Origin of the sequence: Roseateles sp., assembly GCF_044373315.1 — a bacterium.
Taxonomy (GTDB): domain Bacteria; phylum Pseudomonadota; class Gammaproteobacteria; order Burkholderiales; family Burkholderiaceae_C; genus JACDQM01.
This window is the reverse complement of sequence record NZ_JBILQK010000029.1, coordinates 1-43,056: the sequence shown is the minus strand read 5'-3', so window position 1 is coordinate 43,056 and position 43,056 is coordinate 1. Positions and strand designations below refer to the sequence as shown.

42 protein-coding genes and 1 pseudogene are annotated in these 43,056 nt (G+C 66.1%); 33 read left to right on the top strand and 10 right to left on the bottom strand.

What is annotated here, in order from left to right:
• Positions 1-143: 143 nt before the first annotated feature.
• Positions 144-1,091, bottom strand: a complete 948-nt coding sequence (locus tag ACIQ67_RS09135) for a TraB/GumN family protein (protein WP_397534055.1) — start codon at positions 1,089-1,091, stop codon at positions 144-146.
• A gap of 152 nt (positions 1,092-1,243) precedes the next feature.
• On the opposite strand from ACIQ67_RS09135, the gene gshA reads away from it, so the two are divergent.
• Positions 1,244-2,539: a glutamate--cysteine ligase gene (gshA, locus tag ACIQ67_RS09130; protein WP_397534054.1), complete on the top strand. Its 1,296-nt coding sequence runs from the start codon at positions 1,244-1,246 to the stop codon at positions 2,537-2,539.
• Here gshA and ACIQ67_RS09125 read toward each other — a convergent pair.
• The gene (locus ACIQ67_RS09125) at positions 2,530-3,492 is read right to left on the bottom strand and encodes a LysR family transcriptional regulator (RefSeq protein ID WP_397534053.1); all 963 of its coding nucleotides are present in this window, start codon (positions 3,490-3,492) and stop codon (positions 2,530-2,532) included. The genes gshA and ACIQ67_RS09125 overlap by 10 nt on opposite strands.
• Here ACIQ67_RS09125 and ACIQ67_RS09120 point away from each other — a divergent pair.
• The 3 genes from ACIQ67_RS09120 (at position 3,415) to ACIQ67_RS09110 (ending at position 10,464) form a co-directional block, all read left to right on the top strand.
• Positions 3,415-6,339: a TonB-dependent receptor domain-containing protein gene (locus ACIQ67_RS09120; RefSeq protein ID WP_397534052.1), complete on the top strand. Its 2,925-nt coding sequence runs from the start codon at positions 3,415-3,417 to the stop codon at positions 6,337-6,339. The genes ACIQ67_RS09125 and ACIQ67_RS09120 overlap by 78 nt on opposite strands.
• An 85-nt stretch (positions 6,340-6,424) precedes the next feature.
• On the top strand, positions 6,425-8,428 hold the full coding sequence (locus ACIQ67_RS09115) for a prolyl oligopeptidase family serine peptidase (protein ID WP_397534051.1): 2,004 nt from the start codon (positions 6,425-6,427) through the stop codon (positions 8,426-8,428).
• Positions 8,429-8,625: 197 nt separating this feature from the next.
• The gene (locus tag ACIQ67_RS09110) at positions 8,626-10,464 is read left to right on the top strand and encodes a potassium transporter Kup (protein WP_397534056.1); all 1,839 of its coding nucleotides are present in this window, start codon (positions 8,626-8,628) and stop codon (positions 10,462-10,464) included.
• 33 nt (positions 10,465-10,497) lie between these two features.
• On the opposite strand, the gene ACIQ67_RS09105 is transcribed toward ACIQ67_RS09110, so the two are convergent.
• Together ACIQ67_RS09105 and ACIQ67_RS09100 are read right to left on the bottom strand one after the other, a co-directional pair.
• Positions 10,498-11,262 (bottom strand): class II glutamine amidotransferase, encoded by a 765-nt coding sequence (locus ACIQ67_RS09105; RefSeq protein WP_397534050.1) that lies wholly within the window; start codon positions 11,260-11,262, stop codon positions 10,498-10,500.
• 158 nt (positions 11,263-11,420) lie between these two features.
• Positions 11,421-12,203, bottom strand: a complete 783-nt coding sequence (locus ACIQ67_RS09100; protein WP_397534049.1) for a DUF1194 domain-containing protein — start codon at positions 12,201-12,203, stop codon at positions 11,421-11,423.
• A gap of 243 nt (positions 12,204-12,446) precedes the next feature.
• Here ACIQ67_RS09100 and ACIQ67_RS09095 point away from each other — a divergent pair, with 243 nt between their 5' ends.
• The 3 genes from ACIQ67_RS09095 (at position 12,447) to gshB (ending at position 15,077) form a co-directional block, all read left to right on the top strand.
• On the top strand, positions 12,447-13,637 hold the full coding sequence (locus ACIQ67_RS09095) for a benzoate/H(+) symporter BenE family transporter (RefSeq protein WP_397534048.1): 1,191 nt from the start codon (positions 12,447-12,449) through the stop codon (positions 13,635-13,637).
• A 40-nt stretch (positions 13,638-13,677) separates the two neighbouring features.
• Entirely contained in the window at positions 13,678-13,995 is a 318-nt protein-coding gene (locus ACIQ67_RS09090; protein ID WP_397534047.1) for a DUF6172 family protein, read from the top strand.
• A gap of 125 nt (positions 13,996-14,120) precedes the next feature.
• On the top strand, positions 14,121-15,077 hold the full coding sequence (gene gshB, locus ACIQ67_RS09085; RefSeq protein ID WP_397534046.1) for a glutathione synthase: 957 nt from the start codon (positions 14,121-14,123) through the stop codon (positions 15,075-15,077).
• On the opposite strand, the gene ACIQ67_RS09080 is transcribed toward gshB, so the two are convergent.
• From ACIQ67_RS09080 to ACIQ67_RS09070, 3 genes are all read right to left on the bottom strand, one after another.
• Complete coding sequence (locus ACIQ67_RS09080; RefSeq protein WP_397534045.1) at positions 15,065-15,514, bottom strand: hypothetical protein; 450 nt, start codon at positions 15,512-15,514, stop codon at positions 15,065-15,067. The two genes, gshB and ACIQ67_RS09080, sit on opposite strands and share 13 nt — an antisense overlap.
• A gap of 67 nt (positions 15,515-15,581) precedes the next feature.
• Complete coding sequence (locus ACIQ67_RS09075; protein ID WP_397534044.1) at positions 15,582-16,472, bottom strand: HDOD domain-containing protein; 891 nt, start codon at positions 16,470-16,472, stop codon at positions 15,582-15,584.
• A gap of 288 nt (positions 16,473-16,760) precedes the next feature.
• Positions 16,761-18,008: a flavin-dependent oxidoreductase gene (locus tag ACIQ67_RS09070; protein WP_397534043.1), complete on the bottom strand. Its 1,248-nt coding sequence runs from the start codon at positions 18,006-18,008 to the stop codon at positions 16,761-16,763.
• 83 nt (positions 18,009-18,091) lie between these two features.
• Here ACIQ67_RS09070 and ACIQ67_RS09065 point away from each other — a divergent pair, with 83 nt between their 5' ends.
• The 10 genes from ACIQ67_RS09065 to ACIQ67_RS09020 all read left to right on the top strand — a co-directional run bounded on the left by ACIQ67_RS09065 (position 18,092) and on the right by ACIQ67_RS09020 (position 29,013).
• A complete protein-coding gene (locus ACIQ67_RS09065; protein WP_397534042.1) occupies positions 18,092-18,679 on the top strand; it encodes a MarR family winged helix-turn-helix transcriptional regulator in 588 nt (195 codons plus the stop codon).
• Positions 18,680-18,759: 80 nt separating this feature from the next.
• On the top strand, positions 18,760-19,752 hold the full coding sequence (locus tag ACIQ67_RS09060; protein ID WP_397534041.1) for a Bug family tripartite tricarboxylate transporter substrate binding protein: 993 nt from the start codon (positions 18,760-18,762) through the stop codon (positions 19,750-19,752).
• A 74-nt stretch (positions 19,753-19,826) separates the two neighbouring features.
• Positions 19,827-20,102 (top strand): metal/formaldehyde-sensitive transcriptional repressor, encoded by a 276-nt coding sequence (locus ACIQ67_RS09055; RefSeq protein ID WP_397534040.1) that lies wholly within the window; start codon positions 19,827-19,829, stop codon positions 20,100-20,102.
• 63 nt (positions 20,103-20,165) lie between these two features.
• Entirely contained in the window at positions 20,166-21,275 is a 1,110-nt protein-coding gene (locus ACIQ67_RS09050) for an S-(hydroxymethyl)glutathione dehydrogenase/class III alcohol dehydrogenase (RefSeq protein WP_397534039.1), read from the top strand.
• A gap of 5 nt (positions 21,276-21,280) precedes the next feature.
• A complete protein-coding gene (gene fghA / locus ACIQ67_RS09045) occupies positions 21,281-22,117 on the top strand; it encodes an S-formylglutathione hydrolase (protein ID WP_397534038.1) in 837 nt (278 codons plus the stop codon).
• A 117-nt stretch (positions 22,118-22,234) separates the two neighbouring features.
• A complete protein-coding gene (locus ACIQ67_RS09040) occupies positions 22,235-23,275 on the top strand; it encodes an ABC transporter substrate-binding protein (protein ID WP_397534037.1) in 1,041 nt (346 codons plus the stop codon).
• 68 nt (positions 23,276-23,343) lie between these two features.
• Entirely contained in the window at positions 23,344-25,035 is a 1,692-nt protein-coding gene (locus ACIQ67_RS09035; protein ID WP_397534036.1) for a sensor histidine kinase, read from the top strand.
• 69 nt (positions 25,036-25,104) lie between these two features.
• Positions 25,105-26,988: an ATP-binding cassette domain-containing protein gene (locus ACIQ67_RS09030; protein ID WP_397534035.1), complete on the top strand. Its 1,884-nt coding sequence runs from the start codon at positions 25,105-25,107 to the stop codon at positions 26,986-26,988.
• The gene (locus tag ACIQ67_RS09025; RefSeq protein ID WP_397534034.1) at positions 26,985-27,392 is read left to right on the top strand and encodes a hypothetical protein; all 408 of its coding nucleotides are present in this window, start codon (positions 26,985-26,987) and stop codon (positions 27,390-27,392) included. The genes ACIQ67_RS09030 and ACIQ67_RS09025 overlap by 4 nt, the downstream gene beginning before the upstream one ends.
• A gap of 58 nt (positions 27,393-27,450) precedes the next feature.
• A complete protein-coding gene (locus tag ACIQ67_RS09020) occupies positions 27,451-29,013 on the top strand; it encodes a diguanylate cyclase domain-containing protein (RefSeq protein ID WP_397534033.1) in 1,563 nt (520 codons plus the stop codon).
• Between the two features lie 30 nt (positions 29,014-29,043).
• Here the strand turns inward: ACIQ67_RS09020 and ACIQ67_RS09015 are convergent, their stop codons facing one another.
• Both ACIQ67_RS09015 and ACIQ67_RS09010 read right to left on the bottom strand, forming a co-directional pair.
• Entirely contained in the window at positions 29,044-29,679 is a 636-nt protein-coding gene (locus ACIQ67_RS09015; RefSeq protein WP_397534032.1) for a response regulator, read from the bottom strand.
• Between the two features lie 76 nt (positions 29,680-29,755).
• Complete coding sequence (locus ACIQ67_RS09010; RefSeq protein WP_397534031.1) at positions 29,756-31,231, bottom strand: PLP-dependent aminotransferase family protein; 1,476 nt, start codon at positions 31,229-31,231, stop codon at positions 29,756-29,758.
• A 73-nt stretch (positions 31,232-31,304) separates the two neighbouring features.
• Here ACIQ67_RS09010 and ACIQ67_RS09005 point away from each other — a divergent pair, with 73 nt between their 5' ends.
• The 7 genes from ACIQ67_RS09005 to ACIQ67_RS08975 are packed head-to-tail and all read left to right on the top strand — an operon-like array spanning position 31,305 to position 36,703.
• Positions 31,305-32,228, top strand: a complete 924-nt coding sequence (locus ACIQ67_RS09005; RefSeq protein ID WP_397534030.1) for a DMT family transporter — start codon at positions 31,305-31,307, stop codon at positions 32,226-32,228.
• The gene (locus ACIQ67_RS09000; RefSeq protein WP_397534029.1) at positions 32,225-32,947 is read left to right on the top strand and encodes an aspartate/glutamate racemase family protein; all 723 of its coding nucleotides are present in this window, start codon (positions 32,225-32,227) and stop codon (positions 32,945-32,947) included. The genes ACIQ67_RS09005 and ACIQ67_RS09000 overlap by 4 nt, the downstream gene beginning before the upstream one ends.
• 42 nt (positions 32,948-32,989) lie before the next feature.
• On the top strand, positions 32,990-34,198 hold the full coding sequence (locus ACIQ67_RS08995) for a PLP-dependent aminotransferase family protein (protein ID WP_397534028.1): 1,209 nt from the start codon (positions 32,990-32,992) through the stop codon (positions 34,196-34,198).
• Positions 34,195-34,647, top strand: coding sequence for a GNAT family N-acetyltransferase (locus tag ACIQ67_RS08990; protein ID WP_397534027.1), 453 nt, complete (start codon positions 34,195-34,197; stop codon positions 34,645-34,647). The genes ACIQ67_RS08995 and ACIQ67_RS08990 overlap by 4 nt, the downstream gene beginning before the upstream one ends.
• 12 nt (positions 34,648-34,659) lie before the next feature.
• Entirely contained in the window at positions 34,660-35,502 is an 843-nt protein-coding gene (locus ACIQ67_RS08985) for a PhzF family phenazine biosynthesis protein (protein ID WP_397534026.1), read from the top strand.
• Positions 35,502-36,086 (top strand): VOC family protein, encoded by a 585-nt coding sequence (locus tag ACIQ67_RS08980; protein WP_397534025.1) that lies wholly within the window; start codon positions 35,502-35,504, stop codon positions 36,084-36,086. The genes ACIQ67_RS08985 and ACIQ67_RS08980 overlap by 1 nt, the downstream gene beginning before the upstream one ends.
• A complete protein-coding gene (locus ACIQ67_RS08975) occupies positions 36,083-36,703 on the top strand; it encodes a glutathione S-transferase N-terminal domain-containing protein (RefSeq protein ID WP_397534024.1) in 621 nt (206 codons plus the stop codon). Before ACIQ67_RS08980 ends, ACIQ67_RS08975 begins: the two co-directional genes overlap by 4 nt.
• A 30-nt stretch (positions 36,704-36,733) precedes the next feature.
• Here the strand turns inward: ACIQ67_RS08975 and ACIQ67_RS08970 are convergent, their stop codons facing one another.
• On the bottom strand, positions 36,734-37,195 hold the full coding sequence (locus tag ACIQ67_RS08970; protein ID WP_397534023.1) for a c-type cytochrome: 462 nt from the start codon (positions 37,193-37,195) through the stop codon (positions 36,734-36,736).
• A gap of 162 nt (positions 37,196-37,357) precedes the next feature.
• Between ACIQ67_RS08970 and ACIQ67_RS08965 the strand changes: the two genes are divergently transcribed.
• The 9 genes and pseudogenes from ACIQ67_RS08965 to ACIQ67_RS08925 form a co-directional block, all read left to right on the top strand.
• The gene (locus ACIQ67_RS08965; protein WP_397534022.1) at positions 37,358-38,056 is read left to right on the top strand and encodes a cytochrome b/b6 domain-containing protein; all 699 of its coding nucleotides are present in this window, start codon (positions 37,358-37,360) and stop codon (positions 38,054-38,056) included.
• 1 nt (position 38,057) lies between these two features.
• Positions 38,058-38,555 carry a GNAT family N-acetyltransferase gene (locus tag ACIQ67_RS08960; protein WP_397534021.1) on the top strand — a complete coding sequence of 166 codons (498 nt, stop codon included), beginning with the start codon at positions 38,058-38,060 and terminating at the stop codon, positions 38,553-38,555.
• Positions 38,556-38,637: 82 nt separating this feature from the next.
• Complete coding sequence (locus ACIQ67_RS08955) at positions 38,638-39,549, top strand: SMP-30/gluconolactonase/LRE family protein (RefSeq protein WP_397534020.1); 912 nt, start codon at positions 38,638-38,640, stop codon at positions 39,547-39,549.
• A 142-nt stretch (positions 39,550-39,691) separates the two neighbouring features.
• Positions 39,692-40,234, top strand: a complete 543-nt coding sequence (locus tag ACIQ67_RS08950; protein ID WP_397534019.1) for an ATP synthase subunit I — start codon at positions 39,692-39,694, stop codon at positions 40,232-40,234.
• Position 40,235: 1 nt separating this feature from the next.
• The gene (gene atpB / locus ACIQ67_RS08945) at positions 40,236-41,105 is read left to right on the top strand and encodes a F0F1 ATP synthase subunit A (protein ID WP_397534018.1); all 870 of its coding nucleotides are present in this window, start codon (positions 40,236-40,238) and stop codon (positions 41,103-41,105) included.
• 65 nt (positions 41,106-41,170) lie between these two features.
• Positions 41,171-41,419 (top strand): F0F1 ATP synthase subunit C, encoded by a 249-nt coding sequence (gene atpE, locus ACIQ67_RS08940; RefSeq protein WP_105261674.1) that lies wholly within the window; start codon positions 41,171-41,173, stop codon positions 41,417-41,419.
• A gap of 36 nt (positions 41,420-41,455) precedes the next feature.
• Positions 41,456-41,926 (top strand): F0F1 ATP synthase subunit B, encoded by a 471-nt coding sequence (locus ACIQ67_RS08935; RefSeq protein WP_397534017.1) that lies wholly within the window; start codon positions 41,456-41,458, stop codon positions 41,924-41,926.
• 2 nt (positions 41,927-41,928) lie between these two features.
• A complete protein-coding gene (locus ACIQ67_RS08930) occupies positions 41,929-42,462 on the top strand; it encodes a F0F1 ATP synthase subunit delta (RefSeq protein ID WP_397534016.1) in 534 nt (177 codons plus the stop codon).
• An 85-nt stretch (positions 42,463-42,547) separates the two neighbouring features.
• Positions 42,548-43,056 (top strand): annotated as a pseudogene (locus tag ACIQ67_RS08925) (F0F1 ATP synthase subunit alpha); the annotation flags it as partial.

Genomic DNA, 43,056 nt, shown 5'->3' with positions numbered 1-43,056 from the left:
GCGTCGCCGCGTGCGCTTGCTCGATTGCCCCAGTCCAAGACTCGTCTGCTTCATGGTCTCAATCATCTCAGCCGCTCAGGTCGTCCGGTAGCTGATTTCCCCGGGGTTTATGCAGACCATCCCTAGCGCCAGGCCAGCGACGATCAGCGTTGCCACAACACGCGTTCAACACTGAAGCCCCGGGCTGCCAGCAACACCGGTAGAGCTTGCGGGCCTGTCATGTGCAATGCGCCGACAGCCGCGAACACTTGCTTGCCGCTGTCATGCAGCCGCGCGATGCCGTCCACCATGCCTGGATTGCGGTCCTCGTTGAGCCGGCGCAGCCAGACGCGGTCCTGCGGGTTTGCAATGCAGTCGCACCACTGTTCATAATTCTCGAGCTCGGCGAGGTCGCCGCGTTCCCAAGCCGTGATCAGACGCCGCAGCACGGGCCGCACCCGGCCCTCGTCGAGCTGCTCCAGCAGCTCTTGCGTCATGGAAAGCATGCGGGAGTCCTCCATGTCCAGCAGCAGATCTAGCTGCTGCCGAGGCGTCTCCAGCGCGACGATCGGGCGACGCAGCAAGCGCGCCTGGTGGCTGAGCAGCTGCTCCAGTGCAAAGGCGCTGTCCAGCCCGTCCCAGCGGGCTTCCAGCAGCGTCAGCGTCATTGCCTGGATCAAGGGCTGCAGCCCGCTCAGTGCTTGCGGCGGCAGGCAGGCGGCTCGCGTTCTTGCCTGCAGTCGCTCGCGCAGCGCAGCAGGCAGCGCCAAGTTGGTCCGCGCGGCCGTTAGCTGGCGCAGGGTCTCCTGCGTTGCCGGATCGCCGGCATCGAGCTCCAGGGCCAGCACGTCGCTGGCCTGCAACGCTGCACTGACCTTCGGGCCTGGCTGCGTCCACAGGGGCCGGCCGAGATGCACGGTGCCGTAAAGATAAGAATCGCGGCCGCCTTTGCTGACTCGCCAGAGCATGCCGCGGTCAATGCCCGGCGTCGTGCCGGACAGGCTGGCAGCCTCGGCCCCGGTGATCGGCGGCGGGCAGGTTTGCGCCAGCGCGCGGCCGCTGTAGCCGGTATGCAGCGCGAGTGTCAGGAGCAGCAGGGCAATCAGGCGCATCGGCTTCCATCCAGCAGTCTGCGGCGCACTCTAGCAGCGCCTGGGCCTTGTGCTTCCAGCCGGCGTCCCCATCTGCACTGCTCCTAGAATCGGCAGCATCCCCGTCGCCACTCCCTTTGCAGCGCTGCGGCGCTGTCTTCGCAGGCAAGCCCATGGTCCCACACCTCATCACCGCCCTGACCGGCCCGATCAACGAGCTGGAGCAGCGCATCCTGGAGTCGATGCCGGCGATCGAGCGCTGGTTTCGCCTGGAGTGGATGGAACACACGCCGCCCTTCTACAGCTCGGTGGATTTGCGCAACGCCGGCTTCAAGCTGGCGCCGGTGGATACCAATCTTTTTCCAGGCGGCTTCAACAACCTGACCAAGGAAATGCTGCCTCTGGCGGTGCAGGCGGCGATGGCTGCGATCGAGAAGATCTGCCCCGAGGCCAAGAATCTGCTGCTGATCCCGGAGAACCACACCCGCAACAGCTTCTACCTCAGCAATGTGGCGACGCTGATCCGCATCTTCACCCAGGCCGGTCTGAACGTGCGCCTGGGCTCGCTGGATCCCACGGTGGATCAGCCGACCGAGCTGCGCCTGGCCGACGGCAGCTCGCTGACGGTGGAGCCGCTGGTCCGCAGCCGCGGGCGCCTCGGCCTGAAGGATTTCGATCCCTGCACCATCCTGCTGAACAACGACCTTTCCGCAGGCGTGCCTGAGGCGCTGCAAGGCTTGCACGAGCAGTACCTGCTGCCGCCCTTGCATGCTGGCTGGGCCGTGCGACGCAAGACCCGGCACTTCAAGTCCTACGAGGACGTGGCCAAGCGATTCGCCAAGCTGCTGGGCATGGACCCCTGGCTGATCAACCCGATGTTCTCGCCCTGCTCGGGCCTGGACTTCAGTGAAGGCCAGGGCCTTGAGGCGCTGCAGACCCAGGTCGACGCGATGCTGGGCAAGGTGCGCCGCAAGTACAAGGAATACGGCATCAACGAGAAGCCCTTTGTGATCGTTAAGCCCGACGCCGGCACCTATGGAATGGGCATCATGACGGTGCGCGACGCCAAGGAACTGGCCGAGCTGGGCCGGCGCACGCGCAACAAGATGAGTGTGATCAAGGACGGCCAGAGCGTCAGCGAGGTGATCGTGCAGGAGGGCGTAGCCACCAACGAGCGCGTCAACGAGGCCGTGGCCGAGCCGGTGGTCTACATGATGGACCGCTACGTGGTCGGCGGGTTCTACCGCGTGCATGCCGAGCGAGGCATCGACGAGAACCTCAACGCGCCGGGCGCGAGCTTCGTCCCGCTGGCCTTTGCCGAGTCTTCGCATCTGCCACGGCCGGGCGAGCGCCCCGGGGCCAGCGCGCCGAACCGCTTCTACATGTACGGCGTGATCGCACGCCTGGCGATGCTTGCGGCCAGCTACGAGCTCGAGGCGACCGACCCGGACGCCGAGAACTACGCCTGAGCGGCAGCACTGGCCGCCTGAAGCGCACTCTTGAAGTGCTGCACTGGCGGGGAGCTCACATCGCGCAGTTGCCAGATGCACAGGTTGCCAAGACCGAGGTCCACGTACAGGGGCAGGATTCTGACGATGCCTTCGCGCGCAGCACTTTGAGCGAGGTGCTGCGGCATGATGGTGACGAGCGGTAGGCGCTTGAGCATGCCCATGGTCAGCATCAGGTCGTCGGTCTGCAGCACATCGGTAGGAAGCGGCAGGCCCAGTTCCCGCCAGAAGGCATCGCGGCGAGCGCGTGAGCTTGTGCCTGGAAGCGGCCAGATCCAGGGCTGGTCATTGAGCGTCTCCCAGCTGAGCTTGCGGTGCGTCGCCAGTGGGTGCTTGGCGCTGATGGCTACCACCTCGTGGGTCGGCAACAGCAACTCGTAGTCCAAGTCGGGCGGCGTTCCGTGTGCCTGGCGAGCGATCACCAGGTCAAGTCGGCCGGCGCGAAGGTCCTCAAACATCGCTGTCAGCGCATGGGTGCGCACACTGATGGCCAGCAGCGGATGCTCCGCCTTCATGCGAGCCAGCGCGTCGCTCAGAAGATCGGTCAACGCTGCGTTGGTTGCGCCGATCAGCAGCTCACCACTGGTGCCACGCACCAGCGAGGCCACTTCCTCACCGCCGCGCCGCAGCATGGCATCCATGCGTTCACCCAACTCAACCAGGCGTTGTGCGACAGGCGTGAGGCGAATGTTGCGTCCGCGCCGCGCGATCAGGGTTTGTCCGATGGAGCGTTCGATCTCTCCGAGCGCCTTGCTGATGGCGGGCTGGGTGACATGCAGCAGATCGGCCGCGCCACTGAGGGAGCCAGCGTCGGCCAGGGCCTTCAGCACGCGCAGATGGCGCAGGCTCATGCGGCGCATCACGAAGGCCTCGGCCTGCTCCGGACTGACGCCCAAACCCTGTTCGATAACCATCGGAAAAGATCGGTAAAGAAATCGTCATGGATTGTCGGTGTGTGCCGGGCATCTTTGCGGGCTTATCGCCAGTCTTCGCTACGTTCTCACACCGGGGAAACCATGAATCGAGCACATCCTTGTCACCGCAACCTGATGGCGCTTGCTGCCGCGGCGCTGTGTGCCTCTCTCGCAGCTCAGGCGCAGACCGCTGACAGGAGCACCTTGGACCGAGTCGAAGTCACTGGCTCGATCATCAAGCGGCTGAATGCCGAAACGCCCTCGCCGGTGCAGGTCATCTCTCGCAAGGAGATCGAGGAGTCAGGCGTCACGACTGTCGATGAGTTCCTGCGGCGCAATCCAGCTGTTGGGGCGGGTTCTCTCAATGACTCGGTGAGCAACTCTTTCAACAGCGGCACGTCGTCCATCGGCTTGCGGGGGCTGGGCTCCGCGGCAACGCTGACCCTCCTGAATGGTCGACGGCTCGGCGCCGCGCCGGTTGCCGACCCCAATACAGGCCGCTCCACCATTTACAACCTCAATGCCATACCGATGGCTGCCGTTGATCGGATCGAAATCCTCAAGGATGGCGCGTCGGCCACGTATGGGTCTGACGCGATTGCTGGTGTCGTCAACATCATTCTTCGCAAGGACTTCCAGGGTCTGGCCATCGATGCGGGGACCGCGTTCAACGACGATGGCCAGCATCGGGTTGATCGCGCGTCACTGGCTTTCGGCTTCGGCGAATCGATTGCCAAAGGGCTCAACCTGGTGGCGACACTGGATGTGAACGCGCGCAAGCCCGTGCGTACAGCGGACATTCGTGACGACGTTCAGGCCGATCTGTACACGCGCTACATCGGCAACTTTGTTCCGTCGTCAAGCAGCGTGCCTACCGGCAACTACTACACCTTGTCTGGCACCGGTTCAGGCACCTTCCGCCAAGCAGGGGCGGGCTGCCCCGACGCCAACATCATTGGCAAGGGGCTCCCGCAAACGGTACCGCTGTGGACTTCAGCCAGCCTGTGGCGCGCTGGCGAATGCCGCTTTGACACCGAGAATGATCCGAACTCGCAGCGGGTGGGGGCGCAAGACCGGCTCGGGGGGCTGTTGCGTGCCAGCTATTTGGTCAGTGACACAACGCAGGTGTTCAGCGAGCTGATGCTTTCGTCGACGAAGAGTGTCTACGGCCGCGGCAGCCCGACACGGACTGAGTCCCGCTCGGTTTGGGCCAACGCTGACGCCAAGCTTCAGGTCTTTGACGGGCTCCGTCTGCCGGTTGGCCACCCAGACAATCCTTTCACCACGCCGATTGGGCTGCGCTACCGCTTCGCAGACATCACCGGGCAGGACATCTCCGAGTCCCGCAATGTTCGATTCCTGGCAGGTGTCAGCACCACGCTGGGTGCGTGGGATGTTGAGGCGGCGCTTCTCCACCACCACCAGACCCTGGACCAGCGCGTCACCAACCAGCTCACGCTGCAGGGCATGAAAAACGCCATCGCGACGCGGAGCTACCGATTCAATGGCCAGACGAACTCGCCGCAGGCCATCGACGATCTGGTCGATGATGTGCTGACGTCGGGAGTGAGCCGCTACACCTCGGTGGATGTGCGCGCCACGCGCGAGCTGTTCAAGCTGCCGGGTGGTATGGCTGCCTTGGGAACCGGGGCCGAGTTCCGCAAGGAATCGATGTCGGTGCGGCCGGATGGCACGTTGGCGAGTGGCGGCTTTATCGGTCGTGGTTCGGCCTCTGCTGCGGGCAGTCGTACGTCGGGGGCTGCATACGTCGAGCTTCAGATGCCGCTGCTGAAGATGCTGGAGACGCAACTGGCATTTCGCGCCGAGAACTATCAGGACTTTGGCTCGGCAAGCACCGGGAAGTTGGGCGCCAAGTACCAGTTCAGTCCGATCGCAGCACTGCGCAGCACCTATGCCACGGCGTTTCGCGCGCCGGCGCTTTCACAGATCAACGCAGGCAACGTAGCATCGTTCAGCAATAGCGGGAACCCCGAGGATTCCGTGCGTTGCCCGGTGACCAAGCTGACGACGGACTGCTCATCATCGCGCAGCATCCCGGCGGCGATTCTTGCGAACAAGGGACTGCGCCCGGAGACCTCCAAGAGCTTGACGCTTGGCTTGCTGTTCGAGCCCAGCAGCTACGTCAATCTGGCGATCGATGGTTTTTACTACGACCGGCGCAATGAGGTGAATCGTCCCAGCGTCGCCGATGTGCTGCGTACTCCGGACCGATTCCCCGGGGGCATCGTCCGCAATCCCGATCCGAGCACATGGCTGCCTGGGGTGCCCAACTCGGGTCCGATCGACTATGTCATCCGCCAGTTCCGCAACCTGAACCGCACCATCGTGGCCGGCTTCGACATTGATGCACGCGTTCGGCTGCCTCTGCCGGACGCCATGGGCAGGCTGGAGTTCGGTTTGCAGACGACGACGCTGACACGCAGAGATTCGGCATCGCTGCCCGGGGACCCGCTGAGCAGCGACCGGGGTGACGAAGACACGCCTACCAATCGTGGCAGCCTGTCGGCCAAGTGGAATCTGGGCGATTGGCGCCTGAGCGGCAAGCTCAACCATGTGGACCCGATGCGCAACATCGGCTTGTCCGCCAGCACCTGCAAGACGTACACCGATGGCGGCAATCCTGAGCTGTGCAGCATTGCTCGCTGGAACACGATTGATCTGGGTGTGGACTACAAGGGCATCAAGAACTTGAGCTTGAACCTGAACATCGACAACGTGCTGGACCGCAAAGCCAACTATGACGCTTTGGAGACCGGCAATATGAACAATCAGTTCCACAGCGGGCGTGGGCGGTACTTCAGCGTTTCGGCGCAGTACAAGTACTGAGCCGGCCTCTTGGTCGCTGTCTCGCCGGGGGGGGCTTCTGCCCCCCGTTTTGCCTTGGCATGAATAGGTTTGGATCCGAATCGGCATGCGGAATCGTTCTAGCTTGATCATCGGCTGTCTAGCCGTACTTGTTCTCGGAGTGGCCGGGTGCAGCGGTATCGGACCGGCGCAGCCGCCTGCGTCGACCGCACAGTTTGCGGGGACTGGCATCCCGGCATTCCAGCGGCACGCGCCGCTGGCACGCAAGGAGGCGCCGGCGCTGCGCTTTGTCGACTGGCATCCGCAGCAGCGCGAGATGCTGGTGCTGGCGCGCAGCCAGGGGCTGATGCAGCTGCACCGGCTCGCGGCGCCGGGTGCCGTGCCCGAGCCGCTGACGCAAGGCGCTGATCCGGTCGCCGAAGCCTTGTGGGAGCCGCAGCAGGCGCGTTATCTGGTGTTCACCCGCGATCAGGGTGGCGACGAGGCCTATCGCCTGCATCGGCTCGATGCCGGCAAGCAGCCTGCGCCAGGGCAAGTCCTGACCCCGGCCGGCGTTCGGGTCAAGGAGTTCGCCTTTCTGCCGCAAGGGCGCGGCCTGGTGTTTCTGCAGGAACAGCTGGATCGCAAGGGCGGCGACGAGGCCACCGCCACACGCCAAGCGCGCAGCTGGCTGATGTGGATGGATCCGCAGAATCCGGCCGGCGCACGCGTGCTCGGCGAGGTGACGGGAGGGCGCTTCGGCGATCTGCGTATCACGCCTGAAGGCACGATTCTGGTGCTGCGAAGCCAAGGCCAGCGCAGCCAGCTGCTGAGCTTTGATCTCTCAGGGGCCGCGGGGCGGCCGATCGGGCGCGCGCAGTCGGGGACGGACGATGGCGAAGCCTCGGATGCCGAGCGCGACGGTGATGTGGTGTGGGGACGGCAGGCGCTGCAAGGCGAGTTCCGCCATCTGACCCGCCTCTCCGCGGCAACGGGTGAGCGCCAGGCGCTGCTGACCGGGCTGTCGGCCGACCTGGAGGCGCTGGCCGTTCCGCCGGCTGCTGCCGGCCGTTCGCGCCCGCTGGCCCTGGTCAGCAATGAAGGCGGCGTCTCGGCCCTGCGACTGTATGCGCCTGACTCTGCAGCGCCGCCGCAGCGCGTGGCGACTGATCTGCCCGAGGGCCAGCTGCGCAACGCGCGCTGGCATCAGCAATTGCCCGAACTCGGCTTTCACCATGTCTGGACGCAGAGCCCTGGCCAGGTCTACAGCTGGAACCAGGCGGACGGCAAGCTGACCGCCTGGAGTGCTGCAGATACCGAGGGCACGGCGCTGCAGACCGGCCTGCTGCGCTGGAAGAGCTTCGACGGGCTGGAGATCAGCGGCCTGCACACGCCGCCGCCGGCCCACTTCAAGGGGCCGCGGCCGGTCTACATCAGCCTGCATGGCGGCCCGGCCGCGCAGGCGCGGCCGGGCTATCTGTCGGCCACGCTGCGCGCCCTGGTCGAGCAGCAGGGCATGCACCTGATCCAGCCCAATGTGCGGGGCTCGGATGGCTTCGGCAAGCGCTTCCTGGCCCTGGATAACGGCCGCCTGCGCGAGAACGCCACGCGCGATGTGAGCGCCTTGCTGGATCTGATCGCGACACGGGCCGATATGGACGCAGGCAAGGTCGTGGTGGCAGGCGGCAGCTATGGCGGCTATCTGACGCTGGCCGTGGCAGCGGCTGAGTCGCCGCGCATTGCCGGCAGCATCTGCCGCGTCGGTATCGCCAACTTCGTCAGCTTTCTGGAGCACACCGAAAGCTACCGCCGCGATAACCGCCGTGCCGAGTACGGTGACGAGCGCGATCCGGCGATGCGGCGCTTCCTGACCGAGATTTCGCCCTTGAGCCGCGTGGATCGCATGCGCAAGCCCATGTTCATCGTGCATGGCCGCAACGACCCGCGCGTGCCCTATGGCAAGGCGCAGCAGATCGTCAGCGCGCTGCGCGCACAGGGCACGCCCGTGTGGTTCCTGACCGCGGAGGACGAGGGGCATAGCTTCACCAAGCCGGCCAATCGCGACGAGCTGCATCAGAACACGCTGGAGTTCGTGCGCCGCGTTGTCCAGGGCGAGCCGATTCTTCGCTGAGGGACGGCTTCTGAGCCAGCAGCATTGCAGCCTGTCAAGCCCTGTGGTTTCGGCGGGCAACAGTGGCATTGCTGCGCTGCACAATTTCTGTCCGGCAGGCGCAGAATAAGCGCACTGATACTTCGTGGCTGCTTGCGGCCACCCTCGTTCTTGTGAGCTCTTCCTCTACGAGCCGCGGCCCGACCGCGCTGGCCGGCATGACGCTCGGCGCCCTGGGCGTCGTCTACGGTGACATCGGCACCAGCCCCTTGTATGCCCTCAAGGAGGTGTTCCATGGCGGCCATGTTGCGCCCACCCACGACAACATCCTGGGCGTGCTGTCGCTGCTGTTCTGGACGATGACGATCATCGTCTCGCTCAAGTATGTGTTGCTCATTCTGCGCGCCGACAACAACGGCGAGGGCGGTCTGATCGCGATGCTGGCGCTGGCCACCAATGCGGTCAATGACAAGCCCAGGCTGCGCCGGAGCCTGTTGGTGGTGGGGCTGTTCGGCACAGCGATCTTCTATGGCGATGCGGTGATCACGCCGGCCATGACGGTGCTGGGGGCGGTGGAAGGCATCGATGTCTACGCGCCCCAGTTTCATGCGGCGATCATGCCCTTGACCTTGCTGGTGCTGGCCGGCCTTTTTGCCGTGCAGCGCTTCGGCACTGCGGGCATCGGCAAGGCCTTTGGCCCGGTGATGCTGGTGTGGTTCTGCAGTCTTGCGCTGCTGGGAATTCCACATATCGTCGGCAATCCGCATGTGCTGGTGGCCGTCAACCCGGCCTACGCGTTTGCCTTCTGCATGGAGTACCGCTGGGTGGCCTTCGTGGCGCTGGGTGCCGTCGTGCTGGTGGTGACCGGGGGCGAGGCGCTGTATGCCGACCTTGGACACTTCGGCAAGAAGCCGATCCGCATCGCCTGGTATGGCTTCGTGATGCCGGCGCTGGTGATCAACTACTTCGGCCAGGGCGCGATGCTGCTGAACGACCCAGCCGCCGTGAAGAACCCGTTCTTTCTGCTGGCGCCAAACTGGGCCGAGATTCCGCTGTTCCTGCTGGCCACGCTGGCTGCCATCGTTGCTTCGCAGGCGCTGATCACGGCGGCGTTCTCGGTCACCAAGCAGGCCGTGCAACTGGGCATCCTGCCGCGCATGCGCATCCTGCACACCTCCGTGCGTGACATCGGGCAGATCTACATCCCCTTCGTCAACTGGGGCCTGTTCGCCTTCGTGGTGCTGGCGGTGGTGTTCTTTGGCTCGTCCAGCAATCTGGCAGCGGCCTATGGTGTGGCCGTGACGATCGACATGACCATCACCACGGTGATGACCTTCTTCGTGATCCGCTATGGCTGGAAGTACCCGCTGGCGCTATGCGTGGCGGCCACCGGCTTGTTCTTCATCATCGACCTGACCTTCCTTGCGTCAAACCTGCTGAAGGTCGCGCACGGCGGCTGGTTCCCGCTGCTGATCGGCATCGGCATGTTCACGCTGATGCTGACCTGGAAGCAGGGCCGGCGCATGCTCAGCAAGAAGCTGCGCGAGGATGCGATCGACCTGGAGAGTTTCCTGGAAGCGGTGTTCGTCAGCCCGCCCATCCGCGTGCCGGGAACGGCAGTGTTTCTGTCTGCCGAGCAGGGCTCCACACCGAACGCGCTTCTGCACAACCTGAAGCACAACAAGGTGCTGCACGCGCAGAACCTCTTCGTCAGTGTCAAGCACCATGAGGTGCCGTGGATCGGCTTCGACAAGCGCGTGCAGGTGCAGAGCCTGGGCAATGACTGCTGGCAGGTCAGCCTGCACTTCGGCTTCAAGAACGAGCCCGATGTGCCCGAGGCGCTGAAGCTGCTGGAGCAAAGCGGCGTGCTGCTGGAGGAGATGGATACCAGCTACTTCCTGTCGCGCGACATCGTCATCCCCACCATCGGTTCAGGCATGGCCTTGTGGCGCGAGAAGCTCTTCGCCAGCATGCATCGCAATGCAGCGGCTGCCGCAGACTTTCTGCATCTGCCGACCAATCGCGTGGTCGAACTGGGCTCCAAGGTCGAGCTCTGAGCGTGCGCCAAGGCTGCGCGGCAGGGCTCTGACTCAGATCGGCAGCAGTTCGTGCCTGTCTTGGCTCAGCAGCATGACCTGGCGCTGGCCGATGGCCGACCAGGCCTCGGTGTCGTCGCCTAGCGGCTCTGAGGCAATGGCGCAGCCGCCCGGCTGGGGTTTCAGGTACAGGGTTGGCGCAGCGTCATCGCTGGCATAGCGAAAGGCCCAGATCCTTTGCCCATCCGCCAGCGCCGCAGCAAAGCGCAGCGGCGCGGCAATGCCGCGGGTCTGCATCGCGTCCTCGGTCTGGCGCAAGACGGTGCGCACGGCGGTGAGCGGGTCCAGCCCCTGCTGCAGTCCGGCCACGATCAGCAGGAACAGCAGTTCCGAATCGGTGGCGCCGTGCCTTTGCTCGTAGAGATGGTCGGGCAGGGCTCCCTCCATCGCGCGGCGCAGCTGCGCATAGCCGCCGATCTGGCCGTTATGGATGAACAGATAGGGCCCGTAGTGGAAGGGGTGGCAGTTCTGCCGCGCGATGCCACCGCCGGTGGCAGCCCTCACATGGGCGAAGAACAGGCCCGAGCGCACATTGGCACACAGCGAGAGCAGGTTCTCATCCGACCAGGCCGGCATCACCTCGTGATAAACGCCGGGTGTCTCGCGCTCGCCATACCAACCGACGCCGAAGCCGTCGCCGTTGGTGACGGTCTTGGCCTCGACGGCCCTCAGGGACTGGCGCACCAGCGAATGCCTGGGCTTGCACACCAGGTCTTCCAGAAAAATGGGCTGGCCCAGATAGGCCAGGAATCTGCACATGGGCGGCCATCCTTTCGTGCGCCGGACGCACGAAGCCATTCTGGCGCGTTTCCCGGGCAGTCTGGGAATTTCGCTCCTGGGGCTGCGGTGGCCGATGACCTTCAATCACCGGCTGAAGCAGAGTGCTGCCTGCTCCAGCCGGTGGGCCCGGAAGCCGATCAGGCCTTCTTGGCGCGACGACGCGAAGCCAGTCCGCCGGCGAGCGCGATGCCCACCAGGGCCAGCGATGCGGGCTCGGGCACTTCGGTCGTGATTTCGCGAATCAGCTTGCGCTCGATCGCAGCGGAAAAATCATTGAACGAGTCTGCCGGTTCGATGAATCCGTTGGCGCTCTTCACATACAGGTTGTATTCGTTCACGACGCCGCCCTCGTTGCCGATGGGCAGGCCATTGATCACGTCCACGCCGGCGAGCAGAGCGGTGTCGCGACCACCGCCGGTACGCAGGTAGAGGTCGCTGTCGTTGTCCGGACCGTCACCGGAGACATCGATCACCTGACGCAGGGATTGGAAGCCGTTGTCCACACCGCCCACTTCATCACCAAACAGGCTGTAGGACTTGCCGATCGCGTCCTGAAGAGCGGTGGAGCCTTGGTAAGCGCGGGTGACGCCATTCAAGGCGCTGGCGAAGGCGTTGGCAGAGGCCACGCTGTCGATCAGGAACCAGTTGACCCGGGTGGACTGCTGGTTGGAACCCGACCATTCGATATAGGTCACGGCAATCTTGCCGCGCTGGCTGCCCAGGATGGCGTTCTGCACGGCAGCGCTCTGGAAGGCCTGCACATAACCCGTCTTTTGCAGGTTGTATTCAGTGGAGTTGACGCTGCCCGACACATCGACCAGCAGCATCAGCTCCATGCCGACGGCGGTGGCGGAGGCTTGTTGGGTGGCCAGCAGGCCGGCGGCGCACAGTGCGGTGGCCAGAATTTTCTTGATGCGCATGGTGTCTTCCTCTGGTGTGTCTTGAACAAGCTGATTGCTTGCCGGGGAAGTAAAGCTAGATCTGTGCCAGTTTCTTAAGTTGTTGAATTTCATGGGGATAACCGGGCTTTCATGGACGGAGGGCGGCTGTTTGTAAAGCTTGCCGACACGGGTGTTGTGTTGCTGAGCAGGGTGGTTGCAGCATGGATTCAGGGTTGCCCAGGGCTGCCCGCCGGCGCCCGGCTTGGCGGCTATGCTGCCGCCATGGTTTCCCGCTTTCCTCTGCTCAAAGACCTGTCGCTGTCGGCCGCGGTGGCCGGCTTCGTCGCCGTACTGGTCGGTTTCACCAGCTCGGTGGCCATCGTGTTTCAGGCTGCTCAAGCCCTAGGCGCAACGCCAGCGCAGACCAGCTCCTGGATCTGGGCCTTGGGTTTGGGCATGGGCATCACCAGTCTTGGCTTGTCGCTATGGACGCGCCAGCCTGTGCTGACTGCCTGGTCCACGCCCGGCGCGGCGTTGATCGCCGCCAGCTCGGGCCTGAGCATGGCCGAGGGCATTGGCGCCTTTATCGTCTGCGCGGCGCTGATCCTGCTGTTCGGTGTGACGCGCTGGTTCGAGCGCTTGATGGATCGCATCCCGATGGCGCTGGCCGCGGCCCTGCTGGCTGGCGTGTTGGCGCGCTTCGGGCTGGATGCGGTGCTGACGGTTAAAAGCGCGCCGCTGATGGTTCTGGCGATGGCGGCGGCCTATCTGCTGGGCAAGCGCTTCTTTCCGCGCTATGCAGTGCCGGCGGTGCTGGCGGCGGGTGTCGTCGTGGCGGCGCTGCAGGGCCGGCTGCAGCTGGGCGCGGTGGACTGGGCTTGGGCGCTGCCTGTCTGGACCACGCCGAGCTTCAGCCTGGCCGCTGTCATCGGCGTGGGCTTGCCGCTGTTCCTGGTGACCATGGCCTCGCAGAACCTGCCGGGCGTGGCGGCACAGCGGGCCTCGGGCTACCAGACGCCGATCTCAGCCAGTATCAGCGCCACCGGTCTGGCCTCGCTGCTGCTGGCGCCGTTTGGCGGCTATGCCTTCAATCTGGCGGCGATCACCGCGGCGATCTGCATGGGCCGCGAGGCGCATGAAGACCCGGCGCGGCGCTACACGGCCGCGGTGGCGGCAGGCGTTTTCTACATTGCCATCGGCCTGGCCGGCGGCGCGGTGGTGGGCCTGCTGACCGCTTTCCCGCGCGAGCTGGTGGCCGCGGTGGCAGGTCTTGCCCTGCTCGGGACCATCGCTGGCGGCCTGGCCGCGGCGCTGAAGGATGAGCAGCATCGAGACGCCGCGATCCTGACCTTTCTTGTCACGCTCTCGGGGCTGACCCTGCTGGGCATCGGTTCGGCCTTCTGGGGCGTGGTGGCCGGCAGTTCTGCCTTGCTGGTGGCGCGCTGGGGCGGGGCAGACCGGGCCAAGGGATAATCCCTGGCCCATTCGCGCACGCGCATCAGCAAGGTCAGCCATGAAGAAGACGTTCCAACTCCAGGTCGAGGGCAAGAACCCCGAGCGCCTGCTCGAGGCCATCAAGCACGAGATCCGGCAGTACCTGAAGCGCGAACGTCGCAAGCCCCTGCCGGCACAGATGGACTTCTGGGACTTCGACTGCCGCTTCGGCCTCAGCGAGGAGGAGGCCGAGGTGATCCATGTCGGCGCCTTCATCGATCGCATCAACGAGGCGGCGGCGGCGGGTGCGCCGGCCTTCTACCTGGAACTGCTGGCCAAGCCGGCGCAGCGCCGCTTTGTGCCACGTGCACCGGGTGCCGAGGCCAGCGAGGCCTGAAGTGGAACTGAGTGAGTGAGGTCCCTGCGGACCGCATGATGCCAATTGAAGGCTTGGCCGCCTGCCAGCAGCGCGGCGCCACTCGTGCAACACTGCGCTCCGCTGTTTTCTGAAAGAGCTCCGCCATGATTCTCTTGTTCGTTGCCGACCCGCTGGAGTCCTTCAAGACCTACAAGGACACCACCTTTTCGATGATGCGCGAGGCGGCGCGGCGCGGCCATCAGATCTGGTCCTGCGAGCCGCAGGACCTGGTGTGGCACTCGGGGGGGCGGGTGGTCGCCCGCCAAGCGCGCGCGATCACGCTGACCGGCGATGCCAAGGCCTGGTTCAACGTCGTCAGCACGGCCGAGCTGGCGCTGGCCGAGACCGACGCCGTGGTGATGCGCAAGGACCCGCCGTTTGACAGTGAGTACTTCTACGCCACCCACCTGCTGGGGCAGGCCGAGCGCGAGGGCGCGCGGGTGTTCAACAAGCCGGCGGCGCTGCGCAACCATCCGGAGAAGCTGGCGATCCTGGAGTTCCCGCAGTTCATTGGCCCGACGTTGGTGACGCGCAGCGATGCAGCCATCCGCGCCTTCCACGCCGAGCACCAGGACATCATCCTGAAGCCGCTGGACGGCATGGGTGGAATGGGCATCTTCCGGGTCGGCCCGGACGGCATGAACCTGGGCTCCATCATCGAGACCCTCAACAAGGACGGCGCCGAGACGGTGATGGTGCAGCGCTACCTGCCCGCCATCAAGGACGGTGACAAGCGCGTGCTGCTGATCGGGGGGCAGGTCGTGCCTTTCTGCCTGGCGCGCATTCCGCAAGGCAGCGAGATCCGCGGCAATCTTGCCGCCGGCGGCAAGGGCGTGGCCCAGCCGATCAGTGCGCGCGATCGCGAGATTGCCGAAACCCTCGGCCCGATCCTGGCCGCACGGGGCCTCTTGCTGGTGGGCCTGGACGTTATCGGTGACAGCCTCACCGAGATCAACGTCACCAGCCCGACCGGCTTTCAGGAGATCACGAACCAGAGCGGCTTCGACGTCGCCAAGATGTTTGTCGACGCGCTGGAAGCCGCGCTGAATCAGGCGGCCTGAGGCGCGCGCAGCCGGTTCTTCTGGCGCAGCAGCAGCGAGGCACCCAAGGCCAGCAGCAGCAGGGCGCCCGTGCCCAGCGTCCAGACCACCCAGATCAGCGGCGTGATCCATCCGGCCACGGCGGGCATCGCGCCCAGCAGGCTTTCAATCCAGGGCGCAAGCGACTCGATCAGCGCGCTCCAGTCCTTCAACGCGGCGCTCGGCATCCAGGTTTCGAGCCAGGGCGGCAGCTTCAGTTCGGCGGCCTGGCGTGCAGCCTCGCCCACCGTGCCGGCGGCGCCGCCCGCTTGCGCGCCAGCCAGTCCGGCAGCCCATTCCAGCACGGCTGATAGCGCCCAGGTGCAGGCTGACCACAGCAGTATCAGGCCAGCGGTCACACCCCAAATCAAACCCTGCCACATGATCGAGAACTCCAAGTCAATTGCTCTGGACGACATCATGGCTCCTTGTGGGAGCTTGTAAAAGCAGAGCGATGCGATCTAAGAGTCCAACTTTTCAGAAGCGTCAGGCGGGCTTCTCGCCGCCGCCGAAGAGCCGCTGCAACTCTCCCAGGCAGGCGGCTTCGTCTTCAGCCGGCAGCGATTCGGCTGGCAGCCCCAGCAGTTGTCGTTTGGCACTGCGCTCGGCGGCCATCACGGCAGCGGCCAGGCCGCCGGTCAGTGCCGGGGCATGGCTCGCGCGAAGTTCCAGGGCTTGGATCGCATCGGCCGGAAAGGCCCAGTCACGCGCGATGCGGGCCGACAAGCGGGCTGCGCGTTCGGCCAGGCCAGCGTGGAAGTCCGGGCTTGCCGATGCGGTCGGGGCTTGCCGCTGCTGCTGCTCCAGCACCCGCAGAGCGGCTAGCAGGCCGGTCTGGGCAGCCATGCCGGCCAGATAGGCATCGAATCTGTCCTCATGGGCTTGCCGCAGAAAGGCGCCCCCGTGGGCGCAGCGGTCGGCCAGCTCCCAGAGGCGGCTTGTCGCCTCGCGGCCGAAGCGGCCCGGCTGGGCGCTGAACACCGGTCCCAGCATTGCGCGGCTGACCAGCTGGCTGAGGCCGTCCTGGCCCAGCACCTGGACGGCTTGCTCCAGGCTGCTGATCTCGCGGCTTGGCCGGTAGCGAGGCGAGTTGGCCAGACGCACCAGCTCTCCCACCAGGGCCGGGTCGGCCGCGAGATGCTCGGCCAAGTCCCGGGCCGACACATCCTCGCGACGGACCAGGGCCATCAGGCGCGGCAGCGCGGCCGGCAGCCGCGGCACCATAGGTGATGCCGAGGGGGCACCCATCAGAGCGTCCAACTGGGCCAGCACGCGCTGTTCGGCCGCGCTCATGTGGGCGTTGGGGTCGCCGCAGGGGAGGTCGAGCAGCCAGGTGCTGAAGCGCAAGTCCAGCCCTGTCTCATGGGTGTCCGCCACATGCGGCGCCGTCTGCGCCGGCGCGCCTGTGGGTGCCTGTCGCAGGGCTCGGTCAGGCTCACTGGCAGCAGGCGGTAAAGGTTCAGTGGGGCGTTGAATCAGACGGCGCAGGGTATTCCACATCGGCATTGCCGCGACAGCGGGTTTTGAGCAGGAGAGAAGGTCGCATGTGCAGCTTCATCGTCTGGGTCTTCGGCTGAAGCCCTGACAAGCTGAGGCCGCTCATGTCCCCTAAACCGGGTAGGCCGTGGCTCAGTATCGCCTGACTGTGGACGAATGTACGCGGCGTCACTGCTGTCGGTGTCCGGCCGCGGCCTTGTACTGGCGCACCAGGGTATCGATCTCGGCCGGATCGATGACATCGGCCAGTCGCTCAAAGCCGGCCGGGGCGCGTTGTTCGACCAGATCAAGGATCGCGTCCAGCCCCTCCTGGCGGTTCATCTCGACGATCCTGGCGCAGATGGGCAGGCGTTCTGATTCATAGGCCCTCAGGGCGGCTTCGATGCTCTCGCCCGCGCCGAGCTGCTCTGCCAGGCACTGCGCGTCGAGGATGGCTTGGGTTGCGCCGTTGGAGCCGATCGGGTACATCGGGTGCGCCGCGTCTCCCAGCAGCGTGATGCAGCCGTGGCTCCAGCGCGGCAGCGGGTCGCGGTCGACCATCGGCCATTCAAGCAATTGCGTGGCCTGCTGAATCAGTCCCGGTACGTCCAGCCACGGGAAGTGCCAACTGCCGAAGGTGGGCAGTAGGTCGGCGAGCTGGCCGGGCTTGCTCCAGTCCTCGCGGCTGGGTGCGCTGAGGCCGCCGCCGATGCCGTCCTCGCGCAGGCGGCGGTCGCAGATCCAGTTGACCAGCTGCGTGCCGTCGGCCGCGGGTGGCGCGATCGGGTAGACGACAAACTTGGCGAGCCGGTGGCCGGCCTGCACCATGGTGCGGCCATCGAGGAAGGGCTTGGCGATGCTGGTGCCGCGCCACATCATCATGCCGTTCCAGCGCGGTGCGCCCTCGTCGGGGTAGAACTGGCGGCGCAGCGCCGAGTGGATGCCGTCGGCGCCGATCAGCACGTCGGCGCTGCGCTCGCCACTGCTGTCGTCGGCATGCTGGAACTGCGCAATGACCTGGTTGCCCACCATGCGCGCGCTGAGCAGGCGTTCGCCGGTATGCATCTGTTCGGCGCCCAGCCGCGCCAAGGCCTCGTCCCACAGCTTGAGCTGCAGCTGGCCGCGGTGGATGCTCAGCTGCGGATGGCTGTAGCCGCCATCCAGGCCGCGCGGGTCGCGGTAGATCTCCTGGCCATGCCGGTTGGCGAACACCAGGGCCGAGGTCTCCACCGCCATCGCGCGCAGTGCCGGCAGCAGGCCCAGCGTGTCCAGAACCGCCACCGCATGAGGCAGCAGATTGATGCCCACGCCCAGCGGCTTGAGCTCGGCGGTCGCTTCGCACACCGTTACCCGGTGGCCCTTGGCGTGCAAGGCCAGTGCGGCCGTCAACCCGCCAATGCCGCCGCCGGCGATCAGGATGTTGAGGGGCTTGTCCATGCGCTGTCTCCAGTTCGATTGCTTGATCTGGATTAAGGGTAAGCGATATTGTTGCACTATGCAACGATATCTATCCTGAGTGCATGAACACAAAGAGAAGCAGCAAGACGCCGGCGTCCACTGAAGCGCAGCAGCCCGAAGGCCTGCTGCTGCCTGTTCCGGGCCTGAGCTACGGTGTGCTCGACGAGTTGCTGGGTTATGCCTTGCGCCGCGCGCAGAACGCGCTGTACCTGGACTTCTATCGCGCCACGCAGGGGGATGACATCAGTCCGCAGCGCTTTGCCGCGCTGGTGCTGGTGGCCGAGAACCCGGGCATGCGCCAGGGCCTGCTGGCCCAGGCCATGGGCCTCCATCGCAGCGGCGCGCTACGGCTGACTGACTGGCTGACCGAGCAGGGCTGGGTGGAGCGTCGCGACGATCCGCTGGACGCGCGCAGCTGGGGCCTGCACCTGACGCCGAATGGCCGACGCCGTCTGAGCCGCATCGAGCAGGCGGTGCGTGCGCATGATCGTGCGCTGGTGCTCGCCCTTGGGGAGGGCGGGTCGACGCTGAAGACGGGTCTCGAGCGCCTGGCCTGGGCGGCCACGGCAGCCGCTCAGCCAGTGCCGGCGCCCGGCGTGACGCAAGGCAGGAAGAAGCCGCAGCAAAGGGCAGGTTCGAGCAAGTCCTGAGCCCATTCGGGCCTGGACAGGTGGTCAGCATCAGGCGCCGGTACAGGCGCCATCCCTCAACGTGACTGGAGACAAACGACATGAGCAACAGACCTTCATCCATCAATCGACGCGAGGCATCGCTCGCACTGGCTGCTTTGCTGAGCGGCTTTGGCCTGGGCGCGCGGGCCCAGTCCGCACTGCCGCGCATCCTGGTCGGCTTCCCGGCCGGCGGATCGGTGGACACCAGCGCACGCCGCGTCACCGAGGCCTGGCGTGGTCGCATGGCTGAGAGCGTGCTGGTTGAGCAGCGGGTGGGTGCTGGCGGCCGCCTCGCCGTGGTCGCGCTGAAGGACGCGCCAGCCGACGGGCAGACCCTGCTGCTGAGTCCCTCGTCGATGTTCACCATCTATCCGCACGTCTTTCGCAAGCTGCAGTACCGCGCCGACGTGGATGCCATTCCCGTCTCGCCGATCGCCAATGCCACCTGCGGCTTCGGCGTCGGCCCGATGGTGCCGGCGACGGTCAAGACACTGGCGCAGTTCGCCGACTGGGTGCGTGCCAACCCGCAGCAGGGCGCCTTTGCCTCGCCGGCCGCCGGCGCGATGCCGCACTTCCTGGGCAACCAGTTCGAGCGCGCTGCCGGACTCAAGCTCACCCACGTGCCCTACCGTGGCGCGGCGCCGGGCATACAGGACCTGATGGGCGGGCAAATTGCCGCGGGCTGCTTCATCCTGGGCGACTTCCTGCCGCATCTGGCCGGCGGCCGCGTGCGCCTGCTGGGAGTGACCGACACCAGCCGCTCGCGCTTCGCGCCCGAAGTCCCCACTTTTGAGGAGCAGGGCTTCAAGGGCATCGTCGGTGTTGAGAGCTACGGCCTGTTCCTGCCTCCCAGGACGCTGGCCGCCGTTGTGGACCGCGTCTACGACCTGGCCAAGGTCGCGCTGCGCGAAAGCGCGGTGACCGAAGGTCTGGCCAAGCTCGGCTTCGAGCCGTTCTCGATGCCGCCGGCCGACTATGTGCGCCGCCTGGCCAAGGAGCGCGAGCAGTGGGGCCCCATCGTCAAGGCTTCCGGCTTCTCGTCGGACGATTGAGCACCGGCATGGCGGGGTAGCGGGTGCTCGCCCGCTCTTGCTCCATATACCCCGGGGGGGTATGCACTCTGTTCATGCCGCACTCACCGGAAGAGAAGAAAAAGGCCCTGGCCCGGGTGCGCCGTATCCGCGGCCAGGCCGAGGCGCTCGAGCGCGCGCTGGAGGCCGGTGCCGACTGCGCACCGGTGCTGCAGCAGCTGGCTGCCCTGCGCGGTGCGATCAACGGGCTGATGTCCGAGGTGCTGGAGTCGCACATCCGCGAGTCGCTGGGCGAGCTGGGCGAGGCCGATCTGCGCCATCTCCAGCTGGCCGAGGACATGACGACCCTGGTGCGCACCTATCTCAAGTGAGCGGCCGCGCCTTCCTTCTTTCCTTCTCATTTCCGCCCTGATCCTCATCCAAGGAGACCCCCCATGAAATCACGCGCCGCCGTGGCCTTCGAGGCTGGCCAGCCGTTGCAGATCGTCGAGATCGACGTCGCCCCGCCGCAGAAGGGCGAGGTGCTGGTGAAGATCACCCACACCGGCGTGTGCCACACCGACGCCTTCACGCTCAGCGGCGACGACCCCGAGGGCCTGTTCCCCGTGGTGCTGGGCCATGAGGGCGCCGGCATCGTCGTGGAGGTGGGTGAGGGCGTCACCAGCGTCAAGCCTGGCGACCATGTGATTCCGCTCTACACCGCCGAATGCGGCGAATGCCTGTTCTGCAAAAGCGGCAAGACCAATCTCTGTGTGGCGGTGCGCGCCACCCAGGGCAAGGGCGTGATGCCCGACGGCACGACGCGCTTCTCGTACAACGGACAGCCGATCTACCACTACATGGGCTGCTCGACCTTCAGCGAGTACACCGTGGTGGCCGAGGTCTCGCTGGCCAAGATCAGCCCGGACGCCAACCCCGAGCAGGTCTGCCTGCTGGGCTGCGGCGTGACCACAGGCCTGGGAGCGGTGAAGAACACCGCCAAGGTGCAGCCGGGCGACACGGTGGCCGTGTTCGGCCTGGGCGGAATCGGCCTGGCGGTGGTGCACGGCGCGCAGATGGCCGGCGCTGGCCGCATCATCGCGGTGGACACCAACCCCGACAAGTTTGGCCTGGCCAAAGCCTTCGGCGCCACCGATTGCGTCAACCCCAAGGACTTCGACAAGCCCGTCCAGCAGGTGATCGTCGAGATGACCGGCTGGGGCGTGGACCACAGCTTCGAGTGCATCGGCAACGTCAACGTGATGCGCGCCGCGCTGGAATGCGCACACCGCGGCTGGGGCCAGAGCGTGATCATCGGCGTGGCCGGCGCGGGCCAGGAGATCAGCACGCGGCCCTTCCAGCTGGTCACCGGCCGGCGCTGGCTGGGCACGGCCTTTGGCGGCGTCAAGGGCCGCAGCGAGCTGCCCGACATGGTGGAAGACGCGATGGCCGGCAAGATCAAGCTGGCGCCCTTCGTCACCCACACCAAGCCGCTGACCGGTATCAACGAGGCCTTCGATCTGATGCACGAGGGCAAGTCGATCCGCACCGTCGTCCACTACTGATCGCCATGGAACGGATCGAACACCACGCCTGCTTCGGCGGCCGCCAGGAAGTCTGGAAGCACGCCAGCAGCACGCTGGGCTGCGAGATGCGCTTCGGCGTCTTTCTGCCGCCCGCGGCGCTGGCCGGCCAGCGCTGCCCGGTGCTGTACTGGCTCTCGGGTCTAACCTGCAGCGAGCAGAACTTCATTACCAAGGCCGGCGCTCAAGCGCATGCGGCCAAGCATGGTCTGATCCTGGTGGCGCCCGACACCAGTCCGCGTGGCGAAGGTGTGGCCAACGACGCGGCCTACGATCTGGGCCAGGGCGCGGGCTTCTATCTCAACGCCACGCAAGCGCCCTGGGCGCCGCACTTCCGCATGGAGGACTATGTGGTGCAGGAGCTGCCGGCGCTGGTGGAGGTGCAGTTTCCGACCTCCGAGCGGCGCGCCATCTTCGGGCACTCGATGGGCGGCCACGGCGCGCTGACGCTGGCGCTTCGCCACCCCGGCCGCTATGCCAGCGTCTCGGCCTTCTCGCCCATCGTCGCGCCCTCGCAAGTGCCCTGGGGGCGGAAGGCCTTGGCGGCCTATCTGGGCGAAGACCGGGCGGCATGGGCCGCGCACGATGCGGTGGAGCTGGTCGCTAGCGAGTTGGATGAGCGCCTGCCCTTGCTGGTCGACCAGGGTGAGGCCGATGAGTTTCTGGCCGGGCAGCTGAAGCCCGAGCTGCTGCAGCAGGCCTGCGCCGCCGCCGGGCACCCGCTGACGCTGCGCCGGCAGCCGGGCTACGACCACAGCTACTACTTCATCGCCAGTTTCATCGGCGAGCACATCGCTCACCATGCGCAAGCCTTGAGGGCTTGAGCCGCGCAGCCGCGCTCTACCAGGGGCATCATCACCCTGGCGAAGAGCTGTGCGAGTGAAAGCCTGCTTGGTTTCAGCGTTGATCATTTGTTACGCTCCAGAAAACTGGAGCAGCACATGAGCCAGCGCAGGGAGTTCATTCGCGAGGTTGGGGCATGGTCGCTATGCGGCCTGGCGGGACCGGCACTGTCCGCATCGCCGGCTGGAGCGCAAGCTCGACAGCGTGTTTCCTTGACGGTGCCGGGACCGGGCAATCTGCTCTACCTGCCGCTGTCGCTCGCGCCGCAGATTGGAGCCGATGCGGCTGAGGGTTTGGCGCTGGATTTGCGTTTCGTCGGCGGCGGACCGCTGGCCCTGCGGCAAATGCTGGACCGCAACAGCGATTTCTCGGCGGCGGGGCTGTCGGCTGCGGCGCTGCAGCGCATCAGCGGCAATCCGCTGGTCTGCATCGCACCGCTGACGCGGGTGCCGGCCTACACCTTGCTGGTGCGCCAGTCGCTCAGCAAGCAGGTTCGCAAGATCAGCGATCTGCGCGGCTTGGTGCTGGGCGTGAAGGGGTATGCGCCGGGTGGGCGTTCGACGTCCCAGTTGTTCACCGAGTTTCTGCTGGCGCGGGCTGGTTTGCGCGTTGACCAGGTGAACTATGTGTCAGTGGGGCAGGCCTTCAAGAACCAGCAGGCGGCCCTGGCGTCCGGCACAGTCGACGCGCTGATGGGCGATGAGCCCTTCGCGACCCAGCTTCAGCAGTCCAAGGAGGCTTTTGTGCTGGCTGAATTCCATGATCTGAAGCAGACACGCGAACTGCTCGGCGGGCTGTTCCTCAATGCCTGCCTGACCACGCGCGCGGACATGGTTGCTGATCGGCCCGAGATGGTCGGCAAGGTGGTGCGCATGGTCACGCGCAGCCTAGTCTGGCTGGCGCAAAAGCCGGCTGCCGAGGTGGTGTCGGCGCTGGCCATTGACGATTCAGGCGAGCGCGAGGCGCTGTTGAGCGTGCTGCTCAAGCACAAAGGCATCTTCTCGCCCGATGGGCGAATGTCGGCTGAGCAGATCGCCAGCACCGAGCGTTTCCTGCATGCCACCGAGCCGACGCCGGCAGCTCAGGCGTTCATGCTGCAGAGCATGGTCAATGCCCGTTGGGCCGGTACCAGTCCTTGACGCAGGCCAGCGCCGGACCGGTGCACACTGGAAGCTCCGAACCTGCAGCCGCACCGTCGGCCACGGCCTTGCCTCGCCTCATACCCTGGGCAGGCGCGCGGCTGCGGGGGCTTTTTCTGGCTGGCAGCCTGCTCGGCGCGGTGCTGATAGGCTGGGGCTATCTCGGCAGCGTGCGCGCCAGCCAGGAGGCGACGGCCCAGGCGACGCTTGAGTATGTGCAGCAGAACTACACATCGCTGCAGCTGAACTGGCAGCGCAATGCGGAGGAGCTCAAGGCGCAGATCGACTTCATGCGCGTGTTTGCCGCGAATGAGCCGAGACCGCTGATGCGTCTGCGGGCCTACTTCTCGGCGATGGAAGGCAAGGTCGAGCGCTTTCCGTCCGGCTTGGTCCTGAATGCCCGCGGCGATGTCGTGTTCAGCTTCGGCATGGATGGCAATGCGCTGGAGCCGGCGCTCAAAGGCGGCCAGGCGCTGCCACCGCTGTGGGTCGACGAGCGTCGCGGCGAGGTGCATCACGTGCTGGCCGTGCCGCTGTGGCTTGGCGCGGAGGGCCAGGGGCGGTTGGTGCTGATGCAGCCGATGGGCAATGCCGTGATGCGCCAGCTGGCACCGCTAGAGACCAAGCTGCTGCTGGTCCACCAAGGCCGCGTGCTGGCCAGCTCGGAAGGCTCGACCGATGTCGGCTCGACGCTGGATGCACATTTCGAAGGGCGGCTCGCCGGGGCGCCGGCCATCCACTATCAGCTGGCGTTGCCGGCGTTCGCGCAGGCGCCGTCTGGACCGCGTCTGGTCATGCAGCAGCAGATGATCGAACCGTTGCCCACGTCCGTGCTCATCGGCGCGGGGACGCTGTTGCTGGCGATCCTGGCCCAGCTGTTGTGGCTGCGCAGCCTGAACCTGAACCTGGAGCAGCGTGTGGCCGAGCGCACGGCGGAGCTGGCGCGCCGCAACGCGGAACTGGCGCGGGCACTCGATGAACTGCAGCAGACCCGTGACGAACTGGTCGAGTCCGCGAAGCTGGCCGCCTTGGGGTCCATGGTGGCGGGCATCGCGCATGAGCTCAACACGCCGATCGGCAATGGCCTGACGGTGGCCAGCACGCTGGCCGAGACCAGCCAGGCGATGCGGCAATCGCTGGAGGCCGGCATTAAGCGCTCCAGCCTGCAGGCTTTTCTGAATGATGCGGTGACGGCGGGCGACATCCTGCAGCGCAATCTGGAGCGCGCGGCTACGCTGATCGCCAGCTTCAAGCAGGTGGCGGTCGACCAGACCAGCTCGCAGCGCCGCAAGTTCCAGTTGCACGACACCCTGGCTGAAGTGCTGCTGGCGCTTTCGCCCTCGCTGAAGAGTTCGGGCTGCGCCGTCCGGCTGCAGGAGATCGATGGGGACATCCAGATGGACAGCTATCCCGGGCCGCTGGGTCAGGTGCTGGCGAATCTGGTCAACAACTGCCTGACTCATGGCTATGCAGACCAGCCGCCCGGCGAGGTGCGCATCAAGGTGGCCCGCCAGGGCGAGGGGCAGGTCAGCATCGATGTGGCTGACGACGGCGCCGGCATTGCGGCCGAGCATCAGAGCCGCATCTTCGAGCCCTTCTTCACCACCCGCCTCGGCAAGGGCGGCTCAGGCCTGGGCCTGAGCATCGTGCGCAATATCGTGACGGCCACGCTGGGTGGCCGGATCGAGGTGATCAGTGCGCTGGGCGAGGGCACCACGGTGCGGATGACGCTGCCGCTGCAGGCGCCGCTGGCGGACTGAGCAGCGGCGCGACGGGTGTTGGCCGGCAGCGCCGCGGCGAGCTGCGCTGGCGTCAACGACAATCGGCGCATGGCAGTCCTCTCAATTTCCAACGCCCATCTCGCTTTCGGCCATGTGCCGCTGCTGGATGGTGCCAATTTCGCCCTCGAAACCGGCGAGCGCGTCGGCCTGATCGGCCGCAACGGCACCGGCAAGTCGTCTTTGCTGAAGATCCTGGCCGGCATCGAGAAGCTCGACGACGGCCTGCTGCAGCTGCAGCAGGGCCTGACCAGCGTCTATGTGCCGCAGGAGCCCGAGCTCAATCCCGAGTCCAGCATCTTCGAAGTGGTCAGCGAGGGCGTGGCCGAAGCCAAGGCCCTTCGCGAGCGCTACGAGCGCCATGACGAGAATGACGACTTGGCCTGGGTGCAGGAGCGCATCGAACATATCGGCGCCTGGAACTGGGAGCAGCGCGTCGATGAAACCTTGCACCGCCTGGGCCTTGACGGCGCGCGCATCGTCGGCACGCTGTCGGGCGGATTGAAGAAGCGCGTGGCGCTGGCGCGCGCGCTGGTGGCTCAGCCCGATGTGCTGCTGCTGGACGAGCCGACCAACCACCTGGACCTGGACGCGATCGCCTGGCTGGAAGGCCTGCTGAACGAATTCAATGGCTCGCTGCTACTGATCACCCACGACCGCGCCTTCCTGGACAACGTGGCCAACCGCATCGTCGAGCTGGACCGCGGCCAACTGCGCGGCTATCCGGGCAACTTCGCCGCCTTTCAGGCTGCCAAGGCTTATGAGCTGGAGAACGAGGCGCTGGTCAATGCGCGCTTCGACAAGCTGCTGGCGCAGGAAGAGGTGTGGATTCGCAAGGGCGTCGAAGCGCGACGCACCCGCAGCGTGGCCCGTGTGCAGCGCCTTCACGAGATGCGTGAATCTCGTGCAGCGCGCCGCGACGTGCAGGGCAAGGTCAAGCTGGACATCGACACCGGCTCCAGCAGCGGCAAGATCGTGGCCGAGCTGGAGAACGTCAGCAAGCGCTATGGCGATCGTCTGATCGTCGACAACTTCAGCGCCACCATCCTGCGCGGCGACAAGATCGGCCTGGTCGGCGCCAATGGCGCGGGCAAGACCACGCTGCTGAAGCTGATCCTGGGCGAGATCGCGCCGGACAGCGGCGTGGTGCGCCAGGGCAGCAAGCTCAGCGTAGCCTATTTCGACCAGATGCGTGATGCGCTCGATCTGGAGGCCACGCTGGCCGACACCATCAGCCCGGGCAGCGAGTGGATCGAGATTGGCAACCAGAAGAAGCATGTGAAGAGCTATCTGGGCGACTTTCTGTTCTCGCCGGCCCGCGCCAACTCGCCGGTCAAGAGCCTGTCGGGCGGCGAGCGCAACCGCCTGCTGCTGGCGCGCCTGTTTGCACGTCCAGCCAATGTGCTGGTGCTGGACGAGCCGACCAACGACCTGGACATCGAGACGCTGGAGTTGCTGGAGGAGTTGCTGGCCGAGTACGACGGCACGGTCTTCCTGGTGAGCCACGACCGGCGCTTCCTTGACAACGTGGTGACCAGCACCATCGTCAACGAGGGCCAGGGCCGCTGGCGCGAGTACGAGGGCGATATCGAGGACTGGCTGATCCAGTCCAAGCGCGCCGCCGCGCTGGCCGCCAAGACGGCGCCCGCGCCTGCAGCAGCGGCCGCTGCTGCGCCTGCCGCGGCGCCCGCCCCTGCCCCGGTGGTCGCGACCAAGCGCAAGCTCAGCTACAAGGAGCAGCGCGAGCTCGACGAGCTGCCCGCCAAGGTGGCGGCGCTGGAGGCCGAGCAGGTGCAGATCAATGCGCTTCTGAACGGTGTCGAGCTCTACAACCAGGGCGCGGCGCGCATCGCCGAGGTGACGGCGCGCGCCAGCGAGATCGACGAGGAGCTGCTGGCCCTGATGGAGCGTTGGGAAGTGCTGGAGGCCAAGTGACGGACCGGCCGGACACCCAGGCCCTGCATCAGGAGTGGCTGCTGCTGCAGGCCCAGCATGAGCAGTACGAACTCTGGACGCTGGGGATCAAGCTGACGGCCGTGCTGCTGGCGGCGTTTGCGCCGGTGTCGACGCTGCTGTTGCTGGCTTTGCTGGCCCTGCTGTGGCTGCAGGAGGCGATCTTCAAAACCTTCCAGGGGCGGCTGGGTGAACGCCTGCTGCGCATCGAGCAGGCCTTGGCTGTGCCCGATCCGGCGGTGTTGCCGATGCAGCTCAGCAGCCGCTGGCTGGCGCAGCGCCCGGGCGCTGCCGGCTTGGTGGGCGAGTATCTGCGCGCGGCCTGCCGTCCGACGGTAGCCTTCCCTTATCCCTTGCTGATGGCCCTGGCCTTGTTGCTGGCCTGAGGCTTGCAGCGGCTCAGGCGGCGGCGATACTCGGACACCGAGACAAGGGTTCCTCGTCATGGGACTGCGCATCAAGGTCGTGCTGTGGGTGTTGGCGCTCTATCTGCTGGGCGGAGGCGCCAGCCTGTGGCTTTTGCGCGCCCAGGTGGAGCACAGCTATCGTGAACTCGAGAGCAAGTCGGCCCTGGATGACTTCAGTCGCGTGCTGCGATCCCTGGACGACGAGTTCCTGCTGCTGGACCGGGTGCTGCTCGAGTGGAGCCAATGGGAAGACTTCTACCAGCATCAGCGGCTGCCGGATGCGGGGTTCGTGCAGCGCAACCTGAAGCCCGAAGCCGTGGCCATTTCAGGCTTGAGCTGGCTGGCGGTGTATCGGATGGATGGCACCCTGTCCGTCAATCTGGCGTCGCCGGCTGATGCTGCCTTGTCGCTGCCCCAGTCGCTGGGCCCGGCGGTACAGCAGGCCTTGAGCCAGGGCTATCTGGCGCTCAAGTCGACGCCGAGACCCTGCGGCATCGTGCGCAGCGGCGATCAGCTGCTGATGCTGTGCCAGCGCGCGCTGGTGGGCGGTGAGGGCCGATCCAACAGCGCTGCGCCAGGTTTCGTGACGGTGACGGATCGGCTGGGCGACCGTGTGGTGGCTGATGTGGCGGAACGCAGCGGGCTCTTGCTGAGCATCCGGCCCATCGATGCCACCGAGCGCCTGACCGGCGAGGCGGTAGCGGCCGAACTGCCCTCGCTGACGGGGCCGGGCCCCTTGCGTATCGAGACCGAGAGCCATCGACTGAACCTGCGCTGGCCGCTGCGCGACATCAATGGCGTGCCGGTGGCGGTGCTTGAGGCCAGCTGGCCGCGCGAGATCATGGAGCGCAGCGAGGAGCTGATGGGCCGGGTCAGCTGGCTGGTGCTGGGTCTGGCCTCGGCGCTGGCCTTGGGCATCATGCTGGTGATCGACCGCGTGGTGGTGGCTCGGCTGGCGCGGCTCGGCCGCGAGTTGGACGACATCAAAGGGCGCCACGACTGGGGAAGCACCGTGACGGTCAGCGGGCGCGACGAGATCACGAGGATGGCCGAAGGGGCCAACCATTTTCTGGGCGTTATTGCGTCCCAGGTGCAGGCCCTGGAGCAGCTCTCGCAGACTGACCCGTTGACCGAGCTAGCCAATCGGCGCTGCTTCACCGAGCGCCTTGACCAGGCGCTGCGCATCCGGCAGCGCAGTGGCGAGCCGGTGTGCCTTCTTCTGCTGGATGTGGACTTTTTCAAGGCCTTCAATGACCGCTACGGCCATCAGCAGGGCGACTTCGCGCTGAAGGCGCTGTCTGAATGTCTGGCCCAAGTGGCGCGCCGGCCGGGCGACCTGGCGGCGCGGCTGGGCGGCGAAGAGTTTGCGCTGCTGCTCGAACAGACCGATCTGGACGGCGCGCGGCATTGCTCCACCGAGGTGCAGGCGGCGCTGCGCGCGCGCGGCATTCCGCACGAGGCCTGCAGCGGCGGGCTGCTGACGGTGAGCATGGGCCTGGCTATGGCTCAGGCCGGCGACACGCCGGACAGCCTTTACCTGCGCGCCGATACCGCGCTGTACCGCGCCAAGGCCGCGGGCCGGGACCGGGTTTCGGAGTAAGGCCCGAGCCGCCGATCCGCAGGCCCCGGCTCAGGCGCGCTTGAGCTTGCTGGCCGGCACCATGACACCGGAGCCCTTCAGCTGCACCACCAGTTCGCCATGGCTGATCACCACATGCTGCACCGTTTCGGTCTTGCCGCCGTAGACGACCTTGTCACCGGGCCGCAGCGACACCAGCTGGGGCAGCTCGATGGGGCGTGGCGGCGCGGCAGGCGCCTTCTTCTGTGCCACCGCCTGAAAGCGCTGGTGCAGCTCAGGGCGTTCGATCGCCAGCTTGGCCAGCGCATTGCGCAAGGTGTCCTGCAGCTCCTGCGGAGTGAAGGGCTTGCGCAGCAGAAAGCGTGAGCCCGCCTGCTCGGCCGCGGCCTGCTGTTCGGGGCCGACCTTGAAGCTCAGCAGCGCAAGCCGGCAGCCGGGCTGCTGCTCGCACACGCGCTGGTGCAACTGGATGCCGGTCATGGCCGAATCCGCAAACCAGTCGGTGATCAGGATGTCGGGCGCGAACTCGCGTGCCAGTGCCAGCGCGCTCTCGGGGTCGGCCGCGCAACGGATGCTTGCCGACGCGAAGCCATAGCTTTCCAGCAGCTGGCGCGCGAAGCTCAGGACTCCCGCCAGAGGGTCGACGATCAGGAAGCGAAGATCTTTGCCGTGCTCAACAGAACTCATGCGACGCAGGACAGCTGGGTGGGTGACTTTGAGAATGTCGAGATGCTAACTGGAACGCAAGACACCAAAACTGGCGTCACAGAAAGTCCTTGCGAGCTTGCGCGAGCAGGCGCCAGAAGCCCGCATCCTGCGCGGTGGCGAAGTTGATGCGCATCAGCGTTCCGGGCTGGCGGCTGGCGCTGAACAGCAGGCCGGGCGCGGTCAGCCAGCCTTCGTCGAGCAGGCGCTGGGCCAGCCGCTCGGTGTCGATGCCGGTGTCGATCCAGCCGAACAGCCCTTGCGGCGGCGTGACGAACTGGCAGCCAGCCTCCAGCGCCAGACGCACGACGCGCTGGCGCGCCGCGTCCAGCCGGGTTTGCACCCGTTCGGCATGGCGGCGCAGCTGGCCCTGCTCCAGGCACAGCGCCACGGCGCGTTCCAGCAGCGGGCTGGTGGTCAGCGTCTGCAGCAGCTTGGCGTCGGTCAGGCGGGCCGCACGCTCAGGGCTGGCGGCCAGATAGCCGACCCGCCAGGCCGGCGTGAGGATCTTGGAGAAGCCCGAGACATAGACCGTGCGCCTCAGCCCGTCCAGCGCCGACAGGCGCGGTGCATGGTTGGGCGCCATGAAGGCATAGGTGTCGTCCTCGACGATCAGGAAGTCAGCCGCCTCGGCCAGCTGCAGGATGCGGTGCGCGCTACTCAGCGACAGCGTGTTGCCGGTCGGGTTGTGCAGCACCGAGACGGTGACGTACAGGCGCGGGCTGTGCTGCTTGATCAGGAGCTCCATCGCGTCCAGATCCGGCCCGTCCGCACCGCGCGGCACCGGCAGCAGGCGCATGCCGGCCTGGCTCAGGCGGGCGAACTCGATGGCCCAGCCGGGCTCGTCCACCAGCACCGCGTCGCCGGGCTGCAGCAGAGTGCGCGTGATCAGGTCCAGCGCATGGGTGGCGCCCACAGTGCTGAGGATCTGCTCCGGCGTGGCCGCAATGCCCAGATCGGCCAGACGCTGCGCCAGCGCCGCCCGTAGCCGGGCATCGCCGCCGGGCTGGCCGTACTGCAGCGCCAGCTGCTCGGCGCCCTCGCTCTGCGCGATCACGCGGCGCATCGCCGTTTGCAGCATCGGAAGATCCAGCCAGTCGGCCGGCAGGGTGCCCAGGCCGGGCGCGTTGTGCGCATCGGCCTGGAACATGCCGCGGATCAGCGCGGTGACATCGAACGGCGCCTTGGGCGTCTGGCCCGGCGGCCGCCAGGCGCCGGTGCGCCCCGTGCCGGACGGAGCGCTGGCGCCGGCGCGCGGCGCGGGGGTCTCGCGCACGAAAAAGCCGCGCTGCTTGCGCGCTTCCAGCAGGCCCTGGGCCAGCAACTGGTCATAGGCCGCCACCACGGTATGCGGGCTGACGCCATGGCGCTGCGCGCACTCGCGCACCGAAGGTAGGCGGCTGCCCGGCAGCAGCAGGCGCTGCTGGATGCGCTCGGCATAGCGCTGGGCCAGCTGCTGCGCCAGCGGCATGCTGGCGCCGCGCGCCAATGGGGCAGCGGCCGCCATCGCGTGCCGGCTTGTGTCGGTGTCCATGCCAATACAGTGATTGTTGGTGTGATGAAAAGTGTACTGGTTCTGTATTGGTTGTGGCGCATAGACTGGCTGCATGACAGCCGCCACCGTCACCCCATCCAGCGCCCAGAGTCGCGGCCTGTGGCTGGGCCTGCTGGGGGTGTTCATCTTTGCGCTGAGCATTCCGATGACGCGCCTGGCCGGCGGCAGCGCCGAGGCGCCGCAGCTCGATCCGCTGTTTGTTGCGCTCGGCCGTGCAGCGTTGGCCGGCCTGCTGTCGGCCGCCTATCTGCGCCTGACTGCGGCGCCATGGCCACGGCGCGAGCAGTGGCTGCCGCTGGCCTGGGTGGCGCTGGGCGTGGTGTTCGGCTGGCCGCTGCTGCTGGGCTATGCGGTGCGCCATGTGGATGCCGTACATGCCTCGGTGATCTCCGGCGTGCTGCCGCTGGCCACCGCCGCGCTTGCCGCGCTGGTGCTGCGCCAGCGGCCTTCGGCCGGCTTCTGGGCCTGCGCCGTCGCGGGTCTGGCGCTGGTGCTGGCCTTTGCGGCGTGGCGCGGCGCGGCGGGCTTGCAGTGGGCCGATGTGCTGCTGCTGGCGGCGGTGTTGAGCGCCTCGTCAGGCTATGTGGGCGGTGCACGCCTGAGCACGCAGATGGCGCCGCAGCAGGTGATCTGCTGGGTGCTGGTGCTGAGCTTGCCAGTCACCCTGCCGGTGGGCGTGTTGAGCTGGCCCCAGGCGCCGGTGGCCTGGTCGGCCTGGGGCGGCTTTCTGTACGTGTCGGTGTTCTCGATGTGGCTGGGCTTCTTCGCCTGGTACCGCGCACTGGCGCTGGGCGGCACACTGCGTGTCAGCCAGGTGCAGGTGTTGCAGCCGTTTCTGTCGATGCTGCTGGCGGTGCCGCTGCTGGGTGAGCATCTGGATGCGATGACGCTGGGCTTCGGCCTGGCGGTGATCGCGGTGGTGTGGCTGGGCAAGCGCATGCCGGTGGATCAATTGACGCAGGAAGGGAAGGCATGAGGACGCTGGGCATACTCGGTGGCATGAGCTGGGAGAGCAGCGCGCATCTCTACAAGCTGCTGAACCAGCAGGTGGCGGCCCGGCTGGGCGGGCTGCACAGCGCGCGCCTGATCCTGCACAGCGTGGACTTTGCCGAGATCGAGGCGCTGCAGCGCAGTGGCGACTGGGCGGCCGCGGGCGAGTTGCTGGGTCATGCCGGTGCGGGTCTGAAGGCGGCCGGCGCCGAGGCCCTGCTGCTGGCCACCAACACCATGCACAAGCTGGCCGAGCCGATCGAGCGCTTGAGCGGTCTGCCGCTAATCCATATCGTCGATGCCACCGCTGCGGCGCTGCGGGCCGCCGGCATCCGCCGCGCCGGTCTGCTGGCCACGCGCTACACGATGGAGCAGGCCTTCTACCGCGAGCGCATGGCGCAGCAGGGCATCGAAACCCTGGTGCCCGAGCTGGACGAGCGCGACGAGGTGCATCGCATCATCTACGAGGAACTCTGCCGCGGCCTGATCCTGCCCAGCTCCAAGCTGCGCTACCAGGCTGCCGTGCGCGCGCTGGCCGAGCGTGGCGCCGAGGGCGTGATCCTGGGCTGTACCGAGATCGGCCTGTTGCTGGACCCGCTGGAGGCCCACTGGAGCCCGGTGCCGCTGTTCGACAGCACCGTGCTGCAGGCGCAGGCGGCTGTCGACTGGATGCTGGCCGCGCCTGATTCACAATCGATCCCTTAATCCGCCGGCACCTGACCGGCGGCATCCTTCGGAGAACTTCCCATGAGCACCGTCTGGACCCAGGCCCGCCGCGCCGCGCGCATGAACCCGTCCATCATCCGCGAGATTCTCAAGGTCACCGAGAAGCCCGGCATCCTGTCGATGGCTGGCGGCCTGCCCTCTGCGGACACCTTTCCGGTCGACGAGATCAAGGCCGCTTGCGACCGCGTGTTGAGCCAAAACCCCAAAGAAGCGTTGCAGTACGCTTCAAGCGAAGGTTTCGCGCCGCTGCGCGAATGGGTGGCGGCACGCGTGGCCCAGCTGGGCATCCAGGCGCGGCCGGATCAGGTGCTGATCACCAGCGGCTCGCAGCAAGGCCTGGACCTGGTCGGCAAGGTGATGTGCGACGCCGGTGCGCCGGTGGCGGTGGAAACGCCCACCTACCTGGGCGCGTTGCAGGCCTTCAACCCCTACGAGCCGATCTACGCCAGCCTGGCAAGCGACGAAGGCGGCGTGCGCCCCGAAGCCATCGCTGCCTTGCCGCATGATGCGCCGGGCACGCGCTTTGCCTATCTGCTGCCGAACTACCAGAATCCCACCGGCCGCGTGATGAGTGCCCAGCGCCGCGAGGCCGTGGTGGCCGCCGCGCAGGCTGCTCGCCTGCCCATCGTCGAGGACAACCCCTATGGCGATCTGTGGTTCGATCAGCCGCCGCCGGCCTCGCTGAGCTCGCTGTGGCCCGAGGGAAGCCTCTACCTGGGTAGCTTCTCCAAGGTGCTGACGCCGGGCTTTCGCCTGGGCTACATGATCGCGCCGGACGAGCTGTACCCCAAGCTGCTGCAGGCCAAGCAGGCCGCTGATCTGCACACGCCGGGCTTTAATCAGCGCGTCGTGCACGAGGTCATCAAGAACGGCTTCCTGGACCAGCATGTGCCCAAGATCCGCGCCCGCTACAAGGCCAACCGCGACGCGATGGCGGCCGCCATGCAGGCGTATCTGCCTGCCGGCTGCGAGTGGCAAAGCCCTGAGGGCGGTATGTTCTTCTGGGTGCGCCTGCCCGAGGGCTTCGATGCGATGGCGCTGCTGCCGCTGGCGGTGGAGGCCGGCATCGCCTTTGTGCCCGGGGCTGCTTTCTACGCCCAGCATCCCGATCCGCGCACGCTGCGCCTGTCCTTCGTGACGCTTACGCCGGATCTGATCACCGAGGGCGTCAGTATCCTCGGCCGCGTGCTGCGCGAAGCCATGGCCGAGGCGCCCGAGTTGACGCCATGAACAGCGCGGCCCCGTCCTGCCGTGTCGCCCACGACTGGGACGAGGCTGACCTGGAGCTGATCCACGGTTTCATCAGCCGCAGCTACTGGGCCGAAGGCATGCCGCGCGACTTGCTGGCGCGTGCGATGCGCGGCTCGCTGAATTTCCTGCTGCGCACCAATGGGGATGACGCGTTGATCGGCTATGCCCGTGTGATCAGTGATCGCGCGACGTTTGCCTATCTGTGCGATGTGTTCGTGCTGGAGGATTGGCGCGGCCGTGGCTTGGCCCGGAAGCTGATGGCCGCGGTGATGACGCATGAGGATCTGCAGGGCTTGCGGCGCTTCAGCCTGTTCACGCGTGATGCGCACAGTCTCTACGCTCGCCATGGTTTCAAGCCGCTGGCAGCACCCGAGCGTGGCATGGAAATCGTGCGGCCGGGCCTGTATCTGTCCCAATCCGAATCCTGAGGAGTTCCATCCATGAGCGAGCTGCGCCGTTTTGTCCAGGTCGATGTGTTCACGGCTGAGCCGCTGAAGGGCAATCCACTGGCCGTGGTGATCGACGGTGCCGGCCTGAGCGACGAGCAGATGGCTGCCTTCGCGCGCTGGACCAATCTGAGCGAGACCACCTTTTTGCTGCCGCCCACCGATCCGGCGGCTGATTACCGCGTGCGCATCTTCACGCCGGGTGGCGAGTTGCCGTTTGCCGGCCACCCGACGTTGGGCTCGGCCCACGCCTTCCTGGCCAGCGGCGGCGATGTCAAGAAGCCGGGCGAGGTGGTGCAGCAGTGCGGCATCGGCCTGGTCCGTGTCAAGCGCGACGGCGGCCGGCTGGCATTTGCGGCGCCGCCACTGCTGCGCAGTGGCCCGGTCGAGGAGGCGGTCTTGCGCGCGCAGGTGCTGCGTTCGCTTTGCATCGAGGCCGACGAGTTGCTGGATCTGGTTTGGGTGGACAACGGCCCGGGCTGGATGGCGGCGCGGCTGAAGGATTCGGCAGCAGTGCGTGCGCTCAAGCCCGACTTCATCGCGATGAAGGGACTCAAGCTCGGGGTGGTCGGCGCGCAGCCGGCTGGCGGCGCGACGCAGTTCGAGCTGCGCGCCTTCGTGCCGACGCTGGGTGTGCCTGAGGACCCGGTAACCGGTAGTCTGAATGCTGGCGTGGCGCTGTGGTTGCAGGGCGCAGGTCTGGCACCAGAGCGCTATGTGGCGGCGCAGGGCTCGCAGCTCGGCCGCGATGGCCGCGTACATGTCTGGCGCGAGGGCGAGGTCACCTGGATTGGTGGCGATGTGGCGCCGCTGATCCATGGCCAGGTGCGTCTGTGATGGAACTCGATCACTTGGTTGTCGGTGCCGCCAGTCTGGCTGAAGGCGTGAGCTGGTGCGAACAGGTGCTGGGCGTGACGCCCGACGCCGGTGGCGCCCACGTGCTGATGGGCACGCACAACCGCCTGCTCAACATCAGCGCCCCGGGCCAGCCGCGCTGCTATCTGGAGATCATCGCCGTCGACCCCGCAGCGCCGGGGCCGGAAGGCCGTGCGCGCTGGTTCGATCTCGATCAACCGTCGCTGCAGCAAGCGCTGCGTGAACGTGGGCCTGGCCTGATCCACTGGGTCGCGCGTGTGCCCAATTTGGATGCAACGCTGGCGCACTGGCGCAGCGAGGGACTTGACCCAGGCACCGCGGTCGAAGCCTCGCGGGGCGCGCTGCGCTGGCGCATCGCCTTGCGCGACGATGGCCTTCGCCTGCGGCGCGAAGGCGTGCCGGTGCTGATCGAATGGGGTGATGCGCATCCGACGGAAACGCTGCCGGACCGCGGCCTGCGTTTATTCGACTTCAATGCGCATGACGGCCTGACTGCGCGGCTGGCAACGCCGCTCGGCGATGTTGAACTGGCGTCGATCGCATGAGCACGGCTGTGCGTGTGCTCGGCAGGGCGGGCTCGATCAATGTGCGCAAGGTCTTGTGGACCTGCGCCGAGCTGGGCCTGGACTTTCGGCGTGAAGATGTGGAGGTGTCGAGCCAGGCCTTTCGCGCGCTCAATCCGAACGCCATGATGCCGGTGCTGCTGGACGGTGACTTCGTGCTGTGGGAGAGCAACAGCATCTGCCGCTATCTCGCAGGCCGCGAGTTCCGCGAGGACCTGCTGCCCGCAGCCGCACGGCCGCGCGCGCGGGTTGAGCAATGGATGGACTGGCAGGCCGGCGAGCTGAACAACAGCTGGCGCTATGCCTTTATGGGGCTGGTGCGAGGCAGCGCAGCGCACCAGGACGCCGGCCTGCGCGAGGCCAGCATCGCGAACTGGAACCGGCACATGGCGATGCTCGACGAGCAGCTGCAACACAGCGATGGCGCCTTCGTGCTGGGCTCATCGCTCAGCCTGGCGGATGTGGTGCTCGGGCTGTCGACGCACCGCTGGCTGGCGACGCCTATGGACAAGCCGGCACTGCCAGCGGTCCGGGCCTATTACGAGCGCTTGTGTGAGCGCCCGGCTTTCGCGGCGTATGGCCGCGATGCCGGCCCTTGAGCGGACGCTAGCGAAGGGGCCGGTATTGGCTTACTGGTTGCGGAAGTCGTCGTGGCAGGCCTTGCAGGTGGCCGCGGCACTGCCGAAGGCGGCCTTGAGCTGGTCGAGGTTGTTGGCCTTGGCCGCTGCAGCCAGCTTGGCGACTTCGTCCTGCATCTTCTTGGCGCCCGCATCGAACTTGGCGCGCTCGCTCCAGACATTGGCCTTCGGCGTGCCCTTTTCGGTGCCCGAGGTGCCGTCAACGAAGCCCGCGAAGGGCAGCTTGGACAGGTCGGCCACGATCTCGGCATTGGCGGCAGCCGCGGCGCCGTCAAAAGGCACGCGGCCCTGGGCCATGGCGCCGATGCGGCTGAAGTGCGTGGCCATCACGGTGAAGGCCGCCTTGCGGTACTTGACCGCGTCCTCCGGCTTCTGAAACTGCGCTGCAGCCGGCAGCGCGCTGCACAGGCCGACGACAGCACTGATGCCGATCACGAGATGCTTGATGATCATGCTGGAATTCCTTGCGTTGGGTGAGGACCGTGTGAAGTGGCGCGGAGCTATCGGCCCCTGCGCTGATGCAGTGTACGGAGTCAGGAGGATGTTTGCAGCACTGGGCTGGGGACAGTTCTTGCGGTATCGTCCTCGACCATCATGTGATCAGGAGTGGGCGGAATGAGTGAAGCCTCTTCCGAGCCTGGGACGGTTCGGGTACGGATCTGGGACTTGCCGACGCGTCTGTTTCACTGGCTGCTCGCCGCCTGTGTGGTCGGCGCAGTGATCAGCGCCAAGATCGGCGGAAACGCCATGGTCTGGCATATGCGGCTCGGCTACGCGGTGCTGGCGCTGCTGCTGTTCCGCCTGGTCTGGGGATTGGTGGGGGGGCGCTGGTCGCGTTTTTCCAGCTTCATCTATGGGCCGAACGCCTATTGGCGCTATCTCAGCGGGCGTGTTCGCAGCGGGGACCGGTTTGACGTGGGCCACAACCCGCTCGGCGCGCTGTCCGTGTTCGCCATGCTGGCCTGGCTTGGGCTGCAGGTGGGCTCCGGCCTGATCGCCGATGACGAGATCGCGATCACCGGGCCGCTGGTGCGCTTTGTCTCGATCGAGACCAGCTTGTCATGGACGGCGCATCACAAGACCTGGGGGCAGTGGCTGCTGTTTGGCCTGATCGGCCTGCACCTGGCGGCGATTGCCTTTTATCGCTGGCGACAGGGCAAGAACCTGGTCGCCGCGATGATCACAGGTGACAAGGCGCTGGAGGCTTCGGTTCCGGCGTCGCGTGACACCGCAGCGAAGCGCCTGTTGGCTCTGCTGCTGCTGGGCCTCGCCGCTGCAGCCGTGTATGCGCTGATCGGACTGGGTGCCGCGTGATATGAGCGATGCGCTGCCTGAGATCGAGTTGCTGAGCCCGCAGGATGCACAAGGCTGGGGCGACACACGGGCCATCTTGCGTGACTACGCCAACAGTCTGGATGTGGACCTTTGCTTTCAGGGCTTCGAAGAGGAGTTGGCCCAGCTGCCTGGCGCCTATGCGCCGCCGTCAGGGCTGATGCTGCTGGCCATTGTTGACGGTGCCGTGGCTGGCTGCGGCGCGTTTCGCAACCTGCCAGACGCCGACTACCCGAATGCCTGCGAGATGAAGCGGCTTTTCGTCCGACCCGCGTTCCGGCGCTTCGGCCTCGGCCGTCTGCTGGCACAGGCGCTGATGGACAGGGCCTCGCAAGCCGGCTACTCGTCCATGCTGCTGGATACGCTGGACGAGATGGAGGCAGCCCGCGGCTTGTACGAGAGCCTGGGATTCGAAGAGGTGCCGCCGTTCTATTTCAATCCGCTTCCCGGGGCACACTATCTGCGCGTGGTGCTGGGCTGAGCGTGTGGCCCGCCGATTTCGGGCCGGGTAGTTTCATTAGGTTACGCGGCTAGCATCGACGTTTGCGTCAAGCTTGCAGCCTATGTCCTCAACATCGCCCACCTACGCATTCCAGCTGGCGAGTCCGGCCCTGTCCGGACTTGGCGAGTCACCGCTGTGGAGTGTTCAAGAGCAGTGCCTTTACTACGTCGACATTGCCGAGAAGCAGGTCTTGCGCCTGCATCCCGATAGCGGTGCACTTCAGCGCTGGCAGCTTCAGCAGGAGCCCGGCTGCATTGCCTTGATCGAAGGCGGAGGCTTGTTGGTGGCGCAGCGCGATGGACTTTGGCGCCTGGATCTCTCGACAGGGGATCTGCGGCAGGTCGCCCAGGCGCCCTATGACCCGGCGCGCCAGCGTTTCAACGATGGCCGCGTCGATGCAGCAGGGCGCTTCTGGGTCGGCACATTGGATGACGCGCGTGAACCGAATGCGCAGCTGTATCGTTTCGAGGCGGGGCGTTTCGAGTCGATGGCTGGCGGCATCGCAAACTCCAATGGGCTGGCCTGGAGTCCGGAGCAGCGTCGTCTGTACTGGGCCGATACCAAGGGCCATCGGGTCTGGTCCTACGAGTTCGACCTGGCGCAAGGCCGCTTGGGCGATCGTGAGTTGTTCGCGGCCTTTGAGCCGCGGCTTGCCGGGCAAGCGCTGGACGCCTATCAGGGGCGCCCCGATGGTGCTGCGGTGGATGTCGAGGGCTGCTACTGGGTGGCCATGTATGAGGGTCAGCGCCTGCTGCGGCTGTCGCCGACAGGGCAACTGCTGACCACACTGAAATTGCCTGTTCGGTGTCCGACCATGCCCTGCTTTGGGGGCCCTGACCTGCGCACCCTCTACATCACCACGGCCCGGCAGGGCCGACCGCCAGACGAGCTGGAGGTTCAGCCCTTGGCGGGTGCGGTGATGCAGTTGCGGGTGGATGTGCCGGGTCTGGCGCCGAACCGGGTTCGACTCTGAGCCCTGCCAGAAGTCACGGCGCCTGACAAGACGAGCGCAGGGTCAAGCGCTGCTCTGTCGGCGTACAGCATCAAGGGGCTTGTCGGGGCAGTCAGGGTTTCCACATATAATCTGCGGGTTTTGCCGACAGCCCCTAGCCACCGTGACCCCTGAAGACACGCGTGCGCGCCTCAACCCTGATTTCATCCGGGACAAGGCGGCACCCCCAGATTGGGATCGCGATAGCCAGCTAGATGCGGTCGACGAAGCGGCCTTCAAGCCCCTGACGCGTGATCAAGCGCAGGCCTTGCGGGCCAAAAACCCGGCGCTATCGCCTTGGCAGGTGGTGACCGCTCAGGCGGTGTCGGGTTTGGTTTTGGTTGTGCTCTGGTGGTTGTTCACGCTGGAGGGCAGCAAGGCGTGGTCGGCGTTGTATGGCGCGATCGCGGTGGTGGTGCCGAATGCCTTGATGGCGTGGGGCGCAACCCGACGCTCGGTGACAAATGCGGGGGCAGCGTTGCTCTCGCTGATGTTCTGGGAGTTGATCAAGGTTTTGCTGACCATTGCCATCCTTGTGGCAGTGATCAAGCAGGTGGACGATCTGAGTTGGCTGGCCCTGCTGCTGACCATGATCGGATGCCTGAAAGTTAATTGGCTGGTCCTGCTTGCGCGGGGCCGATTCAAGAAAATTAGCGACGGAAACTGAAATGGCAGCCGAAGGACACGCGCCCAGCGCTGGTGAGTACATCACTCACCACCTGCAACACCTGCAGAAGAACTTCTCGTTCGAGAGCGTCAAGCAGACGAGCATCGTCGACTTCAGCCTGTTCAATCTGGACTCGGTGTTCTTCTCCGTGGTGCTGGGCACCCTGGGTTGCTTCTTCCTGTGGCGCGCGGCGCGCAAAGCCACCTCCGGCGTGCCGGGTCGCTTTCAGGCGGCGGTCGAGATCCTGTCCGAGATGGTCGAGAACCAGGCCAAGGGCGTGATCCACAACGCCGCCAGCCGCAAGCTGGTGTCGCCGCTGGCCCTGACCGTGTTCGTCTGGATTTTCCTGATGAACGCCATGGACATGCTGCCTGTGGACCTGATTCCGGCCATCTGGCACAGCGTTGGCCCGGCCATGGGCTTCAAGGACTACATGCGCGTCGTGCCGACGGCCGATCTGTCCACCACCCTGGGTCTGTCGACCAGTGTCCTGCTGATGTGCGTGTTCTACAACATCAAGATCAAGGGCCTGGGCGGCTGGGGGCATGAGCTGATCTCTGCGCCCTTCGGTGCGCATCCGCTGCTGTGGCCTTTCAATTTCCTGATGCAGATGATCGAGTTCGTCGCCAAGACGGTCTCTCATGGCATGCGACTGTTCGGCAATATGTTTGCCGGCGAATTGGTGTTCATGCTGATCGCGCTGATGGGTGGCGCGTTCGCAATGTCGGCTACGGGCTTTGGCCTGGCCATTGGCCATGTCATCGCCGGTACGGTGTGGACGCTGTTCCACATTCTCGTGATCACGCTGCAAGCCTTCATCTTCATGATGCTGACGCTGATCTACATCGGACAGGCGCACGACGCGCACTGATTCGATAACGCTCTCGCTTTTCTTTCCCTTCCCTTTTCCTTTCTTTCATCTCTCTAGGAGCAATCATGGAAAACATCCTCGGCCTCGTGGCACTGGCTTGCGGCATCATCGTTGGTCTGGGCGCTATCGGCGCTTCCATCGGCATCGCGCTGATGGGCGGCAAGTTCCTGGAGTCGTCGGCTCGCCAGCCTGAGCTGATGAACGAACTGCAAACCAAGATGTTCATCTTGGCCGGTCTGATCGACGCTGCTTTCCTGATCGGTGTGGCTATCGCTCTGCTGTTCGCGTTCGCAAACCCCTTCGTCCTGAAGTAATCACCGCTTCCCTTTCACGACCGAAAGGATTTAGCCGTGAATATCAACGCAACACTGTTCATCCAGGCGATCGTCTTCGCGATCCTGGTGTGGTTCACGATGCGTTTCGTCTGGCCGCCGATCACCAAGGCGCTGGACGAGCGTGCCGAGAAGATCCGCGACGGCCTGGCCGCTGCGGACAAGGCAAAGACCGAGCTGGCGACCGCCAACAAGAAGGTGGACGAGCAACTCGCGCAGACGCGCAACGAAACCACCAAGCTGCTGGCTGATGCTGAAAAGCGCGCCGCTGCCATCGTGGACGAAGCGAAGAAGCGTGCCGAGGAAGAAGGCGCCAAGATCGTGGCCGCTGCCAAGGCTGATGCTGACCAGCAGTCCACGCGTGCCCGTGAAGCCCTGCGCGAGCAGGTTGCAGCACTGGCCGTCAAGGGCGCCGAGCAAATCCTGCAGCGCGAGGTCAATGCCAGCGTGCATGCCGAATTGCTGGGCCGTCTGAAGACGGAGCTGTAATCATGGCTGAGCTCGCAACCATTGCCCGTCCGTACGCTGAAGCGCTCTATCAGGTCGCGAAGAAGCATGATGTGAAGGCCTGGGGCCAGGCGCTCGATGCGCTGTCCCAGGTTGCACAGGATGCTGATCTGCGCCAATTCGCCGACAACCCCAAGGTCAGTGTCGACCAGGTCTATGCCGTGATGACGGCAGCGGCCAAGCAGACCCTGGCCCCGGAGCTGCAGAACTTCCTGCGAGCGGTGATCGAGAACTCGCGCCTGGATGCGCTGCCGGCGGTGGTCGGGCAGTTCCATGTCCTGGCCAACGCGGCGGATGGCGTGGCTGACGCGCACATCTACAGCGCCTATCCCATCGAGCCCGCCCAGCTGGCCGAAGTGATGGGTTCGCTGGAGAAGCGCTTCGGTCGCAAGCTCTTGCCCCAAGTCTCGCTGGAGCCTTCACTGATTGGCGGCATCCGGGTTGTGGTCGGTGACGAGGTGCTTGACACCTCGATCAAGGCCCGCCTGGAGCGCATGAAAGTGGCACTCGCAGCCTGAACGCTAGCGCGAAGACACCTATTCCGATTCATCCCTGTGTCACCCGCGCTCTGGCAACAGACGCCCGACCAGATGGGAGCAAGCAATGCAACTGAATCCTGCTGAAATTTCCGAACTGATCAAGAGCCGCATCGAGGGTCTTGGCGCATCGACGGACGTCCGCAACCAGGGCACCGTGGTGTCCGTTTCCGACGGCATCGTCCGCGTCCACGGCCTGTCCGATGTGATGCAAGGCGAAATGCTGGAGTTCCCGGCTGATGCAGCCGGCCAGCCGTCCTACGGCCTGGCTCTGAACCTCGAGCGTGACTCCGTCGGCGCCGTGATTCTGGGTGCCTACGAGCACATCTCCGAAGGCGACACCGTGAAGTGCACGGGCCGCATTCTGGAAGTGCCCGTTGGCCCCGAACTCATCGGCCGCGTGGTTAACGCCCTGGGCCATCCGATTGACGGCAAGGGCCCGATCAACGCCAAGATGACGGACGTGATCGAAAAGGTCGCTCCTGGCGTGATCGCACGTAAGTCGGTGGACCAGCCGGTGCAGACCGGTCTGAAGTCGATCGACTCGATGGTGCCCGTCGGCCGTGGCCAGCGCGA

Coding starts and splice junctions, on each gene's coding strand:
- ACIQ67_RS09135 (WP_397534055.1), bottom strand. CDS start 1,091: ATGCGCCTGATTGCCCTGCTGCTCCTGACACTCGCGCTGCATACCGGC.
- gshA (WP_397534054.1), top strand. CDS start 1,244: ATGGTCCCACACCTCATCACCGCCCTGACCGGCCCGATCAACGAGCTG.
- ACIQ67_RS09120 (WP_397534052.1), top strand. CDS start 3,415: ATGGCGCAGGCTCATGCGGCGCATCACGAAGGCCTCGGCCTGCTCCGG.
- ACIQ67_RS09125 (WP_397534053.1), bottom strand. CDS start 3,492: ATGGTTATCGAACAGGGTTTGGGCGTCAGTCCGGAGCAGGCCGAGGCC.
- ACIQ67_RS09115 (WP_397534051.1), top strand. CDS start 6,425: ATGCGGAATCGTTCTAGCTTGATCATCGGCTGTCTAGCCGTACTTGTT.
- ACIQ67_RS09110 (WP_397534056.1), top strand. CDS start 8,626: ATGACGCTCGGCGCCCTGGGCGTCGTCTACGGTGACATCGGCACCAGC.
- ACIQ67_RS09105 (WP_397534050.1), bottom strand. CDS start 11,262: ATGTGCAGATTCCTGGCCTATCTGGGCCAGCCCATTTTTCTGGAAGAC.
- ACIQ67_RS09100 (WP_397534049.1), bottom strand. CDS start 12,203: ATGCGCATCAAGAAAATTCTGGCCACCGCACTGTGCGCCGCCGGCCTG.
- ACIQ67_RS09095 (WP_397534048.1), top strand. CDS start 12,447: ATGGTTTCCCGCTTTCCTCTGCTCAAAGACCTGTCGCTGTCGGCCGCG.
- ACIQ67_RS09090 (WP_397534047.1), top strand. CDS start 13,678: ATGAAGAAGACGTTCCAACTCCAGGTCGAGGGCAAGAACCCCGAGCGC.
- gshB (WP_397534046.1), top strand. CDS start 14,121: ATGATTCTCTTGTTCGTTGCCGACCCGCTGGAGTCCTTCAAGACCTAC.
- ACIQ67_RS09080 (WP_397534045.1), bottom strand. CDS start 15,514: ATGTCGTCCAGAGCAATTGACTTGGAGTTCTCGATCATGTGGCAGGGT.
- ACIQ67_RS09070 (WP_397534043.1), bottom strand. CDS start 18,008: ATGGACAAGCCCCTCAACATCCTGATCGCCGGCGGCGGCATTGGCGGG.
- ACIQ67_RS09065 (WP_397534042.1), top strand. CDS start 18,092: ATGAACACAAAGAGAAGCAGCAAGACGCCGGCGTCCACTGAAGCGCAG.
- ACIQ67_RS09060 (WP_397534041.1), top strand. CDS start 18,760: ATGAGCAACAGACCTTCATCCATCAATCGACGCGAGGCATCGCTCGCA.
- ACIQ67_RS09055 (WP_397534040.1), top strand. CDS start 19,827: ATGCCGCACTCACCGGAAGAGAAGAAAAAGGCCCTGGCCCGGGTGCGC.
- ACIQ67_RS09050 (WP_397534039.1), top strand. CDS start 20,166: ATGAAATCACGCGCCGCCGTGGCCTTCGAGGCTGGCCAGCCGTTGCAG.
- fghA (WP_397534038.1), top strand. CDS start 21,281: ATGGAACGGATCGAACACCACGCCTGCTTCGGCGGCCGCCAGGAAGTC.
- ACIQ67_RS09040 (WP_397534037.1), top strand. CDS start 22,235: ATGAGCCAGCGCAGGGAGTTCATTCGCGAGGTTGGGGCATGGTCGCTA.
- ACIQ67_RS09030 (WP_397534035.1), top strand. CDS start 25,105: ATGGCAGTCCTCTCAATTTCCAACGCCCATCTCGCTTTCGGCCATGTG.
- ACIQ67_RS09020 (WP_397534033.1), top strand. CDS start 27,451: ATGGGACTGCGCATCAAGGTCGTGCTGTGGGTGTTGGCGCTCTATCTG.
- ACIQ67_RS09015 (WP_397534032.1), bottom strand. CDS start 29,679: ATGAGTTCTGTTGAGCACGGCAAAGATCTTCGCTTCCTGATCGTCGAC.
- ACIQ67_RS09010 (WP_397534031.1), bottom strand. CDS start 31,231: ATGGACACCGACACAAGCCGGCACGCGATGGCGGCCGCTGCCCCATTG.
- ACIQ67_RS09005 (WP_397534030.1), top strand. CDS start 31,305: ATGACAGCCGCCACCGTCACCCCATCCAGCGCCCAGAGTCGCGGCCTG.
- ACIQ67_RS09000 (WP_397534029.1), top strand. CDS start 32,225: ATGAGGACGCTGGGCATACTCGGTGGCATGAGCTGGGAGAGCAGCGCG.
- ACIQ67_RS08995 (WP_397534028.1), top strand. CDS start 32,990: ATGAGCACCGTCTGGACCCAGGCCCGCCGCGCCGCGCGCATGAACCCG.
- ACIQ67_RS08990 (WP_397534027.1), top strand. CDS start 34,195: ATGAACAGCGCGGCCCCGTCCTGCCGTGTCGCCCACGACTGGGACGAG.
- ACIQ67_RS08985 (WP_397534026.1), top strand. CDS start 34,660: ATGAGCGAGCTGCGCCGTTTTGTCCAGGTCGATGTGTTCACGGCTGAG.
- ACIQ67_RS08980 (WP_397534025.1), top strand. CDS start 35,502: ATGGAACTCGATCACTTGGTTGTCGGTGCCGCCAGTCTGGCTGAAGGC.
- ACIQ67_RS08975 (WP_397534024.1), top strand. CDS start 36,083: ATGAGCACGGCTGTGCGTGTGCTCGGCAGGGCGGGCTCGATCAATGTG.
- ACIQ67_RS08970 (WP_397534023.1), bottom strand. CDS start 37,195: ATGATCATCAAGCATCTCGTGATCGGCATCAGTGCTGTCGTCGGCCTG.
- ACIQ67_RS08965 (WP_397534022.1), top strand. CDS start 37,358: ATGAGTGAAGCCTCTTCCGAGCCTGGGACGGTTCGGGTACGGATCTGG.
- ACIQ67_RS08960 (WP_397534021.1), top strand. CDS start 38,058: ATGAGCGATGCGCTGCCTGAGATCGAGTTGCTGAGCCCGCAGGATGCA.
- ACIQ67_RS08955 (WP_397534020.1), top strand. CDS start 38,638: ATGTCCTCAACATCGCCCACCTACGCATTCCAGCTGGCGAGTCCGGCC.
- atpB (WP_397534018.1), top strand. CDS start 40,236: ATGGCAGCCGAAGGACACGCGCCCAGCGCTGGTGAGTACATCACTCAC.
- atpE (WP_105261674.1), top strand. CDS start 41,171: ATGGAAAACATCCTCGGCCTCGTGGCACTGGCTTGCGGCATCATCGTT.
- ACIQ67_RS08930 (WP_397534016.1), top strand. CDS start 41,929: ATGGCTGAGCTCGCAACCATTGCCCGTCCGTACGCTGAAGCGCTCTAT.